The sequence below is a fragment of the Enterobacter sp. MF024 genome (assembly GCF_005843915.1).
Lineage (GTDB): Bacteria > Pseudomonadota > Gammaproteobacteria > Enterobacterales > Enterobacteriaceae > Enterobacter > Enterobacter barmai.
The window spans coordinates 1-55,265 of sequence record NZ_VCBB01000022.1; the positions used below are offsets into that span (position 1 = coordinate 1).

Annotated in this window: 60 protein-coding genes, 1 other RNA gene and 1 other annotated feature (1 of these 62 running past the window's edge); of the genes, 27 read left to right on the forward strand and 34 right to left on the reverse strand. The window is 55.2% G+C overall.

Annotated elements, in window-relative coordinates; genetic code table 11:
• Window positions 1-144 precede the first annotated feature (144 nt).
• The 3 genes from clpB to rluD form a co-directional block, all read right to left on the reverse strand.
• Window positions 145-2,718, reverse strand: coding sequence for an ATP-dependent chaperone ClpB (clpB, locus tag FFB58_RS21900; protein WP_039030107.1), 2,574 nt, complete (start codon window positions 2,716-2,718; stop codon window positions 145-147).
• A 129-nt stretch (window positions 2,719-2,847) separates the two neighbouring features.
• Window positions 2,848-3,579 (reverse strand): purine nucleoside phosphorylase YfiH, encoded by a 732-nt coding sequence (gene yfiH, locus FFB58_RS21905; protein ID WP_039030106.1) that lies wholly within the window; start codon window positions 3,577-3,579, stop codon window positions 2,848-2,850.
• Window positions 3,576-4,556 (reverse strand): 23S rRNA pseudouridine(1911/1915/1917) synthase RluD, encoded by a 981-nt coding sequence (rluD, locus tag FFB58_RS21910; RefSeq protein WP_039030105.1) that lies wholly within the window; start codon window positions 4,554-4,556, stop codon window positions 3,576-3,578. Before rluD ends, yfiH begins: the two co-directional genes overlap by 4 nt.
• Before the next feature lie 130 nt (window positions 4,557-4,686).
• On the opposite strand from rluD, the gene bamD reads away from it, so the two are divergent.
• From bamD to pheA, 4 genes are all read left to right on the forward strand, one after another.
• Entirely contained in the window at window positions 4,687-5,424 is a 738-nt protein-coding gene (gene bamD / locus FFB58_RS21920; protein ID WP_039030104.1) for an outer membrane protein assembly factor BamD, read from the forward strand.
• A gap of 271 nt (window positions 5,425-5,695) precedes the next feature.
• A complete protein-coding gene (raiA, locus tag FFB58_RS21925; protein ID WP_032613238.1) occupies window positions 5,696-6,037 on the forward strand; it encodes a ribosome-associated translation inhibitor RaiA in 342 nt (113 codons plus the stop codon).
• Between the two features lie 103 nt (window positions 6,038-6,140).
• Window positions 6,141-6,266: a sequence feature (Phe leader region), on the forward strand.
• Complete coding sequence (locus FFB58_RS22960; protein WP_193767862.1) at window positions 6,142-6,189, forward strand: hypothetical protein; 48 nt, start codon at window positions 6,142-6,144, stop codon at window positions 6,187-6,189. It overlaps the preceding feature by 48 nt.
• A 29-nt stretch (window positions 6,267-6,295) precedes the next feature.
• The gene (pheA, locus tag FFB58_RS21930; RefSeq protein WP_039030103.1) at window positions 6,296-7,456 is read left to right on the forward strand and encodes a bifunctional chorismate mutase/prephenate dehydratase; all 1,161 of its coding nucleotides are present in this window, start codon (window positions 6,296-6,298) and stop codon (window positions 7,454-7,456) included.
• Here the strand turns inward: pheA and FFB58_RS21935 are convergent.
• Genes FFB58_RS21935 through aroF form a run of 3 tightly spaced genes read right to left on the reverse strand, consistent with a single transcriptional unit; the run spans window position 7,453 to window position 10,588 of the window.
• A complete protein-coding gene (locus FFB58_RS21935; RefSeq protein WP_039030102.1) occupies window positions 7,453-8,325 on the reverse strand; it encodes an SMP-30/gluconolactonase/LRE family protein in 873 nt (290 codons plus the stop codon). The genes pheA and FFB58_RS21935 overlap by 4 nt on opposite strands.
• A 60-nt stretch (window positions 8,326-8,385) precedes the next feature.
• Complete coding sequence (gene tyrA / locus FFB58_RS21940) at window positions 8,386-9,507, reverse strand: bifunctional chorismate mutase/prephenate dehydrogenase (RefSeq protein ID WP_039030101.1); 1,122 nt, start codon at window positions 9,505-9,507, stop codon at window positions 8,386-8,388.
• Between the two features lie 10 nt (window positions 9,508-9,517).
• Window positions 9,518-10,588, reverse strand: a complete 1,071-nt coding sequence (gene aroF / locus FFB58_RS21945; protein ID WP_039030100.1) for a 3-deoxy-7-phosphoheptulonate synthase AroF — start codon at window positions 10,586-10,588, stop codon at window positions 9,518-9,520.
• Window positions 10,589-10,802: 214 nt separating this feature from the next.
• On the opposite strand from aroF, the gene FFB58_RS21950 reads away from it, so the two are divergent.
• The 4 genes from FFB58_RS21950 (at window position 10,803) to FFB58_RS21965 (ending at window position 13,570) form a co-directional block, all read left to right on the forward strand.
• Window positions 10,803-11,177 (forward strand): DUF2799 domain-containing protein, encoded by a 375-nt coding sequence (locus FFB58_RS21950; RefSeq protein ID WP_138370989.1) that lies wholly within the window; start codon window positions 10,803-10,805, stop codon window positions 11,175-11,177.
• Window positions 11,178-11,375: 198 nt separating this feature from the next.
• Window positions 11,376-11,861, forward strand: a complete 486-nt coding sequence (locus FFB58_RS21955) for a YfiR family protein (protein ID WP_231568133.1) — start codon at window positions 11,376-11,378, stop codon at window positions 11,859-11,861.
• Window positions 11,854-13,074, forward strand: a complete 1,221-nt coding sequence (gene dgcN, locus FFB58_RS21960) for a diguanylate cyclase DgcN (protein ID WP_138370990.1) — start codon at window positions 11,854-11,856, stop codon at window positions 13,072-13,074. Before FFB58_RS21955 ends, dgcN begins: the two co-directional genes overlap by 8 nt.
• 13 nt (window positions 13,075-13,087) lie before the next feature.
• A complete protein-coding gene (locus FFB58_RS21965) occupies window positions 13,088-13,570 on the forward strand; it encodes an OmpA family protein (protein WP_039030097.1) in 483 nt (160 codons plus the stop codon).
• Between the two features lie 4 nt (window positions 13,571-13,574).
• On the opposite strand, the gene FFB58_RS21970 is transcribed toward FFB58_RS21965, so the two are convergent.
• The 7 genes from FFB58_RS21970 to ffh all read right to left on the reverse strand — a co-directional run bounded on the left by FFB58_RS21970 (window position 13,575) and on the right by ffh (window position 19,131).
• The gene (locus FFB58_RS21970) at window positions 13,575-14,942 is read right to left on the reverse strand and encodes a PepSY-associated TM helix domain-containing protein (protein WP_138370991.1); all 1,368 of its coding nucleotides are present in this window, start codon (window positions 14,940-14,942) and stop codon (window positions 13,575-13,577) included.
• 52 nt (window positions 14,943-14,994) lie between these two features.
• Window positions 14,995-15,390: a DUF2946 domain-containing protein gene (locus FFB58_RS21975; RefSeq protein ID WP_286172815.1), complete on the reverse strand. Its 396-nt coding sequence runs from the start codon at window positions 15,388-15,390 to the stop codon at window positions 14,995-14,997.
• Window positions 15,391-15,520: 130 nt separating this feature from the next.
• Window positions 15,521-15,868 carry a 50S ribosomal protein L19 gene (gene rplS, locus FFB58_RS21980; protein WP_002914145.1) on the reverse strand — a complete coding sequence of 116 codons (348 nt, stop codon included), beginning with the start codon at window positions 15,866-15,868 and terminating at the stop codon, window positions 15,521-15,523.
• A gap of 41 nt (window positions 15,869-15,909) precedes the next feature.
• Window positions 15,910-16,677: a tRNA (guanosine(37)-N1)-methyltransferase TrmD gene (gene trmD, locus FFB58_RS21985; protein WP_039030094.1), complete on the reverse strand. Its 768-nt coding sequence runs from the start codon at window positions 16,675-16,677 to the stop codon at window positions 15,910-15,912.
• Between the two features lie 44 nt (window positions 16,678-16,721).
• Window positions 16,722-17,255 (reverse strand): ribosome maturation factor RimM, encoded by a 534-nt coding sequence (rimM, locus tag FFB58_RS21990; protein ID WP_039030123.1) that lies wholly within the window; start codon window positions 17,253-17,255, stop codon window positions 16,722-16,724.
• Window positions 17,256-17,273: 18 nt separating this feature from the next.
• Window positions 17,274-17,522, reverse strand: a complete 249-nt coding sequence (gene rpsP, locus FFB58_RS21995; protein ID WP_003863133.1) for a 30S ribosomal protein S16 — start codon at window positions 17,520-17,522, stop codon at window positions 17,274-17,276.
• A gap of 247 nt (window positions 17,523-17,769) precedes the next feature.
• A complete protein-coding gene (gene ffh / locus FFB58_RS22000) occupies window positions 17,770-19,131 on the reverse strand; it encodes a signal recognition particle protein (protein ID WP_039030093.1) in 1,362 nt (453 codons plus the stop codon).
• Between the two features lie 166 nt (window positions 19,132-19,297).
• Here ffh and FFB58_RS22005 point away from each other — a divergent pair, with 166 nt between their 5' ends.
• Entirely contained in the window at window positions 19,298-20,089 is a 792-nt protein-coding gene (locus FFB58_RS22005; protein WP_039030092.1) for an inner membrane protein YpjD, read from the forward strand.
• 18 nt (window positions 20,090-20,107) lie between these two features.
• Window positions 20,108-21,394, forward strand: a complete 1,287-nt coding sequence (locus FFB58_RS22010) for an HlyC/CorC family transporter (protein WP_039030091.1) — start codon at window positions 20,108-20,110, stop codon at window positions 21,392-21,394.
• A gap of 50 nt (window positions 21,395-21,444) precedes the next feature.
• Here the strand turns inward: FFB58_RS22010 and grpE are convergent, their stop codons facing one another.
• Window positions 21,445-22,038, reverse strand: a complete 594-nt coding sequence (gene grpE / locus FFB58_RS22015) for a nucleotide exchange factor GrpE (RefSeq protein ID WP_072036665.1) — start codon at window positions 22,036-22,038, stop codon at window positions 21,445-21,447.
• A 121-nt stretch (window positions 22,039-22,159) separates the two neighbouring features.
• On the opposite strand from grpE, the gene nadK reads away from it, so the two are divergent.
• The 3 genes from nadK to bamE all read left to right on the forward strand — a co-directional run bounded on the left by nadK (window position 22,160) and on the right by bamE (window position 25,278).
• Window positions 22,160-23,038 carry an NAD(+) kinase gene (gene nadK / locus FFB58_RS22020; RefSeq protein ID WP_039030089.1) on the forward strand — a complete coding sequence of 293 codons (879 nt, stop codon included), beginning with the start codon at window positions 22,160-22,162 and terminating at the stop codon, window positions 23,036-23,038.
• A gap of 85 nt (window positions 23,039-23,123) precedes the next feature.
• Window positions 23,124-24,785 carry a DNA repair protein RecN gene (recN, locus tag FFB58_RS22025; RefSeq protein ID WP_039030088.1) on the forward strand — a complete coding sequence of 554 codons (1,662 nt, stop codon included), beginning with the start codon at window positions 23,124-23,126 and terminating at the stop codon, window positions 24,783-24,785.
• 151 nt (window positions 24,786-24,936) lie between these two features.
• Entirely contained in the window at window positions 24,937-25,278 is a 342-nt protein-coding gene (gene bamE / locus FFB58_RS22030; protein ID WP_039030087.1) for an outer membrane protein assembly factor BamE, read from the forward strand.
• 97 nt (window positions 25,279-25,375) lie between these two features.
• On the opposite strand, the gene FFB58_RS22035 is transcribed toward bamE, so the two are convergent.
• A complete protein-coding gene (locus tag FFB58_RS22035; RefSeq protein WP_039030086.1) occupies window positions 25,376-25,663 on the reverse strand; it encodes an RnfH family protein in 288 nt (95 codons plus the stop codon).
• Entirely contained in the window at window positions 25,653-26,090 is a 438-nt protein-coding gene (locus FFB58_RS22040; RefSeq protein WP_205735749.1) for a type II toxin-antitoxin system RatA family toxin, read from the reverse strand. Before FFB58_RS22040 ends, FFB58_RS22035 begins: the two co-directional genes overlap by 11 nt.
• Window positions 26,091-26,246: 156 nt before the next feature.
• Here FFB58_RS22040 and smpB point away from each other — a divergent pair, with 156 nt between their 5' ends.
• From smpB to FFB58_RS22055, 3 genes are all read left to right on the forward strand, one after another.
• Window positions 26,247-26,729: an SsrA-binding protein SmpB gene (gene smpB, locus FFB58_RS22045; RefSeq protein ID WP_039030084.1), complete on the forward strand. Its 483-nt coding sequence runs from the start codon at window positions 26,247-26,249 to the stop codon at window positions 26,727-26,729.
• 90 nt (window positions 26,730-26,819) lie between these two features.
• Window positions 26,820-27,183: a transfer-messenger RNA gene (ssrA, locus tag FFB58_RS22050) on the forward strand.
• A gap of 183 nt (window positions 27,184-27,366) precedes the next feature.
• Complete coding sequence (locus FFB58_RS22055) at window positions 27,367-28,560, forward strand: integrase domain-containing protein (protein WP_138370993.1); 1,194 nt, start codon at window positions 27,367-27,369, stop codon at window positions 28,558-28,560.
• A gap of 28 nt (window positions 28,561-28,588) precedes the next feature.
• Here FFB58_RS22055 and FFB58_RS22060 read toward each other — a convergent pair whose 3' ends face one another.
• From FFB58_RS22060 to FFB58_RS22085, 5 genes are all read right to left on the reverse strand, one after another.
• A complete protein-coding gene (locus FFB58_RS22060; RefSeq protein WP_138370994.1) occupies window positions 28,589-30,319 on the reverse strand; it encodes a zinc ribbon domain-containing protein in 1,731 nt (576 codons plus the stop codon).
• Complete coding sequence (locus FFB58_RS22065; protein WP_138370995.1) at window positions 30,319-31,008, reverse strand: hypothetical protein; 690 nt, start codon at window positions 31,006-31,008, stop codon at window positions 30,319-30,321. The genes FFB58_RS22060 and FFB58_RS22065 overlap by 1 nt, the downstream gene beginning before the upstream one ends.
• A gap of 305 nt (window positions 31,009-31,313) precedes the next feature.
• Complete coding sequence (locus FFB58_RS22075) at window positions 31,314-31,880, reverse strand: phage polarity suppression protein (RefSeq protein ID WP_138370996.1); 567 nt, start codon at window positions 31,878-31,880, stop codon at window positions 31,314-31,316.
• A 10-nt stretch (window positions 31,881-31,890) separates the two neighbouring features.
• A complete protein-coding gene (locus tag FFB58_RS22080; RefSeq protein ID WP_058654919.1) occupies window positions 31,891-32,136 on the reverse strand; it encodes an ogr/Delta-like zinc finger family protein in 246 nt (81 codons plus the stop codon).
• Window positions 32,133-32,870, reverse strand: coding sequence for a glycoprotein 3 (locus FFB58_RS22085; RefSeq protein ID WP_138370997.1), 738 nt, complete (start codon window positions 32,868-32,870; stop codon window positions 32,133-32,135). The genes FFB58_RS22080 and FFB58_RS22085 overlap by 4 nt, the downstream gene beginning before the upstream one ends.
• Before the next feature lie 539 nt (window positions 32,871-33,409).
• Here FFB58_RS22085 and FFB58_RS22090 point away from each other — a divergent pair.
• Genes FFB58_RS22090 through FFB58_RS22110 form a run of 5 tightly spaced genes read left to right on the forward strand, consistent with a single transcriptional unit; the run spans window position 33,410 to window position 37,113 of the window.
• Window positions 33,410-33,676, forward strand: coding sequence for an AlpA family transcriptional regulator (locus FFB58_RS22090; protein WP_171029984.1), 267 nt, complete (start codon window positions 33,410-33,412; stop codon window positions 33,674-33,676).
• Window positions 33,673-34,224 (forward strand): host cell division inhibitor Icd-like protein, encoded by a 552-nt coding sequence (locus tag FFB58_RS22095; RefSeq protein ID WP_138370998.1) that lies wholly within the window; start codon window positions 33,673-33,675, stop codon window positions 34,222-34,224. The genes FFB58_RS22090 and FFB58_RS22095 overlap by 4 nt, the downstream gene beginning before the upstream one ends.
• Window positions 34,221-34,448: a hypothetical protein gene (locus tag FFB58_RS22100; RefSeq protein WP_138370999.1), complete on the forward strand. Its 228-nt coding sequence runs from the start codon at window positions 34,221-34,223 to the stop codon at window positions 34,446-34,448. Before FFB58_RS22095 ends, FFB58_RS22100 begins: the two co-directional genes overlap by 4 nt.
• On the forward strand, window positions 34,445-34,765 hold the full coding sequence (locus tag FFB58_RS22105; RefSeq protein WP_138371000.1) for a DUF5375 domain-containing protein: 321 nt from the start codon (window positions 34,445-34,447) through the stop codon (window positions 34,763-34,765). The genes FFB58_RS22100 and FFB58_RS22105 overlap by 4 nt, the downstream gene beginning before the upstream one ends.
• 14 nt (window positions 34,766-34,779) lie before the next feature.
• A complete protein-coding gene (locus FFB58_RS22110) occupies window positions 34,780-37,113 on the forward strand; it encodes a primase-helicase zinc-binding domain-containing protein (protein ID WP_138371001.1) in 2,334 nt (777 codons plus the stop codon).
• A gap of 622 nt (window positions 37,114-37,735) precedes the next feature.
• On the opposite strand, the gene hpxK is transcribed toward FFB58_RS22110, so the two are convergent.
• The 7 genes from hpxK to hpxU form a co-directional block, all read right to left on the reverse strand.
• Entirely contained in the window at window positions 37,736-38,998 is a 1,263-nt protein-coding gene (gene hpxK / locus FFB58_RS22125; protein ID WP_138371003.1) for an allantoate amidohydrolase, read from the reverse strand.
• Entirely contained in the window at window positions 38,995-40,236 is a 1,242-nt protein-coding gene (locus FFB58_RS22130; protein WP_138371004.1) for an alanine--glyoxylate aminotransferase family protein, read from the reverse strand. Before FFB58_RS22130 ends, hpxK begins: the two co-directional genes overlap by 4 nt.
• Window positions 40,237-40,251: 15 nt before the next feature.
• Window positions 40,252-40,989: an amino acid ABC transporter ATP-binding protein gene (locus tag FFB58_RS22135; protein WP_039030081.1), complete on the reverse strand. Its 738-nt coding sequence runs from the start codon at window positions 40,987-40,989 to the stop codon at window positions 40,252-40,254.
• A complete protein-coding gene (locus FFB58_RS22140) occupies window positions 40,970-41,626 on the reverse strand; it encodes an amino acid ABC transporter permease (protein ID WP_039030122.1) in 657 nt (218 codons plus the stop codon). Before FFB58_RS22140 ends, FFB58_RS22135 begins: the two co-directional genes overlap by 20 nt.
• Window positions 41,626-42,291 (reverse strand): amino acid ABC transporter permease, encoded by a 666-nt coding sequence (locus tag FFB58_RS22145; protein ID WP_138371006.1) that lies wholly within the window; start codon window positions 42,289-42,291, stop codon window positions 41,626-41,628. Before FFB58_RS22145 ends, FFB58_RS22140 begins: the two co-directional genes overlap by 1 nt.
• Window positions 42,292-42,300: 9 nt before the next feature.
• Window positions 42,301-43,086, reverse strand: a complete 786-nt coding sequence (locus FFB58_RS22150; protein ID WP_039030079.1) for a transporter substrate-binding domain-containing protein — start codon at window positions 43,084-43,086, stop codon at window positions 42,301-42,303.
• Window positions 43,087-43,300: 214 nt separating this feature from the next.
• Entirely contained in the window at window positions 43,301-44,140 is an 840-nt protein-coding gene (gene hpxU / locus FFB58_RS22155) for a MurR/RpiR family transcriptional regulator HpxU (RefSeq protein WP_138371007.1), read from the reverse strand.
• A 165-nt stretch (window positions 44,141-44,305) separates the two neighbouring features.
• On the opposite strand from hpxU, the gene hpxW reads away from it, so the two are divergent.
• From hpxW to hpxZ, 4 genes are read left to right on the forward strand one after another with little or no spacing between them, the layout of a single operon-like run.
• Window positions 44,306-45,889, forward strand: a complete 1,584-nt coding sequence (gene hpxW, locus FFB58_RS22160) for an oxamate amidohydrolase (protein WP_138371008.1) — start codon at window positions 44,306-44,308, stop codon at window positions 45,887-45,889.
• A 9-nt stretch (window positions 45,890-45,898) separates the two neighbouring features.
• Window positions 45,899-46,087, forward strand: coding sequence for an oxalurate catabolism protein HpxX (gene hpxX / locus FFB58_RS22165; RefSeq protein WP_138371009.1), 189 nt, complete (start codon window positions 45,899-45,901; stop codon window positions 46,085-46,087).
• The gene (locus FFB58_RS22170; RefSeq protein ID WP_138371010.1) at window positions 46,084-47,481 is read left to right on the forward strand and encodes an AtzE family amidohydrolase; all 1,398 of its coding nucleotides are present in this window, start codon (window positions 46,084-46,086) and stop codon (window positions 47,479-47,481) included. The genes hpxX and FFB58_RS22170 overlap by 4 nt, the downstream gene beginning before the upstream one ends.
• Complete coding sequence (gene hpxZ, locus FFB58_RS22175) at window positions 47,478-47,864, forward strand: oxalurate catabolism protein HpxZ (protein ID WP_138371011.1); 387 nt, start codon at window positions 47,478-47,480, stop codon at window positions 47,862-47,864. The genes FFB58_RS22170 and hpxZ overlap by 4 nt, the downstream gene beginning before the upstream one ends.
• A 47-nt stretch (window positions 47,865-47,911) precedes the next feature.
• On the opposite strand, the gene puuE is transcribed toward hpxZ, so the two are convergent.
• From puuE to FFB58_RS22190, 3 genes are read right to left on the reverse strand one after another with little or no spacing between them, the layout of a single operon-like run.
• Window positions 47,912-48,856, reverse strand: coding sequence for an allantoinase PuuE (gene puuE / locus FFB58_RS22180; protein ID WP_138371012.1), 945 nt, complete (start codon window positions 48,854-48,856; stop codon window positions 47,912-47,914).
• Window positions 48,857-48,872: 16 nt separating this feature from the next.
• Complete coding sequence (hpxA, locus tag FFB58_RS22185; protein WP_039030072.1) at window positions 48,873-49,616, reverse strand: allantoin racemase; 744 nt, start codon at window positions 49,614-49,616, stop codon at window positions 48,873-48,875.
• On the reverse strand, window positions 49,616-50,332 hold the full coding sequence (locus FFB58_RS22190) for a GntR family transcriptional regulator (RefSeq protein ID WP_138371013.1): 717 nt from the start codon (window positions 50,330-50,332) through the stop codon (window positions 49,616-49,618). The genes hpxA and FFB58_RS22190 overlap by 1 nt, the downstream gene beginning before the upstream one ends.
• A gap of 144 nt (window positions 50,333-50,476) precedes the next feature.
• Here FFB58_RS22190 and FFB58_RS22195 point away from each other — a divergent pair, with 144 nt between their 5' ends.
• Together FFB58_RS22195 and guaD are read left to right on the forward strand one after the other, a co-directional pair.
• Window positions 50,477-51,964: an NCS1 family nucleobase:cation symporter-1 gene (locus FFB58_RS22195; protein WP_138371014.1), complete on the forward strand. Its 1,488-nt coding sequence runs from the start codon at window positions 50,477-50,479 to the stop codon at window positions 51,962-51,964.
• Window positions 51,965-52,069: 105 nt separating this feature from the next.
• The gene (gene guaD, locus FFB58_RS22200; RefSeq protein WP_138371015.1) at window positions 52,070-53,389 is read left to right on the forward strand and encodes a guanine deaminase; all 1,320 of its coding nucleotides are present in this window, start codon (window positions 52,070-52,072) and stop codon (window positions 53,387-53,389) included.
• Between the two features lie 42 nt (window positions 53,390-53,431).
• On the opposite strand, the gene uraH is transcribed toward guaD, so the two are convergent.
• The 3 genes in view from uraH to FFB58_RS22215 are tightly spaced (each overlapping or abutting the next) and all read right to left on the reverse strand, a layout consistent with a single transcriptional unit that may run on beyond the window.
• Window positions 53,432-53,758 (reverse strand): hydroxyisourate hydrolase, encoded by a 327-nt coding sequence (gene uraH, locus FFB58_RS22205; protein ID WP_039030068.1) that lies wholly within the window; start codon window positions 53,756-53,758, stop codon window positions 53,432-53,434.
• Window positions 53,755-54,255, reverse strand: coding sequence for a 2-oxo-4-hydroxy-4-carboxy-5-ureidoimidazoline decarboxylase (gene uraD, locus FFB58_RS22210; RefSeq protein ID WP_138371016.1), 501 nt, complete (start codon window positions 54,253-54,255; stop codon window positions 53,755-53,757). The genes uraH and uraD overlap by 4 nt, the downstream gene beginning before the upstream one ends.
• Window positions 54,233-55,265: the 3' portion of a nucleobase:cation symporter-2 family protein gene (locus tag FFB58_RS22215; protein WP_138371017.1), read on the reverse strand. Its footprint extends 350 nt past the window's final position; only the last 1,033 of its 1,383 coding nucleotides appear in the window; its start codon lies off the right edge, out of view; the stop codon is at window positions 54,233-54,235. The genes uraD and FFB58_RS22215 overlap by 23 nt, the downstream gene beginning before the upstream one ends.

A 55,265-nucleotide genomic window follows, 5' to 3' on the forward strand; every position in this document is an offset into this window, starting at 1 on the left:
CAGTTATTCCTGGCTTGCAAGTGCAAAGTGAAAATTATTTTCCAACCGCTCACTTTCCAGGCAAATCCGTATCTGGATTGCTATTTTTGCCTGGTTTTTAAACAAAAACGAGCCCCGCAGAGCTCGTTTTTGTCGTTTTGTGACTTACTGCACTGCCACAATCTGGTCGTCTTTCTTCACCAGTTGAATGGTTTTGCCCGGAAGCAGCTTCCCTGAAAGGATTTGCTGCGCCAGCGGGTTTTCTATCTGCTGCTGGATGGCGCGTTTTAAAGGACGCGCCCCGTAAACAGGATCGTACCCATTCGCACTCAGCAGTTGCAGCGCATCATCCGCAATCTGCATTTCATATCCACGCTCTTCCAGACGTTTATACAAACGCTGCAGCTGAATACGAGCAATAGAAGCAATGTGTTTTTCACCCAGCGGGTGGAAGACCACGACTTCATCGATACGGTTGATGAACTCAGGACGGAAGCTGTGGCTTACCACACCCAGCACCAGATCCTTCATATGACCGTAATCCAGTTCACCGAAGCGTTCCTGAATCAGATCGGAACCCAGGTTCGAGGTCATAATAACCACTGTGTTACGGAAATCGACCGTTCTGCCCTGCCCGTCCGTCAGGCGACCATCATCCAGCACCTGCAGCAGAATGTTGAAAACATCCGGATGGGCCTTTTCAACTTCGTCCAGCAGGATGACGGAGTACGGGCGACGGCGAACCGCTTCTGTCAGATACCCACCTTCTTCATAACCGACATATCCTGGAGGTGCCCCCACGAGACGCGACACGGAGTGTTTCTCCATAAACTCAGACATGTCGATACGCACCATCGCATCATCACTGTCGAACATAAAGTTCGCCAGCGCCTTACAGAGTTCTGTTTTACCCACACCGGTCGGCCCCAGGAACAGGAAGGAACCAATCGGACGGTTAGGATCCGACAACCCCGCACGGCTACGGCGAATAGCGTTCGATACCGCTTCAACCGCTTCATCCTGCCCAATCACGCGATGATGAAGGTCTTCTTCCATGCGCAGTAATTTGTCGCGCTCGCTCTCCATCATTCTGGCTACCGGGATCCCTGTCCAGCGCGCCAGTACTTCAGCGATTTCAGCATCCGTCACTTTATTGCGTAACAGACGCATGGTTTTACCTTCAGCCTGAGTTGCTGCTGCCAGCTGTTTTTCCAGTTCCGGAATTTTGCCGTACTGCAGCTCGGACATTTGCGCCAGGTCGCCCACGCGACGTGCCTGCTCGATGGCGATCTTTGCCTGCTCCAGCTCGGCTTTAATGGTCTGGGTACCGGAGAGGGAGGCTTTTTCGGCTTTCCACTCTTCTTCTAACACTGAATACTGGCGCTCTTTATCGTCCAGCTCTTCATTAAGCATATCCAGGCGCTTTTTACTCGCTTCATCAGACTCTTTCTTCAGCGCCTGCTGTTCAAGCTTAAGCTGGATGATACGGCGATCGAGTCGGTCCAGCTCTTCCGGCTTGGAGTCAATCTGCATACGAATACTGGAAGCTGCTTCATCGATCAGGTCGATCGCTTTGTCAGGCAGCTGTCGATCGGCAATATAACGATGCGACAAAGTTGCAGCCGCCACGATGGCCGGGTCGGTGATCTGCACATGGTGGTGCAGCTCATAGCGCTCTTTCAGACCACGCAGAATGGCGATGGTATCTTCCACTGAAGGCTCAGCCACAAACACTTTCTGGAAGCGACGTTCAAGAGCGGCATCCTTTTCGATGTACTGACGATATTCATCAAGCGTGGTGGCCCCGACGCAGTGCAGTTCACCACGTGCGAGCGCCGGCTTCAGCATGTTCCCGGCATCCATAGCGCCGTCGGCTTTACCGGCGCCTACCATCGTGTGCAGTTCATCGATGAACAGGATGACGTTGCCTTCCTGTTTCGCCAGATCGTTGAGCACGCCTTTCAAGCGTTCTTCAAACTCACCCCGATATTTAGCACCTGCCACCAGCGCGCCCATGTCCAGCGCGAGTACACGGCGGCCTTTCAGACCTTCGGGGACTTCACCGTTGACGATACGCTGGGCCAGCCCTTCGACAATGGCGGTTTTACCGACGCCCGGTTCACCAATAAGCACCGGGTTATTTTTGGTACGGCGCTGCAGGACCTGAATCGTACGGCGGATCTCTTCATCACGCCCGATGACCGGGTCAAGCTTGCCCTGTTCGGCACGCTCAGTCAGGTCGACGGTATATTTCTTCAATGCCTGACGCTGGTCTTCGGCACCCTGATCGTTCACGCTCTCACCTCCGCGCATCTGTGCAATCGCCTGGGTCACGTTGGCGGTGGTTGCGCCGGCCGTTTTCAGCAGGTCGGTTAAGGTGCCACGTGATTCAAGCGCCGCCAGAACAAAGAGTTCTGACGAAATAAAGTTGTCGCCGCGTTTTTGCGCCAGTTTGTCGCAAAGATTCAGTACGCGAACCAGATCCTGAGACGGTTGTATATCTCCGCCTGTGCCCTCTACCTGCGGTAAACGGCTCAGAGCCTGATCGATGGCTGTGCGTAACTGCCCCGCATTAACACCGGCAGATGTCAGTAAAGGACGTACCGATCCCCCTTCCTGATTCAGCAAGGCGCTCATTAAATGAAGTGGTTCAATAAACTGATTGTCGTGCCCCAGTGCGAGAGACTGGGCATCGGCGAGAGCAAGCTGGAATTTATTAGTAAGACGATCCAGACGCATAACTCCTCCCATAACAGGTCAAAATTGCTACTGGAGATTAAATGAGGTCATCCCTCAATTATTCAAGGTGAATGACCTGAATTATGCGAAAAGAAAACGGCGCGTGCCGGATCGTCTTGATTCTATAGGTTATATCAGCCAAATGAAACTTGCCATACGCCCGGTCGTCTTGTCGCGACGATAGGAAAAGAAATCATCCTTTTCGGTGAAGGTGCAGCGATCGCCGCCATAGATCTGGCTGATGCCAAGGTTCGTCAGGCGCTGGCGGGCAAGCTGATAAATATCCGCCATGTATTTATCTCCCGCCGCGCAAAAAGCATTTTCCGCCTGCGGGTCGTGCGCCATAAAGGCCTCGCGCACTTCCGGGCCCACCTCAAAGGCTTGTGGCCCAATGGCCGGGCCAAGCCAGGCGATGATGTTATCCGCACTGTCAGCGAAGCAGGCGACAGTCTCTTCCAGTACGCCAGCGCACAATCCGCGCCAGCCAGCATGGGCTGCGGCAACTTCGGTGCCCGCACGGTTGCAGAAGAGCACCGGCAGGCAGTCGGCGGTCATGACGGCACAAACTGTGCCCGGAGTATTGCTGTACGAGGCATCAGCACGTTTCGAAGCGTAGGGTTCTCCGCTGAGCCGGAGCACAGCGGTACCATGCACCTGTTCAAGCCAGACCGGTTTCGACGGCAACTGGCCCGCAGCAAACATGCGTTTGCGATTCTCTTCAACATGCTCGAGATTATCGCCACAGTGAGCGCCCAGGTTTAATGATTCCCAGGCTCCCTCACTCACGCCCCCGATACGGGTTGAACTACAGGCTGCCACGCCCTCTGGCGCGGGCCACTCCGGGACAATCAGTTTGGTCATAACCAGTCCACGTCATCCTTATGTTCTTCAAAATCGGCACGCATAGCGTCGATAAGTTCCACCATATCCTGTGGGATCGGCGCGTGCCACTCCATCTCGATACCGGTGATCGGATGATAGAGACGCAGCATGGTGGCATGCAAAGCCTGACGGTCGAATTTACGCAGCATGGCGATGAACTCTTCGGATGCGCCTTTCGGCGGACGCGGACGGCCACCATAAAGCTGATCGCCCACCAGCGGATGGGTGATATGCGACATATGGACACGGATCTGGTGAGTACGGCCCGTTTCCAGACGCAGACGCAGGCGCGTATGAATGCGGAAATGCTCCATGATGCGGTAGTGCGTCACTGCCGGTTTACCCATTGGGTGGACAGACATATGGGTACGCTTGGTCGGATGGCGGCTGATAGGCTGCTCAACCGTCCCGCCCGAGGTCATATGACCAATGGCCACCGCTTCGTACTCGCGGGTGATTTCACGCAGTTGCAGGGACTCCACCAGACGCGTTTGCGCCGGAATGGTCTTCGCCACGACCATCAGGCCGGTGGTGTCTTTATCCAGACGGTGAACGATCCCCGCACGCGGTACGTCAGCGATCGGCGGATAGTAGTGCAGCAGCGCATTCAGCACCGTGCCATCAGGATTACCTGCGCCAGGGTGTACAACAAAATCGCGCGGCTTATTGATGACCAGGATGTCGTCGTCTTCGTAGACGATATTCAGCGGGATATCCTGCGGCTCAAAACGGACTTCTTCTTCGATATCAGCATTGATGGCGACCACTTCCCCACCCAACACTTTCTCTTTTGGCTTGTCCCAGATCTTGCCATTTACCATCACGCGCTGGTCAAGGATCCATTCTTTTATGCGTGAACGCGAATAATCAGGGAACATTTCGGCCAAAGCCTGATCTAAGCGTTGTCCGAGCTGTTTTTCGGAGACTGTTGCGGTGAGTTCTACTCGTTGTGCCATAGACTGCTTCTTCGTTTAACGTTGGGTTTTACGGCTTTGCCGTTTAATATAGTGTGCTATTGTAGCTGGTCTTAATCGGGAGCAGGAAAGAGATTCTCCCGGACAAACATTTGAGGAAAGTCAAAACGTCATGACGCGCATGAAATATCTGGTGGCAGCGGCCACGTTGAGCCTGGCTTTGGTAGGCTGCTCCGGTTCGAATGAACAGGTCCCTGACAATCCGCCGAATGAAATCTATGCGACTGCTCAGCAAAAGCTGCAGGACGGTAACTGGAAACAGGCGATAACGCAACTGGAAGCGCTGGATAATCGCTATCCATTTGGCCCGTATTCCCAGCAGGTACAATTGGATCTGATCTACGCCTACTATAAAAATGCCGATCTGCCACTGGCCCAGGCGACGATTGATCGCTTCATGCGTCTGAATCCGACCCATCCGAATATCGACTACGTGATGTACATGCGCGGGCTGACCAATATGGCGCTGGACGACAGTGCGCTGCAGGGCTTCTTCGGCGTCGATCGTTCCGACCGTGACCCTCAGCATGCGCGCGATGCGTTCAATGACTTCTCCAAGCTGGTTCGCGGCTATCCGAACAGTCAGTACGTAACGGATGCCAGCAAGCGTCTGGTGTTCCTGAAAGACCGTCTGGCGAAATACGAATACTCTGTGGCGGAATACTATACCCGCCGTGGCGCATACGTTGCCGTCGTGAACCGTGTTGAAGGCATGCTGCGTGATTATCCGGATACCCAGGCAACACGTGATGGCCTGAAGCTGATGGAAAATGCCTATCGTGAGCTGCAGATGACATCTCAGGCTGAAAAAGTGGCGAAGATTATTGCCGCCAACAGCAGCAGCTCCTGATCATTCAGTAAGATGCAAAACGGCAGCCCAGTGGCTGCCGTTTTTTTATCCGTTTTCGTACTAAGCTGAAGCGGTTTAGCCCGCACCAATCCTATCAACTATGGCCGCAATTTCTTCCTTCGACAAGGTAAATCTTACTTCTTCCTGTCCTGCCTCACAAAAAGAATCCGTTGACAAAAAGTGACATTAAAATGTGATTTACATCACACATTTTGACATTAGGAACGGTATGCTGGAATCACCAAGACGGGAAAGACAAGAGGTAAAATTTATGACAATGAACATTACCAGTAAACAAATGGAAATTACTCCGGCAATCCGCCAGCACGTCGCAGACCGTCTCGCCAAACTGGATAAATGGCAAACACACCTGATTAACCCGCATATCATTCTCTCTAAGGAGCCACAGGGTTTCATCGCTGACGCAACTATCAATACTCCAAACGGCCATCTGGTCGCCAGCGCGAAACATGAGGATATGTACACCGCCATCAACGATTTGATCAACAAGCTGGAACGGCAGCTCAATAAAGTGCAACACAAAGGTGAAGCCCGTCGCGCCACAACATCGGTGAAAGACGCCAGCTTCGCAGAAGAAGTTGAAGATGAGTAATCCCTTACATTGAGTCTATCGCCAACGCGCCTTCGGGCGCGTTTTTTATTGACAGGGTGAAAACAGTGCAGGTACTTTAAGTCTGTCTTCTGAAGGAATCATCCATGACCGTTAAGCCGTTCTTCTTCGCATTCTTTTTTACCTTCCCCTGATTGGGAGGCGTTTCGTCGTGTGATAAAGAATGCGAAGACGAACAATAAGGCCTCCCACACCGGGGGGCCTTTTTTATTGATAACGATAAATGACAAAGGCAACGCTATGACATCGGAAAACCCGTTACTGGATCTGCGAGATAAGATCAGCTCACTGGATGAAAAACTGCTTTCGCTGCTGGCTGAACGCCGTGCGCTTGCCGTCGAGGTAGGTAAAGCAAAGCTGGCATCACATCGCCCGGTACGTGATATCGACCGTGAGCGCGACCTGCTGGAACGCCTGATTAACCTTGGCAAAACGCACCATCTGGATGCGCACTACATCACCCGCCTGTTCCAGCTGATTATCGAAGATTCCGTCCTGACCCAGCAGGCGCTGCTGCAGCAGCATCTGAACAAAACCAATCCGCACTCGGCGCGTATTGCCTTCCTGGGGCCAAAAGGTTCCTATTCCCACCTCGCGGCAAGACAGTATGCTGCCCGCCATTTCGAAGAGTTTATTGAGAGCGGCTGCGCGAAGTTCGCCGATATTTTCAATCAGGTGGAAACCGGCCAGGCGGACTACGCTGTCGTACCGATTGAAAACACCAGCTCCGGGGCGATCAACGATGTTTACGATTTACTTCAGCACACCACCCTGTCATTGGTCGGCGAACTGACGATCCCTATCGACCACTGCGTGCTGGTCTCCGGGACGACCGACCTCGACAAAATCAAAACGGTTTACAGCCACCCGCAGCCCTTCCAGCAGTGTAGCCAGTTCCTGAACCGCTATCCGGGCTGGAAAATTGAATATACCGAGAGCACCTCGGCAGCCATGGAAAAGGTCGCTCAGGCCAATTCCCCTGCCGTGGCCGCACTGGGCAGCGAAGCGGGCGGCGCGCTGTATGGATTACAGGTGCTGGAACGTAACCTGGCCAACCAGACGCAGAACATTACCCGTTTCATCGTCCTGGCACGTAAGGCGATCAACGTTTCCGATCAGGTGCCGGCGAAAACTACCCTCTTGATGGCAACGGGTCAGCAGGCCGGTGCGCTGGTTGAGGCCCTGCTGGTGCTGCGTAATCACAATCTGATTATGACCAAGCTGGAATCGCGCCCTATCCATGGCAACCCGTGGGAAGAGATGTTCTATCTCGATATTCAGGCCAACCTGGAATCTGCATCCCTGCAGAAAGCCCTGCGCGAACTGGGTGACATTACCCGTTCAATGAAGGTGCTTGGCTGCTATCCAAGCGAAAACGTCGTACCGGTCGATCCGGCTTAACGCGTAATAAACGGCCCCTTTTTCACCCCTGCCACACTGACGGGCAGGGTGAAAATGGCACCGGAAAGAGGATATTCCGCCACTTCCTGCGGATCCATATTCTCGCGGGTGGTGGTGATAAACAGCGTTTGCATATCTTCACCACCGAAACAAACCATCGTCGGGTAGCGCACCGGCAAACGATACTCTTCCAGCTGCTCGCCCTGCGGTGAAAAACGCGCGATGCGCCAGCCGTCAAACAGCGCACTCCAGTAACAGCCCTCCACATCCACCGCTGCGCCGTCCGGTATCCCCTCTCCCGGCTGGAACCGGCGAAAGACTTCCCGTTTACCCGGTTCGCCCTGCTCATCCAGCGGCGTACGGTAGATAACCGCGTTGGGCGTGTCTGAGGTGTACATCCAGCGCCGGTCATCGCTGAATGCCAGGCCGTTATGACCGTGGATATCACACTGGATAACCTCAGGCGTGAGGTCATTGTCGATGCGCATCAGCAAGGCGCCGTTGTAATCCCCCGGCGCCCAGAACGTGCCCGCGTAGAAGCGGCCAAAGTGATCGGTTCCCCCGTCATTAAAGCGCGCCAGCTGCGGGTTCGATGGGTTATCACACACTTTTCGCTGCAGCAGCCCGTGCTTGTCCGCCAGCCAGATGGCGTTGCGCATGGCGACAATAAAGCCCCCTCCTTCGCGCAGGGCAAAACAGCCCACCTCTTCGTGGAAGGATAAAACGCTGTGTTCACCTGTCGACAAATGGTAGCGGTGGATCTCGCCTTCCAGAATATCCGCCCAGTAGAGCGCGTTTTCTGCATCGCTCCAGGTCGGGCATTCCGGTAGATGCCCCGTGTAATCAAACAGTATCTGTGGTTCAGCCATGACAAATCCCCAAAATGAAAAAAGCCAGCAGTGCTGGCTTTCAGTATATACATCATCGGATTACTGGCGACTGTCATTCGCCTGTCGCAGCAGGATGCGGCTTTCGCTCTGGAAGCGTTGGGCGTAATCGCCAAACCAGTGCTCGACCTTACGGAAACTGTCGATAAAGGCCTGCTTATCGCCCTGCTCGAGCAGAGTGATCGCCTCGCCAAAACGTTGGTAGTAGCGTTTAATCAGCGCCAGGTTGTTGCCCGAGGACATAATAATATCCGCGTACAGCTGCGGATCCTGGGCAAACAGCCGCCCGACCATCGCCAGTTCAAGGCGATAAATAGGGGACGACAGCGACAGCAGTTGCTCAAGCTGCACGTTCTCTTCCGCCAGATGCAGGCCATACGCGAAGGTCGCGAAGTGACGCAGCGCCTGGATGAAGGCCATGTTCTGATCGTGCTCGACGGCGCTGATACGGTGCAGTCGCGCGCCCCATACCTGAATCTGCTCCAGGAACCACTGGTAGGCTTCTGGTTGACGACCATCGCAGTAGACCACAACCTGCTTCGCCAGGCTGCCGCTGTCCGGGCCGAACATCGGGTGAAGGCCCAGCACCGGGCCATTATGCGCGGCCAGCATCGCCTGCAGCGGACCATTTTTTACCGAGGCCAGGTCGACCAGAATACAGTCTTCCGGCAGCGGTGGCAGTCTGGCAATAATCTCTTCAGTAACGTGAATCGGTACGCTGACAATAACCATACCGGCATCGGCAACCATCGCTTCCGCCTGAGCCCAGTCCTCTTTTTCAAGGATGCGCACCTGATAGCCGGAAAGCGTCAGCATCTTCTCGAACAGACGCCCCATCTGCCCGCCGCCACCGACAATGACCACCGGGCGCAGCGTTGGACAGAGGGTTTTAAATCCCTTGTCGTTTTCGCTGGAGTACGACTCACGCATCACGCGACGCAGCACATCTTCAATCAGATCCGGCGAGACGCCCAGCGCCTGGGCCTCTTTACGGCGTGAAGCCAGCATGGAGGCTTCACGCTCCGGCACGTAAATCGGCAAGCCGTATTTACTTTTGACTTCACCCACCTCGGCGACCAGCGCCATGCGGCGTGCCAGCAAATCCAGCAGCGCCTTGTCTACCTCATCAATTTGATCGCGCAGGGCGGTCAATTCAGCAACCATAACTAACCTCTTAAGCCAGACGCGTCGCCAGCTGGCCGTTCAAATCTTTGTGGATCTCACGCAGCAGCGCATCGGTGGTTTCCCAGCTGATGCAGGCATCCGTCACGGATACCCCGTGCTGCATGGCGCTGCGTGGCTGCTCAGATGACTGATTGCCTTCATGGATGTTGCTTTCAATCATCAGGCCAATAATCGAACGGTTGCCATCTTTAATCTGCGCAACGACGGATTCCGCCACCGCAGGCTGACGACGGTAATCTTTATTGGAATTACCATGACTGCAATCTACCATCAGCGCCGGACGCAGTCCTGCCTGTTCCATCTCTTTTTCACACTGAGCAACATCTGCCGGGCTGTAGTTTGGTGCCTTACCGCCGCGCAGGATAACGTGCCCATCCGGGTTGCCCTGGGTCTGCAGCAGGCAAACCTGGCCTGCCTGGTTGATGCCGACAAAACGGTGCGGCATGGCAGCGGCGCGCATGGCATTAATGGCTGTCGCCAGGCTGCCGTCGGTACCGTTTTTGAAACCGACCGGCATAGAGAGGCCCGAGGCCATTTCACGGTGCGTCTGCGATTCAGTGGTACGCGCACCGATTGCTGACCAGCTGAACAGGTCGCCCAGGTACTGCGGGCTGTTTGGATCCAGCGCTTCTGTTGCCAGCGGCAGTCCCATGTTAACCAGCTCCACCAGAAGATTACGCGCAATCTTCAGACCGGCTTCCACATCAAACGAGCCATCCATGTGCGGATCGTTAATCAACCCTTTCCAGCCGACGGTGGTACGAGGTTTTTCAAAATAGACGCGCATGACCAGGTAGAGGCTATCGCTGACCTCCTCGGCCAGGGCTTTAAAACGATGCGCATATTCGATGGCGGCTTCTGGATCATGAATAGAGCACGGACCACATACCACCAGCAGACGCGGATCGCGCCCGGCAATAATGTCGGAAATGGTCTGGCGGGAGTGCGCTATTTGCGCCTCTTGCTCAACGCTCAGCGGGAATTCCGCCTTCAGTTGATCCGGAGTGATCAAAACATGTTCATCGGTAATGTGTACGTTATTAAGCGCGTCTTTTTGCATGATTGCGATCCTGGAAGCTCGTTTGCGATAGTTGTTTCCTCACTGAGGAAGCCCAACGATACCACAACAAGTAAAGATTTCAATCCAAAATCCGTAAACAATACTTTACAACATGCAGTTTTAAGCAAAAAACATCCGATTAAGCCGTAACGTAAAAATTACAGCCTGCATTCTTTACGCCAGGCTATGCTCAATGGAAAAAGGAGAATGTCTTATGCGCCTGATTGTTATCCCGCTTCTGGGTCTGCTGCTAACTGCCTGTCAAATCGATCCTTACACTCATCAGCCGACATGGACGGGCACCGACTGGTATGATGCCGGTAAAGAAGATGCCATGAATGGCGTGGCCGCTAAATCCAGTGAGTCACTTGCCGCGAATTTTAATGACTCTAAGGTGGATCGCTCTGCCTATCTCAGCGGTTATAAAGAGGGGCGCGAGAAAATATGTCAGGAGAATTTCGTTTATGCCTGGGGATTAGCTGGGAAAATATTCCCCGCCAGCTGTGATACTGCGGATAACGCCACTCAACTTCGAACCGCCTGGCAGCAGGGAATGGATGAAGGAACAAAAGCCAGTCGCTTAAATTAATATCGCCAACACGCACTCTGTAAAATAAAACGCCAGATTTTACTTAAGTCACTAAACAGAATTTCGGCGTAATGACTGCCCACGTAAAAAATGGTATTCTTGCGCCGAAACTCAAGGGCAAATATTTCCAGAGTGGTATGGCGGATTCTGGTGGGTAACTTTCTTCTCATTTCCTGGTGCCGGGTAGCCCTGGTGCTGATGCTGTTATTATCCTGCGAACAGGCTATTGGCGGAACATTATCCAGAACGGATAAATCGGTACGCTCAATTGTCTCCGGGATCGTCAGTTATACCCGTTGGCCTGCCCTCTCTGGTCAGCCAACCCTGTGCATTTTTGCCTCTTCCAGTCACGTTGAGGCGCTCAGTGCTCAGGGCCCGGATGCACTGCCCTACATTCCCGTGATTATCCATAGCGATCAGGAAGCACTGGGAGCAGGTTGCAACGCGCTCTATTTTGGCAGCGAGTCTCCGACCGCCCAACTTGAATTAAGCACCGCCTTCAATTCCAGGCCGTTGCTGTTAATTGCCGAGCAAAATTCGCAATGCGTTATTGGCAGTGCTTTTTGCCTGATATTTGATAATACACAAGTCAGATTTTCCGTAAATCTGGATGTGCTGTCGCGCAGCGGAGTCAGAGTCAATCCTGATGTGTTAATGCTTGCACGGAATACGAAGGATGAATAAGGAATTTACATCAGCGCCTCGTCTGACGTTCAAAAGGACTCTGAGGCGCATCAGTATAATTAGCGTCCTCATTACGATGACGCTGGTCTGGTTATTATTGTGCATCGCTTCGGTGGTATCACTGAAACAGTACGCACAACGAAACCTTGAATTAACCAGCGCCACAGTGAGTCGCAGCCTGGAGGCGACGCTGGTGTTTAATGATACGACCGCCGCCAACGAAGCGCTGGCCACACTCGGCAAACAGGGGCAGTTTTCTTCTGCGGTACTGCTGGACCGCTACGATCATCCTTTTGCTACATGGACGATGGGGCCGAACGATCGGGCCGATCCCCTCAGTAAACTGGTCAGCCAGTGGTTATTCCCTCAGCCCATCCGCCAGCGCGTCTGGCACAATAACCTGCCGATTGGTGAGTTACACCTTACCGCGCGTGACAGCCTGATCAGCCACTTCCTCTGGACTTCCCTGGCGGTGTTAACCGGCTGCATCCTGTTTGCGGCCATGGTGGCGTTAATCATCACCCGCACCCTGCATAACGGCGTTGTCACCGCCCTGCAAAACATAACCGAGGTGGTGCACGACGTCCGGTCAAACCGTAACTTCTCCCGCCGGGTATCCGAGGAGCGCATCGATGAATTTCATCGCTTCGGTCAGGACTTCAACAGTCTGCTGGATGAAATGGAGGAGTGGCAGTTAAAGCTGCAGGCCAAAAATGCCCAACTGCTGCGCACCGCCATGCACGATCCGCTCACCGGTCTGGCGAATCGGGCGGCTTTCCGTACCAGCATCACGGCGCTGATGAATGACTCCTTAGCGCGGACCAATTCCGCCCTGCTCTTCCTGGATGGTGATGACTTTAAGCTGATTAACGATACCTGGGGGCACGCCGCCGGGGACTGTGTACTGATTGAAGTGGCCCGCCGCATGGTCGAGTTTAGCGGCGAGCGTCATCAGCCCTATCGTCTGGGCGGGGATGAATTCGCCATTATTCTGTATGGCATCCATTCGGAACACGAGGTCCTGCGCCTCTGCGCCGCGCTGACGCAACAGTTCAGCCCGTCTTATGACCTGCAAAACGGCCTCAGCACCAGAATGTCGCTCAGCATTGGCTTCGCGCTGAGCTGGGAGCATCACTCCGTTGAAACCTTACTGGATCAAGCCGACCGGAATATGTATCTGGTGAAGCATCAGCGTTCTAAAAACACTGCATAGAAGGGAACACATTATGTTAAGGCGATACGCCGCACCGCTGTTGATGGCATCAATGCTGCTGGCGGGATGCCAGGCGCCGCAGGGCAAATTTACCGCTGAACAGATTGCCGCCATGAAATCATACGGCTTTAACGAGACTAACGGCGACTGGTCGCTTGGCCTCTCTGCGAAGATCCTGTTTGGTAAAAACGAGTACCAGCTGCGCCCGGAAAGCGAACAGCAGATTAAAAGCATGGCATCGCGTCTTGCGGCCACGGGCCTGAAGCACGCCCGGATGGACGGACATACGGACAACTACGGCGAAGAGAGCTACAACAAAGACCTCTCCCTGAAGCGGGCTAACGTGGTTGCCGATGCCTGGGCTCAGGGTGCAGGTATTCCCCGCAGCAATCTGACGACCCAGGGCTTAGGTAAACAGTACCCCGTTGCGGACAACAAAACTGCCCAGGGACGTGCTGAAAACCGTCGCGTTGCGGTGGTGATCGGCACGCCCTGAGTCATTACTCTGGCGTTCCGGCCAGGGCTAATCCTGATGCCGCCCTCCAGCGCAGCCAGTCAATAACGATAAACAGCGCCAGGCTGCATCCCATGACTGGCATCGCCAGCCCCAGTAATACGGCGATACCGACAGAGACGCACCGCCCCCACAGCGGCAACGCCAGCCAGCTCTGACACAGAGTCTGCGCGGGATCGGTTGCCGTCTGACGGGGCCTGCGCATCCACCACATCCGGTATCCCCACACAATCATCACGCACAGCGCGACGCCAAAGGCGATCAACACCAGCTGGTTAGGCAGACCAAACAGCACGCCCATATGGAAATCCACCCCCCAGCGGGTCAATTTGGCCATCAGCGGGTAATCCGCAAAACGGGTATGATCGATGACCGCCAGGGTCGCGGGGTCAACGGCCACCGCATCCACCTGCGTCGGCCAGCGACGATCGATCTCCGTCACCGTCCACGCCGTCGCATCACTCTTCGCCGGGCGGATCTCCAGCTTCGTGGCCTTGATACCTGCCGCATTCGCCGCCTGTAGCACGCCGTCGTAGAGCGCCGGATCGGGCTTCATCTCCGGCATGGGCATCGACATGTGATGACCGTGATGATCGGCATGCGGATCGGCGATTTCCGCCGGGCCGTGCAGCTGCGTTTTCACCTGCGGTGTGAGCCAGTTCATCTCTGCCCGCAGCTTATCCACGTTACCGCCCGCCCACTGGGACCAGGTCAGGCCGGTCGCCGAGAACAGCAGCATGCCCAGCAGCAGACACCAGCCGAGGGTGACGTGCAGGCGACGGCGGTTCTGGAAGCGGTTATTGATACGCCGTTTTGGCCGGGTATAAAACCACAGCGCAATGCCCCCCAGCGCGGCAATCCACATCCACGACGCGGCCAGCTCGCTGTAGAGACGCCCCACGTCACCCAGCATCAACGACTGATGCAAATAATCGATTGTCTGGCGGAACGGCAAAATACCGCTGGTGCCATAGACGGTCATATCTCCCCGAACCTCAAGACTGACCGGATCGATAAAGATGGCCCGGTTCTCTGAGGCCTTCAGCGCCGGGTCGGCATACATTACCCGGGTAGTGTCGCCATCGGCCAGACCCGGGCGAACCGCATGCAGGCGCAGCTCTCCGCCAGTCACTTTTTCCGCGACAGCGATCTGCTCCGCAAGAGGACGCGCTGTCCCTTGGGCCTCGCTGAACAGGGCATGATGATAAAGCGCATTTTCCAGCTGCGGTGTGGCGACATACAGCGTACCGGAGAGCGCGGCGATAAAGATAAATGGCCCGACAAACAGACCAATATAGAAGTGAAGACGACGCAGCAGGTTGCCCCATGCAGCGCGCGAAGTGCAGGTAGTCATGCTTTCCCTTTTTTAGGCAAAAAGTTATCGGTACACCGGGGTGCACGTTTTTTTAAATGGAATAAGCAGACAGGCGCGGAGGGGCTCGCGTATCGGGGCAGAGCCAGGGGAAGAAATGCCAGTGGCGGACGGCAGGACGCGGTGGCGTCAGTTGCTGTCTGAGTAATACCGCGCACAGCAGCATCACCAGCGCCAGCATCACCCCCGGAACATGGGCCAACAGCACGCAGTAACCACAGGCTTCGGCGTGGTCGACCGGCATGGTTTCGGAGGGGGCATGGTGCTCAGTCATCATAGTCATCTCATGATGCATGCCGGGCATCGCGCTCATGGGATCTTTTTGCAACGAGACAGAGACGAGCGGCGCAAAGACGATCATCAGGATCGCAAATAACGCGAGGCCTGCCGCGATACGTTGCCATGTTGCCTGATGCTGTTTAGTCGTCACTTACCCTCCGTTGAAGCAGAGGCATTGTAAACGATTTATGACGAAGACGTTAACGTGCAAGGCACACAGAGATAAAAAAAGGGCCGGCCTTTCGGCCAGCCCTTTTTACAGGATGTCGCACAAGCGAATCTTAGTTCAGACGCTCTTTAATACGAGCAGACTTACCAGTACGCTCACGCAGGTAGTACAGTTTAGCTTTACGTACAGCACCACGACGTTTAACAGCAATGCTGTCAACTACCGGAGAGTGAGTCTGGAAGACACGCTCAACGCCTTCGCCGTTGGAAATTTTACGAACAGTGAATGCAGAGTGCAGACCGCGGTTACGGATAGCGATAACCACGCCCTCAAATGCCTGCAGACGTTTTTTGGAACCTTCAACAACCCATACTTTCACTTCCACGGTATCACCCGGACGGAAGGAAGGTACGTCCTGCTTCATCTGCTCTTGTTCAAGTTGCTTAATAATGTTGCTCATAATTTAATCTCTTATCCTGGGTAAACTGATATTTGGGGGCCTCAGGCCATCCCATCATGTTTCTGCTGCTGGTGCGCGTGTTCAGTTTTGAACTCGGCCAGCAACTTTGCTTGCTCTTCAGTCAGAGCCAGGTTTTCCAGAAGTTCAGGTCTTCTAAGCCAGGTACGGCCCAGCGACTGCTTCAGACGCCAGCGACGAATCTCAGCATGGTTTCCCGACAGCAATACCGGCGGTACTTCCATCCCTTCTAACACTTCAGGACGGGTATAGTGTGGACAGTCCAGCAATCCATCAGCAAAAGAGTCTTCTGTTGCTGAAGCTTCATGGCCCAGAACGCCCGGAATGAACCGGGAAACTGAGTCAATCAGCGTCATTGCCGGTAACTCACCACCGCTGAGAACGTAATCGCCGATAGACCATTCTTCGTCAATCTCGGTTTGAATTACGCGCTCATCTATCCCTTCGTAGCGACCACACACCAGAATCAGTTTCTGATTCGTTGCCAGTTCGCTGACGCCCGCTTGATCAAGCTTGCGTCCCTGAGGTGACAGATAAATCACCTTTGCGCCTTCACCTGCCGCGGCTTTTGCTGCTGCGATGGCATCCCGTAAGGGTTGAACCATCATGAGCATCCCCGGTCCGCCGCCGTAAGGACGTTCGTCCACGGTACGGTGCCGGTCATGAGTGAAGTCACGCGGACTCCAGCTTTCGATGCTCAGCAGGCCATTTTTTACTGCCCGGCCAGTTACCCCGTAATCAGTAATCGCGCGGAACATTTCAGGAAACAGGCTAACGATACCTATAAACACAAGCCAATCCCCATAGCGCCGTCTTTTACCGTTTTCAGGAGAATTTAAAAACCAGGATCCCAATCTACTTCGATAGTACGAGTAGCGAGATCGACTTTCTTGATAACCTGCCCATCGAGGAACGGAACCAGCCGCTCCTTGATGCCAAACGCATCTTTCAGGTTTGCCTTAATGACGAGAACGTCATTCGATCCGGTTTCCATCATATCGATGACTTTTCCCAGACCGTAACCTTCAGTGGTGACCACCTGGCAACCGATAAGGTCTTTCCAGTAGTAACCATCATCCAGCTCAGGCAGCTGCGACGAATCCACGACAATTTCACAATTAGTCAGCGCATTCGCGGCATCGCGATCGTCAACGCCTTTCAGCTTGATAACGATGTCCTGATTGTGGTGACGCCAGCTTTCCAGCTCGACTTCCTGCCACTGACCCGCCTTCTGGATAAACCAGGGCTGATAGTCAAAAATGCTTTCGGCGTCTTCGGTGGAAGAAAACACTCTGAGCCAACCACGGATACCGTAGCAAGAACCCATTTTGCCCAATACAATCGGTTCAACAGGTGCTTTTTTGCTCATCATGACCACCGTGACAGATTAAGCTGCTTTGTTTGCTGCTTTGATCAGCGTAGCAACGCGATCGGAAACGGTAGCGCCCTGGCCAACCCAGTGAGCGATACGATCCAGATCCAGACGGGTTTCTTCTTCTGCGCCAGCGGCCAGTGGGTTGAAGAAACCAACGCGCTCGATGAAGCGACCGTTGCGTGCATTACGGCTGTCAGTAACAACAACCTGGTAGAACGGACGCTTTTTCGCGCCGTGACGTGCTAAACGAATAGTTACCATAACATCCTCTTGTGTGAATAAAACACCGGGCCCCATCGAGGGAAGGAGCCCGGTGTCATATTAAAAGCCCGAAAATTTTACTGATTTTTGGGGAAAATGCAATCAGCAGTTGCTAATCCACCGTAATAAGGCTGTCGGCGGTGCAGCCAGTTTGGTGCCAGCGTGCGCGCAGCCACCGGAGCGTACACGCTGTACGTGAGGATGGCGAGCACACCCCGGTGCCAAAATGGCAAACAAGCCAGGCCAATTAGCGACCAGGGAAGCCTGGTGGCATCATGCCCTTCATGCCGCGCATCATTTTGGCCATCCCGCCCTTCTTCATTTTCTTCATCATGCGCTGCATGTCGTCGAACTGCTTCAGAAGGCGGTTAACGTCCTGAACCTGCATCCCACAACCCGCCGCGATACGCCGTTTACGGGAGCCTTTAATGATTTCTGGCTTCGCGCGCTCTTTCAGCGTCATGGAGTTGATAATCGCCTCCATCCGCACCAGAACCTTGTCGTCCATCTGCGCTTTCACGTTATCCGGAATTTGCCCCATGCCCGGCAGCTTGCCCATCAGGCTCGCCATACCGCCCATGTTTTTCATCTGGCGCAGCTGCTCCAGGAAGTCGGTCAGATCGAAGCCGTCGCCTTTTTTCAGCTTGGAGGCCAGCTTCTCGGCCTGCGCACGGTCGACTTTGCTCTCGATATCTTCGATCAGCGACAGCACGTCGCCCATGCCGAGGATACGGGAGGCAATACGATCCGGGTGGAACGGCTCCAGCGCTTCGGTCTTCTCACCGACGCCGAGGAACTTAATTGGCTTGCCGGTGATATGACGAATAGAGAGCGCCGCACCGCCGCGGGCGTCGCCGTCCACTTTGGTCAGCACCACGCCGGTTAACGGCAGCGCTTCATTGAACGCTTTGGCTGTGTTCGCCGCATCCTGACCGGTCATGGCGTCGACAACAAACAGGGTTTCTACCGGATTGATCGCGGCATGCACCTGTTTGATTTCGTCCATCATCGCTTCGTCAACGTGCAGACGACCGGCGGTATCCACCAGCAGCACGTCGAAGAACTTCAGCTTCGCCTCTTTCAGCGCTGCATTAACGATGTCGATCGGTTTCTGTCCGACGTCGGACGGGAAGAACTCCACGCCAACCTGTTCGGCCAGGGTTTCCAGCTGTTTGATCGCCGCCGGGCGATAAACGTCGGCAGAGACGACCAGCACTTTCTTCTTGTGCTTCTCGCGCAGGAATTTACCCAGCTTACCGACGCTGGTGGTTTTACCCGCACCCTGCAGACCGGCCATCAGCACCACCGCTGGCGGTTGCGCCGCGAGGTTCAGGCTCTGGTTCTCTTCGCCCATCGCCGAAACCAGTTCGTTACGGACGATTTTGACGAACTCCTGACCCGGGGTCAGGCTCTTGTTAACTTCATGACCAACCGCTTTCTCTTTTACGCGGTTGATGAAATCACGGACGACCGGCAGCGCGACGTCTGCTTCAAGCAGCGCCATGCGCACTTCGCGCAGCGTCTCTTTGATGTTGTCTTCGGTAAGGCGTCCACGGCCGCTGATGTTGCGCAGCGTGCGCGACAAACGATCGGTTAAATTATCAAACATTGTCTCTCGCCTGGGGTAGAAACGTTAGGTCGCTGGCGCGACACGTACACAGAATTTTGCCGGAGTATAACATGAAGGCGCCTTTGTTGTTATGCAACGGTTGGAGCACGCCTCACGTAACGTTATACTGCATCTCTTTCTAATCAGGACAACTGTCGACACCTATATGCCTGTTTTCGCTCTGATCGCCCTCGTCGCATACTCTGTCAGCCTCGCGCTGATCATTCCTGGCCTGCTGCAAAAAAACAGCGGCTGGCGGCGAATGGCTATTTTGTCGGCGGTCATCGCGTTGATAAGCCACGCTTTTGCCCTCGAAGCGCGCATTCTGCCAGGCGACGGCAGTGGGCAGAACCTGAGCCTGCTGAACGTCGGCTCGCTGGTCAGCCTGATGATCTGTACGGTGATGACCATCGTGGCCTCGAAAAACCGCGGCTGGCTGCTGCTGCCGATTGTCTACGCCTTTGCGCTGATCAATCTGGCCTTTGCCACCTTCGTGCCGAACGAGTTCATCACCCATCTTGAGACCACGCCGGGCATGATGGTGCATATTGGCCTGTCGCTGTTCTCCTATGCCACGCTGATCATTGCCGCGCTATATGCCCTCCAGCTGGCCTGGATTGACTACCAGCTGAAGAACAAAAGACTGGCCTTCAGTAACGAAATGCCGCCGCTGATGACCATCGAACGCAAGATGTTTCACATCACTCAGGTCGGGGTGGTCCTGCTGACGCTGACCCTGAGTACCGGCCTGTTTTATATGCACAATCTCTTCAGCATGGAGAATATCGACAAGGCCGTGCTCTCCATCATCGCGTGGTTTGTCTATATTGTCCTGTTATGGGGCCATTATCATGAAGGCTGGCGCGGTCGCCGCGTGGTCTGGTTCAACGTGGCGGGAGCAGGCATCCTGACCCTGGCCTATTTTGGTAGCCGCGTCATCCAGCAACTCGCCGGCTAAGCAACAAAGGAGTTCCCCCTGGAACACATCTCCACTACCACGCTGATCGTTACCCTGATCGTGATGGTAGTTATCTCCGCCTATTTCTCCGGCTCGGAGACCGGCATGATGACGCTCAACCGTTACCGGTTACGTCATCGCGCCAAACAGGGTAACCGCGCTGCGCGTCGTGTAGAAAAACTGCTGCGTAAACCGGACCGCCTGATAAGCCTGGTGCTCATCGGCAACAACCTGGTCAACATTCTCGCCTCCGCGCTGGGCACCATTGTCGGCATGCGCCTGTACGGCAATGCCGGGGTCGCTATCGCCACCGGGGTGCTGACGTTCGTGGTGCTGGTCTTTGCCGAAGTGTTACCGAAGACCATCGCTGCCCTCTATCCTGAGAAGGTCGCTTATCCCAGCAGCTTCCTGCTGGCGCCGTTACTGATCCTGATGATGCCGCTGGTGTGGCTGTTAAACGGCGTGACCCGGGTGCTGATGCGCATGGTGGGTATCAAAGCGGATGTGGTGGTCAGCAGCGCGCTGAGCAAAGATGAGCTGCGCACCATCGTGCACGAGTCGCGCTCGCAAATCTCCCGCCGCAATCAGGATATGCTGCTGTCGGTGCTGGACCTGGAGAAGGTCAGCGTGGATGACATTATGGTGCCGCGCAATGAGATCGTCGGTATCGACATCAACGACGACTGGAAAGCCATTGTCCGTCAGCTGACCCACTCCCCGCACGGCCGCATCGTGCTGTACCGGGATTCACTGGACGACACCATCAGCATGCTGCGCGTGCGTGAAGCTTATCGTCTGATGACCGAGAAAAAAGAGTTCACCAAAGAGGTGATGCTGCGCGCGGCGGATGAGATCTACTACATCCCGGAAGGCACTCCGCTCAGCACCCAGTTGATCAAATTCCAGCGTAATAAAAAGAAAGTGGGCCTGGTGGTGGATGAGTATGGCGATATCCAGGGCCTGGTGACGGTAGAGGATATTCTGGAGGAGATTGTCGGCGACTTTACCACCTCCATGTCCCCTACCCTTGCCGAAGAAGTCACGCCGCAAAACGACGGCTCGGTGCTGATTGACGGCAGCGCGAACGTTCGTGAACTCAATAAAGCCTTTAACTGGCAGATGCCGGAAGAGGAAGCCCGGACCATTAACGGCATGATTCTGGAAGCGCTGGAGGAGATCCCGGCGGCAGGCACGCGGGTGCGGATTGGTCAGTATGATATTGATATCCTGGACGTACAGGACAATATGATTAAGCAGGTGAAGGTCGTGCCGGTCAAACCGCTCAGGGAGAGCATCGCGGAGTAAAACGTAGTGCCGGGCAGGCGACGCCGCCACCCGGCACTACGGGAGGCAAATTACGCCTTAGCTTTCGCCACGGAGACCATCGCCGCGCGAATGGTACGGCCGTTCAGGGTATAGCCTTTCTGCATCACCATCAGCACGTTACCGGCAGCAACGTCTTCAGACTCAACCATCGCAATCGCCTGATGCACGTTAGGATCCATCGGCACGTTGGTATCGGCGACCACTTCCACGCCAAACTTCTTCACTACGTCGAGCATGGATTTCAGCGTCAGCTCAATCCCTTCCACCATCGGAGCCATATCCGGGTTCGCTTTATCAGCGACTTCCAGCGCGCGATCCAGGCTATCGATGACCGGCAGCAGTTCGTTGACAAATTTTTCCAGCGCAAATTTATGCGCCTTTTCAACGTCCAGCTCGGTACGACGACGCAGGTTTTCCATTTCGGCTTTGATACGCAGGATGCCATCGCGCTCGCGGTTCTGGGCTTCAGTTACCTGAGCTTCCAGATTCGCAATTTTTTCATCGCGCGGATCCACCTGCTCAGCACCAGCCTCAGGCTCTACAGCCTCAACCTCTTCGTGCTGCTCCGTGATAATTTCTTCCGGGGCTTGCCCCTCAGGCGTTTTCTGTTCTTTACTACTCATGAATTTCTCCGCGTTTTTCTGCATTCAACTCGCTAACTTCGCTTATTATGGGGATCAGTTTTCGGGATTCAAGGGAACAAGCCACATTGTCATCATTCATTCGCACAAGGACCTTCAGAAAATGAGCAACCATTTCAAGTGTATTGGGATTGTCGGTCATCCACGTCACCCTACTGCGTTGACGACACATGAAATGCTCTATCGTTGGCTGTGCGCGAAAAACTATGACGTGATTGTTGAACAGCAAATTGCCCAGGAACTGCAGTTAAAAAACGTCAAAACCGGTACGCTGGCGGAAATTGGCCAACAGGCCGACCTGGCGGTGGTGGTCGGTGGCGACGGAAATATGCTGGGCGCCGCGCGCACCCTCGCCCGTTACGATATTAAAGTCATTGGCATCAACCGTGGCAACCTGGGCTTTTTAACCGATCTCGACCCGGATAACGCCCAGCAGCAGCTTGCCGACGTGCTGGAAGGCCACTACATCAGCGAAAAGCGCTTTCTGCTGGAGGCCCAGGTGTGCCAGCAGGACTGCCAGAAACGGATCAGCACCGCCATTAACGAAGTGGTGCTGCATCCGGGGAAAGTGGCGCATATGATTGAGTTTGAAGTTTATATCGACGAAATCTTTGCCTTTTCGCAGCGCTCCGACGGGCTGATTATCTCGACCCCGACCGGGTCCACCGCCTACTCGCTCTCGGCGGGCGGGCCAATCCTGACGCCATCCCTGGATGCTATTACGCTGGTGCCGATGTTCCCGCACACCCTTTCGGCCCGCCCGCTGGTGATAAACAGCAGCAGCACCATTCGCCTGCGTTTTTCGCACCGCCGCAACGACCTTGAGATCAGCTGCGACAGCCAAATCGCGCTGCCGATTCAGGAAGGCGAAGACGTGCTGATCCGCCGCTGTGATTACCACCTGAATCTCATCCACCCGAAAGACTACAGCTATTTCAACACATTAAGTTCCAAGCTCGGCTGGTCGAAAAAATTGTTTTGAAATAGCATCCAGCACTTTACTGTATAAAAAACCAGATTATACTGTACACAAACACAGTTATGGTTTTTCATACAGGAAAACGTTTATGCTGGCACAACTGACCATCAGCAACTTCGCCATCGTTCGTGAGCTCGAAATTGATTTCAACAGCGGAATGACGGCTATCACCGGGGAGACCGGGGCCGGTAAATCTATTGCGATTGACGCGCTTGGGCTCTGCCTCGGCGGTCGTGCTGATGGCAACATGGTGCGCGCAGGTGCCAGCCGCGCCGATCTCTGCGCCCGTTTTTCCCTCAAGGACACTCCCGCCGCCCTGCGCTGGCTCGAGCAGAACCAGCTTGAAGATGGGCGTGAGTGCTTACTTCGCCGTGTCCTCAGCAGCGACGGCCGCTCCCGTGGCTTTATCAACGGTACTGCGGTGCCGTTGTCCCAGCTGCGCGAGCTGGGTCAGCTGTTAATCCAGATCCACGGCCAGCACGCCCATCAGCAGCTGATTAAACCTGAACAGCAGAAATCCCTGCTCGACGGCTATGCCGGTGAGTCTGCGCTGACGCAGCTGATGGCTGATCACTACCGTCAGTGGCACCAGAGCTGCCGCGAACTGGCGCTGCATCAACAGCAGAGCCAGGAGCGTGCGGCCCGTGCCGAACTGCTGGCGTATCAGCTGAAAGAGCTGAACGAATTCAGCCCGCAGGCGGGTGAGTTTGAGCAGATTGACGAAGAGTACAAGCGTCTGGCCAATAGCGGCCAGCTGCTCTCCACCAGCCAGCAGGCGCTGAACTTACTGGCCGACGGCGAAGAGGTGAATCTGCAAAGCCAGCTTTATAGCGTGCGTCAGTTAGTCACCGAACTGGCAGGCATGGACAGTAAAGTCTCCGGCATGCTTGATATGCTGGAAGAGGCGGCGATTCAGATCTCCGAAGCGAGTGACGAGCTGCGCCACTATTGCGAGCGTCTGGATCTCGATCCCAACCGCCTGTTTGAGCTGGAACAGCGCATTTCGCGCCAGATCTCCCTTGCGCGTAAGCACCACGTTTCACCCGAGGAGCTGCCTGGCTTCCACCAGTCCCTGCTGGATGAGCAGCATCAGCTTGACGATCAGGCCGACTCGCTGGAGACCCTCTCTCTGGCGGTCAGCGTGCATCATCAGCAGGCTCTGGAAACGGCTACGCAGCTGCACAACGTTCGTCAGCGCTATGCGCAGGAACTCAGCCAGCACATTACCGAGAGCATGCATCTGCTGTCGATGCCGCACGGCGTTTTCACCATCGATGTCAATTTCGAAGCTAACCACCTGACGGCTGACGGCGCGGACCGCGTTGAATTCCGCGTGACCACTAACCCCGGTCAGCCGCTGCAGGCTATCTCCCGGGTCGCGTCTGGTGGTGAGCTGTCGCGTATCGCCCTGGCGATTCAGGTGATCACCGCGAAGAAAATGGAAACCCCGGCGCTGATCTTCGATGAAGTGGATGTCGGTATCAGCGGCCCGACCGCGGCGGTGGTAGGTAAACTGCTTCGTCAGCTTGGCGAGTCCACCCAGGTGATGTGCGTTACCCACCTGCCGCAGGTTGCCGGCTGCGGGCATCATCATTTCTTCGTCAGCAAAGAGACCGACGGCGAGATGACCGAAACGCACATGCAGCCGCTGGACAAACGTGCCCGCCTGCAGGAGCTGGCGCGTCTGCTGGGCGGCAGTGAAGTCACCCGCAATACCCTGGCAAACGCGAAAGAACTGCTGGCAGCCTAAACTTTTTCGGTATCTCAGGGTCATACAGAACAATAAAAACGCCGACAGACCGGACGCCAGAGGTTTTAATGTGGTGAAAGGTCTATTATCATCGGCATATTACATATGAGCCGTCGCGTATTGCCCGGGCCCGAAAAGGAATCAAATCACTATGCGCTGTAAAACGCTGACCGCTGCCGCTGCGGTTCTTCTGATGATGACCGCAGGCTGCTCCACTCTGGAAAAAGTGGTTTACCGCCCTGACATCAACCAGGGGAACTATCTCGCTCCTAACGATGTGTCTAAAATCCGTGTCGGTATGACGCAGCAGCAGGTTGCCTATGCTCTGGGCACACCGATGATGTCCGATCCGTTCGGCACTAACACCTGGTTCTACGTCTTCCGCCAGAAGCCAGGTCATGAAGATGTGTCGCAGCAGACGCTGACGCTGACTTTCAACAGCAGCGGCGTGCTGACCAACATCGACAACAAACCGGCGCTCACCAAAGAGTAAGGTTTCAGAAATGCAAAAAGGTGCTCAATGAGCACCTTTTTTGTTTTCTCTCGCCGCCTGTAGCCCCGGTAAGCGCAGCGCCATCGGGGAACCCCGCTTATTTAGCAGCTTTCTCCGCACGCTGGCGGCGCAGTTCTTTCGGGTCGGCAATCAGCGGACGGTAAATCTCTACCCGGTCACCGTCCTTAACCGTATCGGCCAGCTTGACCGGACGGCTGTAAATCCCGACCTTGTTTTTCGCCAGATCGATATCGTTACGTAATGTCAGCAGGCCAGAAGCCCGGATCGCCTCTTCAACGGTCGCCCCTTCTTCCAGCGTGACGCGCTGAAGATACTGTTTTTCCGGCAGCGCGTAGGCCACTTCCACCACGATCTCAGGCTGCACTGTAGACCTCTTTGGCGCGCACGGTGAACGCCTGAACCATATTGGCGGCGAGTTCTTTGAAGATGCGACCAAACGCCAACTCGATAAGGGCGTTGGTAAACTCGAAGTCGAGATGGAATTCGATCCGGCAGGCATCGGCGCTCAGCGGAACAAACTTCCATCCACCCATCAGTTTCTTGAAGGGGCCATCCACCAGATGCATCAGAATACTCTGGTTATCGGTCAGCGTATTCCGGGTAGTGAAGGTTTTGCTGATCCCGGCTTTGGAAACATCCACCGCCGCCGTCATTTGCGTCGGGCCTGAGTCCAGCACGCGGCTCCCGGTACACCCCGGGATAAACTGCGGATATGACTTAACGTCATTCACTAACTGGTACATCTGTTCCACACTGTATGGGACAAGCGCAGTACGACTAATCTGAGGCATAGCATTTTTCCTGATCAAACAACCTACAAATAATAACATTTATCACCTGTTAAAAAAACGCTGAGCCTCATCTCGTGCTAATATAGCGCGTTAGACCTCACAGGACGCAATGAGGTGACTTTTTGACATCAGATTACCTACGGCTTTACGACACTTATGACGAAGAAAAAAGCACATAAACCAGGCTCGGCAACCATTGCGCTCAACAAGCGTGCCCGCCACGAGTATTTCATTGAAGAAGAATTCGAAGCTGGCCTTGCGCTGCAGGGCTGGGAAGTTAAATCGCTGCGTGCGGGTAAAGCCAACATCGGTGACAGCTACGTGATCTTCAAAGACGGCGAAGCTTTTCTGTTCGGCGCAAACTTTCAGCCGCTGACCGTTGCTTCCTCTCACTACGTCTGCGATCCGACCCGCACCCGTAAGCTGCTGCTGAACAAACGTGAGCTGGATTCGCTCTTCGGGCGTATCAACCGCGAAGGTTACACCGTCCTCGCCCTGTCGCTGTACTGGAAGAATGCCTGGTGCAAAGTGAAAATCGGCGTGGCGAAAGGTAAGAAGCAGCACGACAAGCGTAACGATGCAAAAGATCGCGAATGGCAGGTGGATAAAGCGCGCATCATGAAGCACGCAGGCCGTTAATTTTCGGATACTTATTGAGCGATTCAATAAGTTAGCGTTCCGGACTGGTATCCAGTCTGCGAATTCTGGTATACTTGCTGTAACACTATTGGGGCTGATTCTGGATTCGACGGGATTTGCGAAACCCAAGGTGCATGCCGAGGGGCGGTTTGCCTCGTAAAAAGCCGCAAAAAAATAGTCGCAAACGACGAAAACTACGCTTTAGCAGCTTAATAACCTGCTAAGAGCCCTCTCTCCCTAGCTTCCGCTCTTAAGACGGGGATCAAAGAGAGGTCAAACCCAAAAGAGATCGCGTGGAAATCCTGCCTGGGGTTGAAGCGTTAAAACTAATCAGGCTAGTTCGTTAGTGGCGTGTCATTCCGCAGCTGGCGTGCGAATGTAAAGACTGACTAAGCATGTAGTACCGAGGATGTAGAAATTTCGGACGCGGGTTCAACTCCCGCCAGCTCCACCAAATCATGATCCGGATACGTCCGGTGAAGTACAGAAAGCCCGCATAGCCCAAGCTTTGCGGGCTTTTTTGTGTCTGTCGTTGTCCGAGCGCATCCAGCTAAATCCAGAGAAGATTGGTACACGTTTAGGTACACGCTATACTATAGTCCATTAAACGTGTACCAATTATGGAAGGGATCCAGACATGGCGCGCATTACACGCCCCCTCACTAATAACGAAATCCTCAAAGCGAAACCCCGTGAAAAAGACTTCACCCTGCATGATGGTGATGGCCTGTTCTTACTCGTCAAAACTTCCGGTAAAAAACTCTGGCGCTTCCGTTATCAACGACCGGGAAGCAGCAGCCGCACAAATTTAAGTCTCGGCTCATACCCTGCCCTTACACTCGCAGCAGCTCGTCAGATACGCGACCAGCACTTAACCACGCTCGCGCAAGGCATGGATCCACAACAGCAACAGGAACAAGCGTCAGAACAACGCCAGATTGAGTTAGACAGCATTTTTTCAACAGTGGCTGCTAATTGGTTCCAGATAAAAAGCAGAAGTGTCACAGAGGATTATGCAAAGGATATTTGGCGTTCTTTGGATAAAGACGTGTTTCCGGCAATCGGTGCGATACCCGTACAGGAGATAAAGGCCAGAACGATTGTTGAAGCATTAGAACCAATCAAAGCGCGCGGAGCTTTGGAGACAGTTAGACGCTTAGTACAGCGTATTAACGAAATAATGATTTACGCGGTTAATACCGGTCTGATTGATGCAAATCCGGCGTCAGGTGTTGGAATGGCATTTGAGAAACCTAAAAAGCAGAATATGCCCACGCTACGACCAGAAGACTTACCCAAGCTAATGCGTTCTCTTATCATGTCAAATCTGTCGGTTCCGACTCGTTGTCTTATTGAGTGGCAACTTCTGACCCTAGTGCGCCCTTCTGAGGCTTCTGGTACTCGGTGGGTCGAGATCGATCTCGACGCCAAACTCTGGACGATTCCCGCCGAAAGAATGAAGGCTAAGCGTGAACACATTGTGCCTTTGTCACCTCAGGCTTTAGATATTTTGGAAGTAATGAAGCCTATCAGTAGTCATCGAAAATATGTATTCCCTAGCAGAAACGATCCTACACAACCAATGAATAGCCAAACGGCTAATGCTGCACTTAAAAGAATTGGTTACGGCGGTAAGCTAGTTGCCCATGGGATGCGCTCTATTGCGAGTACAGCTTTAAATGAAGCTGGGTTCAATACAGATGCAATAGAAGCGTCATTAGCTCATATTGATAGAAATGAAGTCAGAAGAGCTTATAATAGATCTACTTATTTAACACAAAGAATTGAATTAATGCATTGGTGGGCATTAAAAGTAAAATCTTATATTTAAAAAAGCCCCATTTACATGGGGCACTTCTTTAACCTGAAATATATTCATCCGCTGCGTTCTTAATTATTTTTGACCTAACATTTTTAATGTAAGGTATTTTTTTCAGGTCTTCCCTCGAACAGTGAACGATATCACCAACTTTAGGATAGGTTTGTTTTATTCGGTCGCATATCGCATTACTAATGGACAAGTAACTTACCGGATCATCAAGAAGCTGTCCTACGATTGACCTTGTTGGTACAGGTGTCCCGCACTTAGGACAAAACTTCGCATCTCCGGGTAACTCAGCGGAACAAGTTTGACATTCATCAGCTGACTCTTTCAACTTTTCTAAAAAACGCTCTAATTCAGAATCTGCGGAGCCAAATTCTTTATAATCAGAGAGTGATAATAGTGTTATTACCTCCCCAAACTTATTAGAAACAAAGGCTTTTTCAGTAAACAGTAATGATAAATTAACCATGTAGCGCTGGCCCGACTTTCGATTAGACATCTTCACGGAGCCTTGCTTTGAAAGAACGCCAGAATAACAAAGCAAATCTAGAGACAATCTAAGATTTGGAGAAATAACAGGAGGAAGAACAAAAAATGCAGATTGTGTTTGAGTCTTTTTCTCTCTGTTATTTTTCAATCTAAGCTCAGGAATAATACACTCTCTTAGAATATCAAGTCCAATGCGAACATGGTGAGAATACTTAGGTAACCGTTTTGAAAGCCCTAAATGATAAGGTAATAATTCTTGATTAACATAATCCTGAGTGCAAGTTAAAAGGTCTCTTTCAGTATAACCTTTCTCATAGACTTTATTGAATAAATGGAGGAATGCTCTAGGATTTCCGGATGAAAGATGAATGCATTGATCTAGCAAATCGCCTTTAGATAATATTCTCTTTTTGGCTGTTCCTTGTGTGACTCGTTTATCTAATAGATCACGATACAAACGTCGCGTACGTTCCCGCCCGATATTTCCAGTTTCGTAACCTCCGAGGTTTATCATCATGGCATCTTGACCAACTTCAAAATTTTTACCATAAGATGTAATTGACGGATATACAGCAGCTTTAACTGCAATTTTACCGCCATGAAGCAATTTGAATATTTCGAAGAATATTTCTTGCTGCTCAGGTATAAAGGTATGAGCAGCTTCATCAAATAAAAATACAATTCTATTAAGTTGATATTCTTGAATTATCTCCTTGATGAGATCATTTACATAACTTATATCATTAACCTTATCTAAAAAATCCTCCCCAATTTCATTCAACAATTTGTCTGAAGAGGGATCTCTTGACAACCGTTGAAGCAGATGTATTTTAGATTGTAGAGCATCTTTCATTCCAGTTATAGTTTTAATCCCAAAGATTCTTTGAAAGGGATCACTACTATTATTATCACGAATGACATCTAAAAATATTAATTTTTCGTACAAAGCTTGTAATAACTTAGCGCTTACCCATATCTGAAATGCATTTTTATTGTCAGCTTTAACCCCTTCCAGCAAAGTACTGGTTTTAAAGTTAACATATACTCCCACAATCTTTTTAATTGGAAAGTCACTATCTAATTCAGCTTCTGCCGCTCTTAGGAGCATAGATTTTCCAATACCTCTGGCGCCCTGAATCAGATGAGAGCCCGCTATTTTTAGTTTTGCTACAACATCTTTTTCAAACTCACCAAGAACAGCCAGCTGTTTAACCTGTTTCAACTCAAGATCTTCAGTACGTGCTGCATGTAATAATTCAGTATCTAACGTAGACATTATAAAAGCACCTCACTAGATTTAGGAAATGAAGATAACACTTCTTTTTTAATCTTATGCCGAACAATATTGGAGTTAATTATCATTCCCAAAACAACCTCAGCCAAACCTATGAACCTCTCCCAATCTTCACTTTCAAAAGTGAACTTATTAGGCAAATCAGTTTCAAATGAGGTTATTTTTCCATGAACAATATCACTTAATCGCCCATAAATTTTCTGCGCTCCTCTCGCATCAATAACACATACTTTCCCTCCTATCTTTTCATTTTCCGTGAAGTAGTCTATGTAGCCCTGATTTGTTATATGCTTCAACATATCACTGAAACTTAAGTCTTCATCATGATTTTTCCAAGAATATACAACGTGAGGCATATCCCAAAGGTAAATAGATGCGACACCTAGCTCCAAAACTCTCCTTAGCACTATATTTGCTGGTTTATCTATAGCACAAGCAGAAAGATATAATGAAGATGACGTATCAGCAATAATCTCATTAAAAATCTTAATACAAACATCATGATGAACTGATGTTTTCTTTTCATTCAAGATTTCAGCAATCGTATTAAGAGTGAAAATTGAGATAATTACTTTATCTAACTTTTTATCTTGTATGCCTTGCCATTCACGAAAGTTACTATTGAACTTATCGCTTAGCATATTAATTATCTCAGTTGGTGATTTGTTCATTTATTTTGCACACCTCTTTTTTTATCCGTCAGCCAATAAGATAATAAGTAGAATTATATAATTCAAGAAAATAAAAAGCCTCATTGATGTATTTTATTGTTCCTAAGGCGCGCAATGCTCTCCCCGCCACGCCTGCCCGCTTAACGGGGCGCTTTTAATGCAGGTGCATCAGTGGGCTCAGGCCGCAGCAGGGCTGGCGCGGGAGAGAGTTTTGAGGGGTTAAAAACGCATGCAAAACCATGCACCTGATGCATGCATGGCTGTTTCTGCAAAAATGGCGGGATTTTAGGGTATTTTTTCGTGAACTACCGGGCGGCCAGTTCAGCGCGTTTAATCACGTAATTCTGGTTTTGCGCAGGGGTGTATTTTTCACGGCTGTCAGCCCGCGAAGCCGCGTCAGGCCTGAATCCGGCAGCCGTTAATAATTCACTGTCCTGTGCTGAATAATTAATTTTTTCACCTCTGGCCAGCCAGACTACGAGGGCTTCACGCAGATACTGCATGGAATGCTGCATGACGCATTGTTTTACGGTGCTGTGCTGCCCGTGATAACCCATGAGCTCAGGTGCCAGCGCGGCGGCCAGCTCAGCACCGTGCGACACCATGAAATCATCCAGCCGGTTACGTATACTGATGCGCTGCATATCCTCATGTGAGCGGATATAGCGCCCGGCGCTCTGGTTCACCTCCCATTTCTTCACATCAATGATATCGCGCAGCATTTGCAGTGACCGGGAGCCGCTGTCATTCCCGGTCGCAAATAATTCCTGATATTCCCGCTCAGCTTCTGCCAGTTCACTTTTACGGGTAAGCCATGTGGTTTTGTTTCTCTGGCAGGTTTCAGAGGCCTGCGCCAGTGTTATCTCATTCATCCTGTTTTCCTCAGTGGCGCACGGACGAGCGTGCGCGGTCTGCAATCCGGGGGGCGGCTGCGGGGTTTACCTGAGCTGGTGTCTCCTGCTCTTTCTCCGCGGGCGGGCTTATCACTTTGTCGAGGGATTCCAGCGTGCGGAAGGAAGCCGAACAGAAGACATTCACGCACTGGTGATAGCTCTGCTTAACCGTATCTGACAGATAACGGCTGGTCCGCACGTGGGCGGCATTCTGGCAGAACGGACAGCGCATCATGACAGCAATCCCCGCGCTTTAAGGTCTTCCTCTCGCTCGCGCATTTCCTGATGGAATTTATAGCGGGCAGTCGGGGTGGATGCCCGGGTCGTATTCATGTGCGGGAGTGTCTCAGCCGACAGGCCGGTGCGGTAAAGAACGGGTTCATCGTTCAGACGGATGTGACACGCCTGAATGGCATCTTTCAGCCATGCGGCCACCTCGTTCATGATGGCTTTTTCCGGCTCCACATAACCAATCGCCGCCGCAGCCTCACTCTCAAGTGCGCCACTGTGCGCCAGCATTTTCAGCTTCATCGCACGGACAAGCGCCCCGCAGCTCTCACGAAGGGCCCTGTCGAGCTCGTGTGACGAATATTCTTTCAGGACGTGCCCATGCGCCTGACGGTAAGCTCTGGCTGAGACGCCACAGGCTCCGTCCAGCCTGTCACGTTCAAAGGCGAGTACCTCTGCCAGTGCGTCACACTCCTGCGCCAGCTCGCGGGAGGCAACGCGCATCAGATGGCGGTTTCTGAGTTCATCAGTCAGCACCGAACCGGCGGCACGAAAGGCACTGCGCCATTCGCTCATGTCACTGCCGCTCTCCTGCTCCAGTCCTGCTTTCTGTTCAGCGGTACGGGCTATGGCGGTGGTGGTTTCATCCAGCTTACGGGCATTTTCGGTGTGGGTGGCTTTCGCCTTATCGAGACGGCTGAATGCCGGTTTCAGGTAATCAGGGATGGAAGTGTCGGTCATGGTCATGCTCCTCAGTGATATCAAGATGAAGAGATTCTGCCGCGCCCGGCACAACAACGCGATTCATTGCAGTTGTGGCAGTTCTGGCACAAACAGCACCCTAAAACCCGGCTTGCCAGAGAAAGGTCGCAGGAAACCCCTACTCATCGTTTGTTTTTTTACTGATAACTGTTCACCACTGTTCACCTTAAGAAAAAAGATAAGTAATACAGTAAATTAAGAGGTGAACAGTTGAGGGTCTGACTGTTCACCGTCTGTTCACCACTGTTCACCCTCAGTTTCTTCAGCTAAGCAGTCCTTTAGACCTTTTGGTGATTAAAAAATAAAAATATATGAATAAAAGTAATCAGCGGTTTGCCATTTTGTTGCCAATAATTGTCAACGATTGCCAATGTTTGCCATTGCATTCATAAGCGAAAAGTCAATGTTTGTTTTCATGAAAATCTCACATGACCTGAGGAAAAATATAACCATAATAAGGAGCTACCCGAAGCCGGACAGACACGACCGGCACTGTATGGACTTTATGAGGTAGCCCGATGCACACCGCTTTTTCTTCCCCGTCTTCTGCCCCAGCAGCCCCGCTGATGCCGGTCTCTGACGCCGTTCTGGAGCGTTTTATCCGACTGCCTGAAGTGATCCACCTGTGCGGCCTGTCTCGCTCCACGATTTACGACCTCATCAGCCGGGAGGCGTTTCCGAAACAAATCTCGCTCGGGGGTAAAAACGTGGCGTGGGCGCAGTCTGAAATCAGCGCATGGATGGCAGATCGCATTGCCGAACGCAACCGGGGCTATGACGCATGATGATGGCCGCTCAGCAAAAAGCCCCTTTTTCTGGCTTGCATCCGTTGTGTGTTTCCTGGTACAGTTTTGCCGTTGCCGCAAAATCGGCAGCCGGGCGTGGAAACCCGAGTAATCTAACGGCGACACCAGACGCGCCATGCGTCTTTTTTTGTGTCTATGCCCTCGTGCACCTGTTACTTGCGCAATGGTTTCATGACCTTTGCAGCTATCGAGTAATGGTGGCTCAGGCGGGGCCGACTTCGGTCGGGCCGGTATCCGTTAGAGCCGGTATTTCCACCCCCGTCTGGGCTACCACCACTGAGCGTGGAAACTCCGGTGGTAGCATAACCTGCTATCTAACGGAGGCAGCCCTCATGGCTACTACCCTCACTCTGTCACACCCGCAATTTGTCTTTGTGTTTGCCGCTATTCGTCGCGCAGACCGTAAACCCCGTATCTGTATGCTCCGCACCGTTGCCGGTGACGAACAGGCCGCGCGCCTTTCCCTAGTTCGCGATTACGTCCTCTCGTTTGCTGGCCGCCTGCCGGTTGCGGAGGTGCGCGCATGAAACACACCACCATCACGATTCAGGAGCTCGAATGCCTGGAGCATCTGCGCAACGTCGGCCACTTCGTTAACGCCCTGATGCAGGAGCAGGACTGCGCCACCGTTCGCCGTGACCCGGCACAGCAGTCACAGCTCACCTCCGTGATTTACCTCATGACCGCCCAGCTCGATGGCGTGGTCGAGCAGTGCAATCAGCGCTGGCTGGCCGGGGAGGGCAACGTATGAAAAAGCCATTGCCGCCCGTACTCCGTGCCGCCCTTTACCGCCGCGCCGTGGCCTGTGCCTGGCTGATTGTGTGCGAACGTCAGAGCCGCTACCCCCATCTCACCCTCGAGGCGCTGGAAAGCGCCATTGCCGCCGAGCTGGAGGGCTTCTACCTGCGCCAGCACGGCGAGGAGAAAGGCCGTCAGATTGCCTGCGCACTGCTGGAAGATTTGATGGAAGCCGGGCCGCTTAAGACCGCCCCGTCACTGTCCTTTCTGGGGCTCGCCATGATGGATGAACTCTGCGCCCGCCATATCACATCGCCTGTACTGCACTGAGGGAGAAAATAACAATGAAAATGAACGTAACGGAAACCGTAAAACAGGCGTGCGGCCACTGGCCGCGCATTCTCCCGGCGCTGGGTGTGAAAGTGATTAAAAACCGTCATCAGGCCTGCCCGGTGTGCGGGGGTTCTGACCGCTTCCGCTTCGATGACAAAGAGGGGCGCGGCACATGGTTCTGTAACCAGTGCGGTGCGGGTGATGGCCTGAAACTGGTTGAGAAGGTGTTCGGCGTATCGGCCGCAGAGGCTGCCGGAAAGGTGAATGCCCTGACCGGCAACCTGCCACCGGTTGTCCCGGAGGTGATTGCGGCCGCAGAGGCGGAAAATGATGCCAGCCGCAAAGCGGCGGCCTCGATGGCCGTAAAACTTATGGAGAAAACCCGCACGGCCACCGGCAATGCCTACCTGACCCGCAAGGGCTTCCCCGGTCATGAGTGTGTGATGCTGGCGACCACGCATAAAACCGGCGGTGTGACGTACAGTGCCGGTGATGTGGCTGTGCCGCTGCATGACGATAGCGGCGCGCTGGTTAACCTTCAGCTTATCAATGCTGAGGGTCTCAAACGCACCCTGAAAGGCGGCGCGGTAAAAGGGGCATGTCATATCATCGAAGGGCAGAAACAGACAGGAAAACGCCTGTGGATAGCCGAGGGCTATGCAACAGCACTTACCGTGCATCATCTGACCGGAGAAACCGTCATGGTCGCTCTGTCGTCCGTGAACCTTCTTTCTCTGGCGAGCCTTACCCGACAAAAGCACCCGGCGTGTCAGATTGTGCTCGCCGCCGACCGTGACCTCAGCGGCGACGGCCAGACCAAAGCCGCAGCGGCCGCACGAGCCTGTGAGGGGATTGTTGCCCTGCCGCCGGTATTTGGTGACTGGAATGATGCGTTTATGCAGCAGGGTGAGGACGCCACGCGCAAAGCTGTCTATGGTGCCGTCCAGCCAGCCACACAAAGCCCGTTCGACACCATGAGCGAGGCGGAATTTACCGCCATGAGTACCAGCGAAAAGGCGATGCGGGTGCATGAGCATTACGGCGAATCGCTGGCCGTGGACGCTAACGGCCAGCTCCTTTCCCGCTACGAAAACGGCATCTGGAAAGTGATACCGCCCTCCGATTTTGCACGCGACGTGGCAGGGCTGTTCCAGCGCCTGCGCGCCCCGTTCTCGTCAGGCAGAATCGCCTCGGTGGTGGACACCCTGAAACTGATAACTCCCCAGCAGGCCGCCCCGGCGCGCCGTCTGATTGGTTTTCGTAACGGGGTGCTGGATACCCAAAGCGGGATATTCAGCCCACACAGCAAATCGCACTGGCTGCGCACCCTGTGCGACGTGGATTTTACCCCGCCAGTGGAGGGCGAAACGCTGGAAACCCATGCGCCGAATTTCTGGCGCTGGCTCGACCGCGCTGCCGGTGGCCGTGCAGATAAACGCGACGTCATTCTCGCCGCGCTGTTTATGGTGCTGGCGAACCGCTACGACTGGCAGCTATTCCTCGAAGTGACCGGACCGGGCGGCAGTGGGAAAAGTATCCTCGCCGAAATCGCGACCCTGCTCGCCGGTAAGGATAATGCAACATCCGCCGACATTGAAACGCTGGAAGATCCGCGCAAACGTGCCTCCCTGATTGGCTTCTCGCTGATACGTCTGCCTGACCAGGAGAAATGGAGCGGTGACGGCGCAGGGCTTAAGGCCATTACCGGCGGCGATGCGGTATCTGTTGATCCGAAATACCAGAACCCGTACTCAACACATATTCCGGCGGTGATTGTGGCCGTGAATAACAACCCGATGCGCTTCACTGACCGCAGCGGCGGTGTGTCACGTCGCCGGGTAATTCTTCATTTCCCGGAGCAAATCGCACCCGATGAGCGCGACCCGCAACTCTGCGATAAAATCGCGTTCGAGCTGGCCGTCATTGTGCGCCAGCTTATGCAGCAATTCAGCGACCCGATGAGCGCCCGCGCACTGCTCCAGTCACAGCAGAACTCCGGCGAGGCGCTCAGCATCAAGCGCGACGCTGACCCGACATTTGATTTTTGCGGCTATCTGGAAGCGCTGCCGCAGACAAACGGTATGTTTATGGGGAATGCCAATATCATCCCGATCCAGCCACGTAACTATCTCTATCACGCCTATCTGGTCTATATGGAGGCCAACGGTTACAGGCACGTGCTGAGCCTGAAAGCATTCGGGCTGGGGCTGCCGATGATGCTGAAAGAATACGGCCTGAATTACGAGAAGCGACACACCAAACAGGGGACGCAGACTAACCTGACGCTCAGGGAGGACAGCAACGGCGACTGGCTGCCGAAGTGCGACGACCTCGCAGCAACATAACCCACCTCAGACCGGCAACAGCCGGTCTTTTTCTTTCTGACCATTGCCTCAGGGTGAACAATCCACTGTTCACCCTTCACCGTATATTCACCCTTTATCATTATGAAATTATTGATAAAAAAACAGAGGTGAACAGAGTGAACAGTAAAACCCAAAAAAACTTTTTACCCCTCCCTCGTCGCATGACACGGTGCATCCTGAGCGCGCAAAAATCACAAAGGTGAAGAGTCGACTGTTCACTCTTCACCAACTAATCACCACTTAACTTAATGATTTTTATTGGTAAATCATCGAGGTGAACAGTGTGAACAGTTAAATGCAAAAAAACTTTTTTCATTGCTTATTGTTTACGAAAAAAACACCACATGAAAAAGGCGACATACTTCTAAAGAGGGATCGTATTACTATGTCATTTCATAATTGGTACACATTTAGGTACACACCTGAAAGTTGAATACGGAAAAACCCTTTAAATTTAATAAATTGAAAAATTTATTCAGACTCCGCCAGCTCCACCAAAATTCTTTGTTAACGGTCACCAGAGCCTGATACGAAGTCCTGAAAGCCCGCACGGCGTAAGCCTGCGGGCTTTTTTGTATCCAGGAAAATCAAGATACAAAGCTTATTCCAGCCCCTCTAACGCAAAGACCGCACGTGAAAAAGCATCCAGCGCCAGCGCCACATCTTCAGCGTTAACCGACTCTGCGGGATGATGACTGACTCCCCCTTTACAGCGCACAAAGAGCATTCCCACCGGCCAACGTCCGGCAATAGCAATGGCGTCGTGCCCGGCACCGCTTGGCAAGGTCAGTGAACGTCCCTGCACTGCATGCACCGCGTCGCGGAGTACCTGCTGTATACGGCTGTCGCAGGCGGTAGCGGAAATACGATAAAACGTCTCGGCGCTAAATTGTAACTGGCGGCGGGCAGCAATCAGCTGCGCCTCAGCCAGTAGCGCATTCAACAGCGAATCAAGCGGCTCGTTAGCTGGCCCGCGAATATCGAGCGTGAGCGACACGTCACCGGGGATAACGTTTACCGCACCCGGTGCGAGGCGCAGCGTGCCCACCGTAGCAACCAGATTTCCGCCCCTTTCGCCGGTTATGGTCTCAATGCGCATCATCCACTCGGCGGCGGCGGCCAGCGCATCTTTACGATGACTCATCGGTACCGTCCCCGCGTGTCCAGCCTCACCGGTAAAGCAGCAGTTCAGGCGACGCGCACCGTTAATCGCTTCGACGACGCCCAGGGCCAGATCTTCCTGCTCAAGACAAGGGCCCTGCTCAATATGCAGTTCGAGATAAGCGGCAAACTCCTCTGCGCGACGTGCAGCATGGCTGATGCGCGCCGGATCCAGCCCTGCCTGCACCATCGCCTGCGCCACGCTAATCCCCTGCGCATCTGTCTGCGCCAGCCAGCCTTCAGGCCAGGTACCGGTCAGCCCCCGACTGCCGAGCAGCGTAATGCCGAACCGCGTTCCCTCTTCATCGCAAAAGCCGACAATCTCTATAGCTTTCTCCAGATGCCGCCCCTGCTGATGCAGATTGTGGACCACCTCGATCGCCGTGAGTACGCCCAGCATACCGTCGTAACGCCCGGCATTGCGCACGGTATCAAGATGGGAGCCCAGCAGAATGGCCGGCGCGCCCTCATGCTGACCTTCGTAACGTCCACAAATATTGCCCACGCTGTCCTGCCAGACGGTCATTCCGGCCTGACTCATCCACAGCGCGACCTGCTGATTGGCCTGAAGGTGTTGAGGCGATAAATAGACACGCGTCAATGCCCCTGGCGTCTCGCTGATGGCGGCCAGCACGTCGGCACGCGCCATCACTCTCGCAGCAGCCTGCTGCCACTCCGCCTGCTGGCGTATTGGTTTACTCATTGCCCGCTCTCAGTACAGTAGTGATCCCATGCAGCCTGCATCGCGGCGCCCTGGGTTGTCGGGAACCTGAGATAGTTCAACACTGATTCCAGCGCGCTGAGGGTCGTCATTACGCACGCTTTACGCGCGTTATAGCCCATAGTGCCAATACGCCACACCTTACCGTGAAGCGGTCCGAACGACGTACCGATCTCAATACCGAAATCGTCGAGCATCAGTTTGCGCACCTGATCCCCGTTGATACCCTGAGGGATCACCACGCCGAGCACATTATTCATCTTATGTTTGAGGTCGCCGAACGTCTCCAGCCCCATTCCCTGAATACCTTTCACCAGCGCATCACCGTGCAGCTTATGACGGGCAATACCGTTATCCAGGCCTTCCTGTAGGATCAGACGCGCGCATTCCCGGGCGGCAAACAGCGCCGACGTGGCTTCAGTATGGTGATTGAGTCGCTCCGGCCCCCAGTAATCCATGATCATGCCAAGATCGAAATAGTTGGAGTACACCATTTCATCAACACCATCGAGATGCGCATCGGTGCGAATACCTTCTTCAACGCATTTGCGGCGGCGAATAACCTCCTCCATGCGTGCGCTGAGCGTAATGGGCGAGGTACCCGACGGACCGCCAAGGCACTTCTGCATCCCGGCTGAAACGGCATCCAGCTGCCAGGCATCGGTTTCCAGCGGGTTGCCGCCCAGCGAAGCGGTGGCATCGGTGTAAAACAGCACATCGTAACGACGGCAAATTTCTCCCAGCTCCGCCAGCGGCTGCAGCATGGTGGTGGAGGTATCTCCCTGCACCGTCAATAGCAGACGCGGACGCACCCGTTTGATCGCGTCTTCAATCTGGTCCGGGGTAAAAACCTCTCCCCAGGGGACATCGATGGTGTGCACCTCCGCCCGGCAGCGGCGGGCAATTTCGCATAACAGATGGCCAAAGCGGCCAAACACCGGCACCAGCACTTTATCCCCGGGACGGATCGCTGAAACCAGAATCGCTTCGATCCCCGCCCGCGAGGTACCGTCCACCAGCATCGTCCAGCGGTTTTCAGTGCGGAATACGCCACGGTAAAGCGCCATCACCTCGTTCATGTAATGCGTCATCGCCGGATCATACTGACCGATAAGCTGGCTTGACATGGCACGCAGTACACGAGGATCGGCATTAATTGGGCCAGGGCCCATTAGCAGCCGCGACGGCGGGTTGATTTGCGAAAACTGAGAGATATCCATCTGAAAATCCTTAAATTAATTGAGACCGCGCACGGAGGAGATAAACTGCTTCAGTTCGCTGGTCTGCGGACTGGCAAACAGCGTTTTACTGTCACCCTGCTCCCAGACGCGCCCCTGATGCATAAACACCACGCGGTCGCCCACTTCGCGGGCAAAATTCATTTCATGGGTCACGAGAATCAGGGTCATACCCTCCGCCGCCAGCTGCTCCAGCACCTTGAGTACTTCGCCCACGAGCTCAGGATCCAGCGCTGAGGTGATCTCGTCACAGAGTAAAACTTTTGGCGACATTGCCAGGGCGCGGGCAATCGCCACCCGCTGCTGCTGGCCACCGGAAAGGCTGGAGGGATAGTAATCCAGCCGGTCACCGAGACCGACCTTCTCCAGCATACGTCGGGCCAGGTCACGGCACTCGGCGGCGCTTTTTTTTAGCACCCGACGCGGGGCCAGCATCACGTTCTCCAGCGCCGTCATATGCGGGAACAGGTTGAAGTTCTGGAATACCATCCCAATTGAACGGCTGATTTCCCGCGCCTGGGAATCGCGGTCGGTAATGGTCATCCCGCCGAGCTTGATACTGCCGTCCTGATAACCCTCCAGGCCGTTGATGCAGCGCAGCAGCGTGCTTTTACCTGACCCGCTGCGGCCAATAATCGAGATAACTTCACCCATATCGATATCCAGATCGACGCCCTTGAGCACGTGGTTATCGCCGTAATACTTCTGCATCTGGTTAATGGTGATGAGAGGCATTGAATTTATTCTCCAGATAGCGGCTGTAGCGGGACAGCGGGTAACACAGAATGAAGTAGCCCAGCGCCACCAGCGCAAAGACTTTAAACGGCTGATACGTAACATTGGTCAGCATCGTCCCGGCCTTCGTCAGTTCGATAAAACCGATGATTGACGCCAGCGCCGTTCCCTTGATCACCTGAACGGCAAAACCTACCGTTGGGGCAATAGCGATACGCATCGCCTGGGGCGCAACCACCCGACAAAGCGTCTGACCAAAGCTCAGGCCCAGGCAGCGGGACGCTTCCCACTGCCCTTTTGGCAGGGCACGAATGCTGCCAAACCAGATATCAAGCAGAAAGGCGCTGGTGTAAAACGTCAGCGCCATTGACGCTGCGGTCCAGGCTGAAACGTCAATACCAAACAGCGCAACGCCGAAAAAGGCGAGGAACAACTGCATGAGCAGCGGCGTCCCCTGAAACAGCTCGACATAGCCGCGGATCAGGCGTTTAAGCTGACGGCCTCCGGTCAGACGCAGCAGTAAAAGCGGCAATGTGACCAGCCCGCCGCCCACAAAGGCCACCAGGGAGAGCAGCACCGTCCAGCGCCCGGCCAGCAGTAAATTGCGGACAATGTCCCAGTCGGTAAAGGTTGTCATCATGCCTGTACCCTCAGCCATTTTCGCCCCGCCGCCATCAGCAGCTGACGCATCGTTATCGACAGCACCAGATAAATGCCCGTCGTGACCAGATAAACCTCAAAACTGAGGAATGTGCGCGACTGAATCAGGTTGGCAGCGAAGGTCAGCTCTTCATAAGAGACCTGTGACACTACCGACGATCCAAGCATCACGATAATGCACTGGCTAACCAGGGCAGGATAAATGCGCTGTAACGCAGGCGGCAGAACAATCTGGATAAACGTCTGCATCCGGCTCAGCCCCAGTACACGCCCCGCCTCCCACTGCCCTTTTGGCGTCACCTGAATACCGGCGCGGACAATTTCGGTACTGTAGGCCCCGAGGTTCACGATCATCGCCAGCAGCGCGGCTTCGCCGGCGGTCATCTTCAGGCCCAGATTCGGCAAGCCAAAGACGATAAAAAAGAGCTGAACCACAAATGGCGTGTTGCGGATCATCTCCACATACCCGCCCCAAATCCGGCTTAACCACGTGGGGGGCCCGCTACGAATGGCAGCGCCGACAATCCCTGTCAGCAGACCGCCAGCTGTCGCCAGTACGGTCAGCTGAACGGTGACCCACAGTCCCGCCAGCAGCTCCGGCCACAGGGGCCAGAGCGCAGAAAAATCAAGTTGCTCCGTCATGCACCAGCCTTATACGCCGAGGCTGGCAGGCAGCGGGGCTTTCAGCCACTTCTCAGACAGCGCGTTAAGGGTGCCGTCTTTCACTCCCTGTTCAATCAGCGCATCCACCTTCGCCTTGAGCGCTGGTTCGTTCTTTTTCAGGCCGATAAAGCAGGGCGAGTCCTTGAGCATAAAGCTCGGCACCGGGGCTTTGTCGGCGTTCTGCCGGGAAATGGCCGCGACCACCAGATTACCGGTCGCCACGTACTGCACCTGGCCGGAAAGATAGGCCGACAGCGTGGTGTTGTTGTCTTCATAGCGCTTAATCTGCGCCTCTTTCGGCGCTACGCTGCTCAGCACCATGTCCTCCACCGCGCCGCGCGTCACGCCAACGCTTTTGCCGCTGAGCGCCGCCGGATCTTTCAGCTCTGCCCCTGCAGGACCGAACACCCCCAGGAAAAACGGCGCGTAGGCGCGGCTAAAATCAATCACCTTTTCGCGTTCGGCGTTTTTACCCAGGCTTGAAATCACCAGGTCGACTTTATCGGTTTGCAGATAGGGCACCCGGTTGGCGCTGGTCACCGGCACCAGCTGCAGTTTGAGTTTCATCGCCTTAGCCAGATAGCGGGCCGTATCAATGTCATAGCCCTGCGGTTGAAGGTCGGTACCCACCGATCCAAACGGCGGGAAATCCTGCGGTACCGCAATGCGGATCACACCGCGTTTTTCAATATCCTGCAGCTGGTCAGCCTGTGCCGCCGAAAGGTGGGTTAACAGGCTGGCAGCCCCAACCAGGGCGATAAGCAATTTCTTCATGAGGGTTCCCCGTTACGTTAGCATGAAACAAAAGATTCTTATGAATCAGTTTTGCAACTAATGTGCCAAAAAGAATTCAGCCTGACGCAAGGGGTATCAATGGGATTAAATGCAGTGAGAACAGAGGGAAGAGACCAAAAAGGAGGAAAGACCGCAGGCATTCCTCGCACTATTTTCGCACCAACAAGATGCAAGGCACCATGCTGGCGCCCCATTATCGGTGTTCGAGTTCATCCAACTGCTGGTAAAGCGTGGCGATGTCGTGGATCCGCGGTCGGCCTTTATCGAGAATTTCATGCAGGAAGGCGTTCGCCAGCAGATTGATCAAGCTATTGACCGAGGCGTAGCTATCGTAAGCCGATACGCTATCCAGCGGGGCGCAAAGCTGCCAGCTCGCAAGCGGAAAGAGGCCATGCGCCTGCGGCTCGCACATCAGCAGGACCGGAATACCCTTGCTCTGTAGCTGCTGTAACAGCGGGCGGATAATGCGCGGACGACGGCGGAACGCCAGCACCACCACCAGATCCTCAGCGGTTAAATCAACCAGCTCTTCACTCAGGCTCTGCCCCGGCTGAGGCAACACCAGCACCTGTCCCCGCGCCTGCAGGAGCTGCTGACGCAGATGCAGCGCCGCAGGCCAGGAGTTGCGCATGCCGACAATAAAGATGCGCCGGGCGGCGACCATAGCCTGAAGCGCACCGGCAAACTGCTGCACATCCAGCGCGTTGACCCACTGGGTCAGATTCGCCATCTCCTGTTTATAATGTCTTGCCAGCAGCGTGTTGCCCTGCACCGCGTCGCGGTTGTCGGTAATCGGCATTCCGCTCTGGCGCAGGGTCCGCAGTTCATCCCGCATCTCTTTATATTTTTCATAGCCCAGTCGCTTGAACAGGCGGCTGACCGTCGCTTTAGAGACGCCGCTCAGCTGCGCCAGTTCGGCGCTGTTATAGCTGATGAGATCGTCAAAATGATCGAAAATAAAGTCCGCCACCCGCTGCTCCTGTGGCGATAAAGACGCATACTGCTCTTTCAGGCGTTCATCAAGCTGTTGCATAAGGCCTCTGTAACTTTTGTTTCACTGCACTATACCGTTAACCCCCTTCATAATGCATGCCAGTTCCGCAAAATGCCCTCATCCTGCAGCGAATGAAACTTTACGTTCAAAAATGGAACAGCTTTTGCAACGCTTCGCACACAAACGGTTATCAGAGGACACGCCATGCAAAGTCATGTTGCCACCCAAGGGATGGCAGTTACTCCCCATCACCTGGCCAGCCAAAGCGCGCTGGCGATTCTGCGTGAAGGAGGCAGTGCCATTGAGGCAATGGTCGCCGCCGCATCAACCATTGCGGTGGTGTATCCGCACATGAACGGCCTGGGGGGCGATGGTTTCTGGCTGATCGTCCCTCCTGATGGCGATCCCATCGCCATCGATGCCAGCGGCGCGGCGGGGGCGCGGGCAACCCCGCAGGCCTATGAGGGGCTGGCGCACATTCCCCATCGCGGCCCGCAGGCTGCGCTTACCGTGGCCGGTACCGTCAGCGGCTGGGAAGAAGCACTCTCGATTTCCCACGATCTCTGCCGGAGCCACCTGCCCCTGACCCGCCTTCTTGAGGATGCTATCGGCTACGCCACTCACGGCATTCCGGTTACCGCCTCTCAGGCCAGGGCCACCGCAAGCAAACTGGACGAACTGCGCCACCAGCCCGGATTCGCCGATACCTTTCTGGTCAACGGACAGCCACCCGAGGCGGGTAGCCGCTTTTTGCAACCGGCGCTGGCAAACACCCTGCGCCGGTTAACGGAGGAAGGATTAGACAGTTTCTACCGCGGGCCGCTGGCCGGGCATCTGGCCCGCGGCATGGAAAGGTGCGGCATGCCGGTTACCCTCAGCGATCTGCATCAGCATCGTGCCCGCCGCCCGCTTCCGCTCAGGCTCGATCATCAGCACGGCGAACTGTGGAATCTGGCGCCGCCGACCCAGGGGCTGGTCTCCCTGGCGATCCTCGGGATAACCGATCGTCTCGGGATGGCCGATGCTGACGATGCGCTGACCATCCACCGCATTGTTGAAGCCACCAAGCTGGCCTTTGGCCTGCGCGACGCCCACATCACCGACCCACGTCATCTTGATGTTGATATCCAGAGTCTGCTTACCCCTGCGGCGCTGCAGCCGCTGGCAGAGAAAATAGACGATCAACGCGCGGCCCCCTGGGGAGCAGGCAAAGGACCGGGCGATACCGTGTGGATGGGCGTTATCGATAAAAACGGTCTGGCGGTCTCCTTTATTCAGAGCCTTTACCATGAATTTGGCAGCGGCGTGGTCCTGCCGGACACCGGGCTGGTCTGGCAAAACCGCGGAGCCTCGTTCAGCCTCGACCCGGCGCATCTTCTGGCGCTGGCCCCGGGCAAACAGCCGTTTCACACGTTAAACCCCGCCGCGGCACGCCTGAACGATGGCCGGGTCATGGTATATGGCTCAATGGGGGGCGACGGACAGCCGCAAACCCAGGCTGCCCTCTTCACCCGCTACGTCATGCAAAATATGCCGCTGCAGGAGAGTATCTCCCGCCCACGCTGGCTGCTGGGACGCACCTGGGGACAGACATCCGATTCACTCAAGCTGGAAGGGCGCTTCAGCGCAGAGAGCATCGCCCATCTGCGACAGCTGGGGCATGAGGTTGACGTGCTGGCAGATTTCAGCGAAGCCATGGGCCATGCCGGGGCGATTGTCCGCCACCCTGATGGTCTTTTAGAGGGAGCCAGCGATCCGCGCAGCAACGGCTCCGCAGCCGGATATTAGGAGTTCAACATGACGACACCACAAACCGAATGGGATGCTTATCTCGCCCAAATGGAACACTTGCTGGCACTGGAGCTGGACGACGCGCGTCGCGCCGAGCTCAGCGTGCAGTTTACCCGCATTGCGGCGATGGCTGAGCCGTTGCTGGCTTTTCCCCTCGACGACCGCGTCGAAATCGCCGGAGTCTATAAAGCATGAAGCTACCTGAGATGACGATCGAAGAGATACGGCGTGCGTTAACCTGCGGCGAGCTGAGCGCCGTGGAGATTGCCCGCCACACCCTGGAGAATATCGCCCGCGTCAATCCGCATATCAACGCCTGGACCCACATCAGCGAAAAGCGGATGCTGGCTGAGGCGGAGCAGATTGATAGCCTGCGCCGGGACAAGCGCCCCCTGCCCGCGCTGGCGGCTGTTCCCTTTGCGGTAAAAAATCTGTTCGATGTCGCCGGACACACCACCCTTGCCGGAGCAGAATTGTTCAGCAACCGCTCCCCCGCCGTCGCCGACAGCCGGGCGGTGCGTCAGCTGCAAAGCGCGGGAGCGCTGCTGTCCGGGATGCTGAACATGGATGCCTACGCCTACGGTTTCACCACCGAAAACAGCCACTACGGGGCCACGCGCAATCCGCACGATCTTTCCCGGATCGCTGGCGGCTCTTCCGGCGGGTCGGCAGCTGCGGTGGCGGCCGGGCTGGTCCACTTCTCGCTGGGTAGCGATACCAACGGATCGATACGCGTTCCGGCTTCGCTGTGCGGCATTTTTGGCCTGAAGCCGACCTTCGGTCGTTTGTCCCGCGCCGGCAGCCACCCCTTTGTCGCCAGCCTTGACCACATCGGACCGTTTGCCCGCCGTGTCAGCGATCTCTCGACGGTATACGATGTGCTGCAGGGCCAGGATCCCGCGGACAGTTTTCAGGCCGACAGGGCCAGCGAGCCCACGGCGAACCGGCTCTGCCGTGGGCTGGAGGGCCTGCGCTGCGCCACGCTTGGCGGCTATTTCTCCACCTGGTGCGATAACGACGCCCGTGCGGCTGTCGCCCGCGTCGCCCGGGCGCTGGACGTTCAGGAGGAGCTCATTTTCCCGGAAGCGGAGCTGGCCCGCTCCGCAGCCTTTATTATCAGCGCCTCCGAGGGGGGAAATCAGTATCTTCCAGCGCTACGCCGCGAGCCGGAGCGTTTTGAGCCTAACTCCCGCGAGCGCCTGCTGGCGGGAGCGATGATCCCCGCCAGCTGGTATATCCAGGCCCAGCGCTTTCGCAACCATGCCCGGCAGGCGTTTAACGCCCTGTTCGCCCATGCTGAGGTGCTGATCGCCCCCGCTACCCCCTGTGCCGCTACGCCTGTCGGGGCGCAGACCATGGAGATCAACGGCCAGCCCCTGCCGATCCGCGCCAGTATGGGAATGCTGACGCAGCCCATCTCCTTTATCGGTTTGCCGGTCACCACGGTTCCGCTTCGCACGGCGGGCGGGCAGCCGATTGGCCTGCAGTTAATTGCCGCGCCGTTTAACGAGCAGGCCTGCCTGCGCGTGGCCCGGGTACTGGAAGAGATGGGTATCACCGATGCCAGCCCGGCGGAGGTGGCAGCATGATGACCGGAGAAGAGATTAACCGCCCGCAGGTGCTTGCCGAGGTGACGGCGGCGTTTTATCGCTACGAAGAGGCGCTGGTCAGCAATGATATTGCCGTACTGGATGAACTTTTCTGGCACGACGACCGCACGGTAAGGCTGGGGGCCGGGGAAAACCTGTACGGTATCGACGAAATCCGCGCGTTTCGTGCCGCCCGCCCTGCCGCTGGCCTGCAGCGCGAGCTGCGGCACACCACCATCACCACCTTCGGCGAGGATTACGCGGTGTGCAGCACCGAGTTTACCCGCGAGGGCAGCGAGCGTATTGGCCGTCAGCAGCAGACGTGGGTACGCTTTCCCTCGGGCTGGCGAATTGTCGCCGCCCAGGTGAGCCTGATGATCTAATGTGCTGGAAATACCCTCTTCCTGGACGGGAGAGGGTGAAGACAGGGCTATTGATTTTGTGACGCCTGGTACGGATGAAAGTCACGCCAGCGATCGGCAATTTGCTGACGGGTACAGATCCAGACGTTGTCATGCTGCTGCACATAATCAAGAAAGCGCTGTAGCGCCCGAAAGCGGCCCGGCCGTCCAAGCAGGCGGCAGTGCATCCCAATGGACATCATTTTCGGCGCAGACTCGCCCTCCTCATAAAGCACATCAAAGCTGTCTTTCAGGTAAGTGTAAAACTGCTCGGCGGTATTAAAGCCCTGGGCGGTGGCAAACCGCATGTCGTTCGCATCAAGCGTGTAAGGCACAATCAGGTGCGGTTTGCGCGTGCCGTCACTGCACGCCACCTCGCTCCAGAACGGCAAATCATCGCCATAATAATCGCTGTCGTAATCAAAGCCGCCGTGCTCCACCACCAGCTGGCGGGTATTGGGGCTGTCGCGGCCGGTGTACCAGCCTGTGGGGGGCTTGCCAAAGAGATCGGTGAAGACCTGCACCGCTTTATTCAGATGCTCGCGCTCCTGCTCAATGGGCATGTTCTGGTAATGGATCCAGCGCCAGCCGTGGCTGACCACGTCATAATTGGCCGCTTTGATCGCCTCCACCACATCCGGATGACGCGCCAGCGCCATTGCCACACCGAACACCGTTAGCGGCAATCCACGACGGCTGAACTCCCGGTGGATGCGCCAGAAACCGGCGCGGCTGCCGTACTCATATAATGAATCCATCGACATATGCCGGTCAGGGTAGCTGGCGGCACCGATAATATCGGACAAAAACTGTTCTGAACCAGCATCGCCGTGCAGCACGTGGTTTTCGGAGCCTTCTTCATAATTAAGCACAAACTGCACGGCAATCCGTGCGTTGTTCGGCCACTGCGCGTGCGGCGGCTCCCCTGCGTAACCGCGCAGGTCGCGCGGGTAATCGTCTGCCAAAAATGCCATCTCCCACCTCTTCTCGTCAGAATGAATTTAATGTCTGAAATTTGCCGCTTAACGTCTTGGCCTCCGGATAAGCTAAATCGCCCTGCTTGCTGGTGGACAGGCCGAGCGCCACCAGCGACTCCACCATCTTCACCGCCGCGCTGACGCCGTCGATCACAGGCACGCGCAGTTCACGGGTCAACGCCTGGGCCAGCGTCGCCATTCCGCCACAGCCCAGCACAATCGCCCCGCAGCCATCCTCCTTCAGCGCCTGGATACAGCGGGCGCGCACTTTCTCCTGCGCCAGCCCGCTGCCATCCTCCAGCGCCAGAACCGGGAGATCGATGGCGTGAAGAGCGGCACAGTGGTGTTCAAAGCCGTACTGACGCAGAAGATGGCGGGCGATAATCAAGGTTCTCGGCAGCGTGGTCACAATTGAAAAACGGGTCGCCACCAGGGTCGCCATATGCATTGCCGCTTCGGCAATGCCTATCACCGGCCCCTGCGCCAGTTCGCGCGCCGCCAGCAGGCCGGGATCGCCAAAGCAGGCAATCACGTGGCCATCCACACCCTGCTCCCGACCGGCTTTGATCTGCTCCAGCACGCCGACCGCGGCGATAGCTTCATCAAAATGGCCCTCAATGGATGCCACCCCGTCTTCGGGACAGACCGCCAGTATCCGGGTGCCCGGCGCGGCAACCGCTCTCGCGGCAGCGCCGATGGTTTCCGTCATGCCCGGGCTGGTATTGGGATTGATCACTTGTATACAAATAGCGGCCATTATTGCTCCTTAAAACCGGCAAACAGCCGGGCGAAATCAGGCAGAGTGATGCCAGAGCGCTCAAAACAGAGGCTGGCGGCGATATGTTCAAAATGGTGCGTCAATGCATCGCTGAGGGGCTGTAGCGCTTTGTCCCGCAGCAGCTGAATAAGCCGGTCGTGATCGTTGCAGCGGCAGCCCTGACGCCATGGCGATCCCCAGGTCGCAATCACTAAGGAGGAGCGCTGACTCAGATGGGTCACCATTTCCGTGAGCACCTGATTGCCGGAGATCGCCTGCAGCTGAATATGAAACCCGGCGGAGTAGCGGAGCGCCGCCGGACCGTCGTAGCGTTCATGGGCCTGCTGCTCCTGGCGGACAATCGCCTCCAGCCCTGCCAGGTGGGTTGGCTGGCAGCGGGCCAGCACATCAGGCAAATTCGCGACCTCCAGCAGGGTACGGGTACGAAAGATCGCCTGCGCCTCTTCAACCGTCGGGCTGGCGACCTGTGCACCACGTTTGGGTGCCAGCGTGACCATTTGCACCGTTGCGAGTCGCTGAAGCACTTTTCTGATCCCCGTCCGGCTTACGCCAAATACCTCCGACAGCGCCTCTTCCGGCAGTCTGCTTCCCGGGGGAAGCTGATGCTCAACAATGGCCGTCATCAGCGCCTGGTAGATGGATTCGTCCTTATCATGCAGCTCTGGCGCGGCCTGCAGACGATGTTGGTTGCTCATTCATTACCCCAGCTTTTACTTTTAGATAGCATCTTGTATACATACGATTAAATTATTGTATACAAAATGAACGATTTCTGGCCTGGATCCTGCAACGCCTCAGTAAGCCACTTAAAACGGGTTTCACTTACAGGAGCAGATTTCATGCCAAACAGACAAAACACGCATCAGGTTAATGACGCCGATCCTCACGCGGGTTACAGCCCACGGCTCTGCAATGAAGATCTGGCCCCGACACGCGATCAAAACTGGAGCTGGTACAACATCTTTTCGTTCTGGATGTCAGATGTGCACAGCATGGGAGGCTACGTGGTGGCCGCGAGCTTCTTTACCCTCGGCCTGGCGAGCTGGCAGGTTCTGCTGTGCCTGCTGGTGGGAATTTGTATCGTCCAGCTGTGCGCTAACCTCGTGGCGAAGCCCAGCCAGATGGCGGGCGTTCCCTATGCGGTGATCTCCCGCCAGGCGTTTGGCGTCTTTGGCGCTAACATCCCGGCGGTGATCCGCGGGCTTATCGCCTTCGCGTGGTATGGCATACAGACCTGGCTGGCGGCCAATGCGCTGATGCTGGTATTACTGAAATTCTGGCCATCGCTGTCGGCGCTTACCTCAGCCAGCTTCCTGGGTCTGTCCCATCTCGGCTGGCTCTGCTTTGCTACCATGTGGCTGCTGCAGGCGATGGTGTTCTGGCACGGAATGAGCGCGATTAAGCGCTTTATTGATATTGCCGGACCGGCGGTTTATGTGGTGATGCTGGCGCTGGCGGGCTGGATTGTATACAAAACCGGGCTCGACGGGATCTCCTTTACCCTCGCCAGTAAATCCCTCACCAGCGGAGAGCAAACCTGGCAGATGATCACGGCCATCGCGCTGGTGGTCTCCTACTTCTCCGGCCCGCTGCTCAACTTTGGCGACTTCTCGCGCTACGGCAAAAGCATGGGCGAGATCCGCCGCGGCAACCGCTGGGGTCTGCCGTTCAACTTCCTGCTGTTCTCTGTCGTTACGGTGGTTATTGTCTCCGGTACTCAGTCCCTGTTTGGCCGGATGATTACCGATCCGATTGAAACCGTCAGCCGCGTAGGCAACGACCTGGCCGTCGCTATCGGCCTGCTGACCATGATCACCGCCACCATCGGGATCAATATCGTGGCGAACTTTGTCTCCCCGGCGTTCGATTTCTCAAACTGTTCGCCGCAGAAGATCAGCTTCCGCACCGGCGGAATGATCGCCGCCGTCGGCTCGGTCCTGCTGACGCCATGGAACCTGTTTAACTCCCCGGAGCTTATCCACTACACCCTCGACGTGCTGGGGGCGTTTATCGGCCCGCTGTTCGGCATTCTGCTGGTGGATTTCTACGTGATTAAGCGCGGTCAGGTTTCAGTTAACGACCTGTTCGACGATACGCCAAAAGGGAAATACTGGTATCGCAACGGCTTCAACCCAAAGGCCATCGCCGCGCTGGTTCCCTCCGTCGCCATTGGTCTGGTCATCAGCTTTATTCCGGCCCTGCATGAAGTGGCTAACTTTAGCTGGTTTATCGGCGTCTTTGTGAGCGCTGCCGCCTACCGATGGATAGCGCGGGAGGATCGCGCCGCTGCGCCTGCCCGTTTTGGCGCCCTTGCCCAGAAAGAGTAATTCAGCCCCGCCGCGGCACTCCGCCGCGGCGCGCCCTCCTTCCGGATAAACTGGCATCAATTTTGCTCGCTCTGTTTACCCTTTCGTTTAGCCACAAGGCAGAGACTGATGGACTACCAAACCGCCCTTCGCGGCGCCTTTTTCGACATCGGTACCGTTGCCGATTGCCCTGACGATATCGCCCGTCACGCACGCTACGTGGAGGATGGCTTACTTTTTATCCGGGACGGGTGCATTGTGGCGCTCCTCCCCTGGCTGGAGGGGGAGCAGTACCTGCAGCCACTGAAAGGCTATCGCGATCTGAGCGGGAAACTGTTACTCCCCGGTTTTGTCGATGCCCACGTCCACTATCCGCAAACCGAAATGATTGGTGCTTTTGGCGAGCAGCTGCTGGAGTGGCTCACGACCTATACGTTTCCGGTGGAGGGTCAGTTTTCCGACGCCGGTTACGCCACGGAGATCGCACTGTTCTTTATCAGCCAGCTCCTGAGCCATGGCACCACCACCGCGCTGGTATTTTGTACCCTGCATCCTGAATCGGTGGACGCCCTTTTCAGCGAAGCGCTGAAGCTGAATATGCGCCTGCTTGCCGGTAAGGTGATGATGGACCGTCATGCCCCGGACTATCTCAGCGAAAGCGCGGAGCAGAGCTACCGGCAAACCCGGGAGTTGATTCAGCGCTGGCATCAGCGCGGGCGCCTTGGTTACGCCATTACCCCCCGCTTCGCCCCCACCTCCACGCCAGCGCTGCTGGCTGCGGTGCAACAGCTGCGGGAGGAGTTCCCCGACACCTGGCTGCATACCCATCTGAGCGAAAACCTCAGCGAAGTCGCATGGGTAAAAAGCCTGTGGCCGGAGCATGAACACTATCTTGATGTCTACCATCACTACCAACTGACCGGCGAGCGCAGCGTTTTTGCCCACGGCATCCATCTGGCGGACGCAGAGTGGCAATGCCTGCACGATACCGGTTCCGCCGTGGCCTTTTGCCCCACCTCTAACCTGTTTCTCGGCAGCGGGCTGTTCCGTTTGCCCACCTGCTGGCAGAAAAAGGTGCGAATGGGGATCGGCAGCGACGTTGGCGCAGGCACCACGTTCAGCATGCTGCGAACGCTGGGGGAGGCTTATAAGGTGGGCCAGCTGCAAAGCTATCGCCTGCGTGCCAGCGAAGCCTTCTACCATGCCACCCTCGGCGGTGCGCACGCCCTGCGTCTTGATGACAGGATTGGTAATTTTCAGCCGGGTAAAGAGGCCGATTTTGTGGTCATCGACCCGGCAGTCACGCCGCTGCAACGCTTACGCAGCGGACGCTGCAAAGATATCTATGAGCAGCTGTTCGTGTTGATGACCCTAGGGGATGAGCGCAATATCAGCGAGACCTGGGTGAACGGCAAATGCGTCTGGGGGGAAGCAGAGGGGGAGTAACGAGGGTACCGGCGTCTGACATGACGCCGGTAAAAGGCAGCGTTAACTTCCGCGATAGGTAGACCAGCCGCCAGGGGCAATCAAAAACGGCAGATGGTAGCGATCGCCCGCCGTCTCCCGGATGGCAAAATCAATCTGCGCGCTCAGAAAGATCGTCTCCCGGCCACCGGCGGCAAACCACTCTCCAGTCGCCGCCGTCAGGCGGTAGCGCCCTGCCGCCAGTTGCCCGGCGCCGAGCTCGCCGATTCGCCCGTTCTCGTCCGTCACGCCTGCGGCAATCTGCGCGCCTTCCCGCTCCAGCGTCACCTTCACCCCCTGCGCCGGTCGGCCGGTAGAGATATCCAGAATATGGGTGCTTAAGGTACTCATTCGCCAATGGCTCCTTCCAGTCGTAATAACGTAATTTCGCGCAGCTGCGCTAACGCATCCTGCACCTCTGCACTGTCGCTGTTGTCTAAACGGCGCGACAGCGCCTGTAGAATATCCTCCCCGCTGCGCCCTTTCGCGCGGATCAGAAAGACCCGCCCAAATCGCGCCTCGTAGCGGGCATTGCCCTCCCTGAGGGCCCGGGCCAGGGCGGCATCGCCATCGTTTACGCTGGCCTGTTCCTGACGCGACAGCGCCGCGTGCTGCTGCTCACCCGTGGGCTTTTCGCCGATGCGCGGATGGGCGCTCAGGGCCTGGTTCAGCTCAACTTCTCCCCAGGAGGCCATCAGCTGCTGCGCGGCGTTCAGCATTGCCTCACGGGAGCGCCAGGGGCGCCCCTCAGCCAGCGCCGTCTCCCAGCCGGGAACGGCGACGCAGGGAGCCAGCAGGGAAGCGGCCTCTGCGACGCTCAGGCGGTTAAAGTGATTCAGCGTGATCATCAGCGCTCCTTGTTACCGCCGCGGCGGTTGATGTCTCTTCCGGGATAATCAGATTGAGGATAATCGCTACCAGACCACCGCTGGTGGCCGCTGAGCCGAACAGGTTCTCAACCACCGGCGGGAAATGGGCCAGGAATTCAGGCACGGCTTCGATACCCAGCCCAAAGCCAAATGCCAGACCGACAATCAGCATATCGCGGCGGGTCAGCGGTTTCTGGGTCACGATGCGGATCCCCGCCGCAACCACGCAACCAAACATTACCATGGTCGCGCCGCCCAGTACCGGCGCCGGGATCTGACGAAGGAGCTCGCCAAAGGGTGGGAACAACCCCAACAAAATCAGGATCCCACCGATATAGCGGCCAACGTAGCGGCTGGCAACGCCGGTCATCTGGATCACGCCGTTGTTCTGCGCAAAGGTGGTGTTCGGAAAAGCGCAGAGCATCGCCGCCACCATACAGCTGATCCCGTCCGCCAGAATGCCGCCTTTCAGACGCGTACGAAAGGCACGATCGTCGATGGACTGCTGCGAAATCAGGCTGTTGGCCGTCAGATCGCCGACGGCTTCCAGAATGCAGACCAGCGATACCAGCGCAATGGGCAAAAAGATCGCGCCGTTAAACTCAAAGCCAAACGGGAAGAGCTGGGGCAGGCGGAACCAGACGTCGCCAACGGGCTTAAGCTGGAAACTTCCGCTCAGGGCGGCCGCCAGGCAGCCGACGGCAATGCCAATCACCACCGACGAAAGTCGCAGCCAGCGGTTTTTCATGCAGCTGAGCAGGACGATGGTGCCCAGCGTTACGGCGCCGAGCGTGATATTGCCCATACTGGCGAACTCTTTTGCATGCTCCCCGCCGCTCCAGTTGACGATGCTGACCTTAATCAGGCTCATGCCAATGAGCGCAATAACGCTACCGGTAATAATCGGGGTAAAAATTCGCTTCAGGGGTTCGATAAAGCGGCTGACGATACAGGGAACCAGTGCGGCAACGAAATTGACGCCAAACAGC

Excerpts from the sequence above, each read along its gene's own strand:
- clpB (WP_039030107.1), bottom strand. The coding sequence starts at position 2,718 with ATGCGTCTGGATCGTCTTACTAATAAATTCCAGCTTGCTCTCGCCGAT.
- yfiH (WP_039030106.1), bottom strand. The coding sequence starts at position 3,579 with ATGACCAAACTGATTGTCCCGGAGTGGCCCGCGCCAGAGGGCGTGGCA.
- rluD (WP_039030105.1), bottom strand. The coding sequence starts at position 4,556 with ATGGCACAACGAGTAGAACTCACCGCAACAGTCTCCGAAAAACAGCTC.
- bamD (WP_039030104.1), top strand. The coding sequence starts at position 4,687 with ATGACGCGCATGAAATATCTGGTGGCAGCGGCCACGTTGAGCCTGGCT.
- raiA (WP_032613238.1), top strand. The coding sequence starts at position 5,696 with ATGACAATGAACATTACCAGTAAACAAATGGAAATTACTCCGGCAATC.
- pheA (WP_039030103.1), top strand. The coding sequence starts at position 6,296 with ATGACATCGGAAAACCCGTTACTGGATCTGCGAGATAAGATCAGCTCA.
- FFB58_RS21935 (WP_039030102.1), bottom strand. The coding sequence starts at position 8,325 with ATGGCTGAACCACAGATACTGTTTGATTACACGGGGCATCTACCGGAA.
- tyrA (WP_039030101.1), bottom strand. The coding sequence starts at position 9,507 with ATGGTTGCTGAATTGACCGCCCTGCGCGATCAAATTGATGAGGTAGAC.
- aroF (WP_039030100.1), bottom strand. The coding sequence starts at position 10,588 with ATGCAAAAAGACGCGCTTAATAACGTACACATTACCGATGAACATGTT.
- FFB58_RS21950 (WP_138370989.1), top strand. The coding sequence starts at position 10,803 with ATGCGCCTGATTGTTATCCCGCTTCTGGGTCTGCTGCTAACTGCCTGT.
- FFB58_RS21955 (WP_231568133.1), top strand. The coding sequence starts at position 11,376 with ATGCTGTTATTATCCTGCGAACAGGCTATTGGCGGAACATTATCCAGA.
- dgcN (WP_138370990.1), top strand. The coding sequence starts at position 11,854 with ATGAATAAGGAATTTACATCAGCGCCTCGTCTGACGTTCAAAAGGACT.
- FFB58_RS21965 (WP_039030097.1), top strand. The coding sequence starts at position 13,088 with ATGTTAAGGCGATACGCCGCACCGCTGTTGATGGCATCAATGCTGCTG.
- FFB58_RS21970 (WP_138370991.1), bottom strand. The coding sequence starts at position 14,942 with ATGACTACCTGCACTTCGCGCGCTGCATGGGGCAACCTGCTGCGTCGT.
- rplS (WP_002914145.1), bottom strand. The coding sequence starts at position 15,868 with ATGAGCAACATTATTAAGCAACTTGAACAAGAGCAGATGAAGCAGGAC.
- rimM (WP_039030123.1), bottom strand. The coding sequence starts at position 17,255 with ATGAGCAAAAAAGCACCTGTTGAACCGATTGTATTGGGCAAAATGGGT.
- rpsP (WP_003863133.1), bottom strand. The coding sequence starts at position 17,522 with ATGGTAACTATTCGTTTAGCACGTCACGGCGCGAAAAAGCGTCCGTTC.
- ffh (WP_039030093.1), bottom strand. The coding sequence starts at position 19,131 with ATGTTTGATAATTTAACCGATCGTTTGTCGCGCACGCTGCGCAACATC.
- FFB58_RS22005 (WP_039030092.1), top strand. The coding sequence starts at position 19,298 with ATGCCTGTTTTCGCTCTGATCGCCCTCGTCGCATACTCTGTCAGCCTC.
- grpE (WP_072036665.1), bottom strand. The coding sequence starts at position 22,038 with ATGAGTAGTAAAGAACAGAAAACGCCTGAGGGGCAAGCCCCGGAAGAA.
- nadK (WP_039030089.1), top strand. The coding sequence starts at position 22,160 with ATGAGCAACCATTTCAAGTGTATTGGGATTGTCGGTCATCCACGTCAC.
- recN (WP_039030088.1), top strand. The coding sequence starts at position 23,124 with ATGCTGGCACAACTGACCATCAGCAACTTCGCCATCGTTCGTGAGCTC.
- bamE (WP_039030087.1), top strand. The coding sequence starts at position 24,937 with ATGCGCTGTAAAACGCTGACCGCTGCCGCTGCGGTTCTTCTGATGATG.
- FFB58_RS22040 (WP_205735749.1), bottom strand. The coding sequence starts at position 26,090 with ATGCCTCAGATTAGTCGTACTGCGCTTGTCCCATACAGTGTGGAACAG.
- smpB (WP_039030084.1), top strand. The coding sequence starts at position 26,247 with ATGACGAAGAAAAAAGCACATAAACCAGGCTCGGCAACCATTGCGCTC.
- FFB58_RS22055 (WP_138370993.1), top strand. The coding sequence starts at position 27,367 with ATGGCGCGCATTACACGCCCCCTCACTAATAACGAAATCCTCAAAGCG.
- FFB58_RS22060 (WP_138370994.1), bottom strand. The coding sequence starts at position 30,319 with ATGTCTACGTTAGATACTGAATTATTACATGCAGCACGTACTGAAGAT.
- FFB58_RS22065 (WP_138370995.1), bottom strand. The coding sequence starts at position 31,008 with ATGAACAAATCACCAACTGAGATAATTAATATGCTAAGCGATAAGTTC.
- FFB58_RS22075 (WP_138370996.1), bottom strand. The coding sequence starts at position 31,880 with ATGAATGAGATAACACTGGCGCAGGCCTCTGAAACCTGCCAGAGAAAC.
- FFB58_RS22080 (WP_058654919.1), bottom strand. The coding sequence starts at position 32,136 with ATGATGCGCTGTCCGTTCTGCCAGAATGCCGCCCACGTGCGGACCAGC.
- FFB58_RS22085 (WP_138370997.1), bottom strand. The coding sequence starts at position 32,870 with ATGACCGACACTTCCATCCCTGATTACCTGAAACCGGCATTCAGCCGT.
- FFB58_RS22090 (WP_171029984.1), top strand. The coding sequence starts at position 33,410 with ATGCACACCGCTTTTTCTTCCCCGTCTTCTGCCCCAGCAGCCCCGCTG.
- FFB58_RS22095 (WP_138370998.1), top strand. The coding sequence starts at position 33,673 with ATGATGATGGCCGCTCAGCAAAAAGCCCCTTTTTCTGGCTTGCATCCG.
- FFB58_RS22100 (WP_138370999.1), top strand. The coding sequence starts at position 34,221 with ATGAAACACACCACCATCACGATTCAGGAGCTCGAATGCCTGGAGCAT.
- FFB58_RS22105 (WP_138371000.1), top strand. The coding sequence starts at position 34,445 with ATGAAAAAGCCATTGCCGCCCGTACTCCGTGCCGCCCTTTACCGCCGC.
- FFB58_RS22110 (WP_138371001.1), top strand. The coding sequence starts at position 34,780 with ATGAAAATGAACGTAACGGAAACCGTAAAACAGGCGTGCGGCCACTGG.
- hpxK (WP_138371003.1), bottom strand. The coding sequence starts at position 38,998 with ATGAGTAAACCAATACGCCAGCAGGCGGAGTGGCAGCAGGCTGCTGCG.
- FFB58_RS22130 (WP_138371004.1), bottom strand. The coding sequence starts at position 40,236 with ATGGATATCTCTCAGTTTTCGCAAATCAACCCGCCGTCGCGGCTGCTA.
- FFB58_RS22135 (WP_039030081.1), bottom strand. The coding sequence starts at position 40,989 with ATGCCTCTCATCACCATTAACCAGATGCAGAAGTATTACGGCGATAAC.
- FFB58_RS22140 (WP_039030122.1), bottom strand. The coding sequence starts at position 41,626 with ATGACAACCTTTACCGACTGGGACATTGTCCGCAATTTACTGCTGGCC.
- FFB58_RS22145 (WP_138371006.1), bottom strand. The coding sequence starts at position 42,291 with ATGACGGAGCAACTTGATTTTTCTGCGCTCTGGCCCCTGTGGCCGGAG.
- FFB58_RS22150 (WP_039030079.1), bottom strand. The coding sequence starts at position 43,086 with ATGAAGAAATTGCTTATCGCCCTGGTTGGGGCTGCCAGCCTGTTAACC.
- hpxU (WP_138371007.1), bottom strand. The coding sequence starts at position 44,140 with ATGCAACAGCTTGATGAACGCCTGAAAGAGCAGTATGCGTCTTTATCG.
- hpxW (WP_138371008.1), top strand. The coding sequence starts at position 44,306 with ATGCAAAGTCATGTTGCCACCCAAGGGATGGCAGTTACTCCCCATCAC.
- hpxX (WP_138371009.1), top strand. The coding sequence starts at position 45,899 with ATGACGACACCACAAACCGAATGGGATGCTTATCTCGCCCAAATGGAA.
- FFB58_RS22170 (WP_138371010.1), top strand. The coding sequence starts at position 46,084 with ATGAAGCTACCTGAGATGACGATCGAAGAGATACGGCGTGCGTTAACC.
- hpxZ (WP_138371011.1), top strand. The coding sequence starts at position 47,478 with ATGATGACCGGAGAAGAGATTAACCGCCCGCAGGTGCTTGCCGAGGTG.
- puuE (WP_138371012.1), bottom strand. The coding sequence starts at position 48,856 with ATGGCATTTTTGGCAGACGATTACCCGCGCGACCTGCGCGGTTACGCA.
- hpxA (WP_039030072.1), bottom strand. The coding sequence starts at position 49,616 with ATGGCCGCTATTTGTATACAAGTGATCAATCCCAATACCAGCCCGGGC.
- FFB58_RS22190 (WP_138371013.1), bottom strand. The coding sequence starts at position 50,332 with ATGAGCAACCAACATCGTCTGCAGGCCGCGCCAGAGCTGCATGATAAG.
- FFB58_RS22195 (WP_138371014.1), top strand. The coding sequence starts at position 50,477 with ATGCCAAACAGACAAAACACGCATCAGGTTAATGACGCCGATCCTCAC.
- uraH (WP_039030068.1), bottom strand. The coding sequence starts at position 53,758 with ATGAGTACCTTAAGCACCCATATTCTGGATATCTCTACCGGCCGACCG.
- uraD (WP_138371016.1), bottom strand. The coding sequence starts at position 54,255 with ATGATCACGCTGAATCACTTTAACCGCCTGAGCGTCGCAGAGGCCGCT.